Origin of the sequence: Alcaligenes sp. 13f, from assembly GCF_020496585.1 — a bacterium.
GTDB lineage: Bacteria > Pseudomonadota > Gammaproteobacteria > Burkholderiales > Burkholderiaceae_B > Alcaligenes > Alcaligenes phenolicus.
The window spans coordinates 173,015-230,567 of sequence record NZ_JAHKKC010000005.1 but is presented as its reverse complement, the minus strand read 5'-3'; the positions used below and the strand labels follow the sequence as shown (position 1 = coordinate 230,567).

The following is a 57,553-nucleotide window of genomic DNA, read 5'->3' as shown; positions in this document are numbered from 1 at the left end:
TAACCATAACTATTCCTGATCAATGAGGGCCGTCAGGACTGGCTGAGACCCAATTGGAAGTGGCATTGTACGGGAGGCGGCGGCTTGCTGCCCTTCCCAAGGAGTACTTTCTACTTTGGGACCGCTCCACAGCAAAAAAGCCGCTCCGGAGCGGCTTTCTCAGCACCAGAAACTCAGGGCGTTGAACTAGCTGCGCGCAACAGGTCGGCTGGCGTCACTGACCCATTCACTCCAGGAGCCGGGATAAATGCTGGAGCCAGACAAACCGGCCAACTCCATGGCAAAAAGATTGTGACAAGCTGTAATACCGGAACCACACTGGTGCACAACCATCTCTGCCGAAATCGCTCCCAGCAAGTCCTGAAACTCCTGGCGCAGCTGATCGGCCGGTTTGAAACGCCCCTGTTCACCCAGATTATTCAGATGCGACCGGTTAAGCGCATCGGGGATATGACCTGCGACCGGGTCCATCGGTTCCACGTCACCGCGATATCGCTCGGCAGCACGTGCGTCCAATACGGTAAAGATAGGTTTGGACAGGTTTTTCAGTACCTGCTCGGTCTGCACAGTAGGCATGGCAGCCTGCTCAGGCACACTCAATTTAGCAGCTGCTGGTACAGGCTTGGCCGGGCCGCTTTCTTCGGCTCCGCCCAACTGCTGCCAGGCCTGCCAGCCCCCATCCAGAATGGCGACTTGAGGATGCCCCAACCAGCGCAGCATCCACCACATATGGCTGGCGAATAAAGAACCTTGGGCGTCGTAGACCACGACCTGCATACCATCACGCAAGCCGTTTTTCTGCAAAAGCTGCGCCAGCTCCTGACGGCTGGGCAAAGGATGACGGCCATTCAGACCCGTCTTGGGTGCCGCCAGATCCAGCTCGTGATCCAGAAACACGGCGCCCGGAATATGCCCCTGTTCGTAAGCGCGTCGTCCTGCCTGATGGTCGGCCAAATCATGGCGTACATCCAGAATCAGCCACTCCGAATTATTCAGATTGGCCTGGACCTGCTCTGCACTAATCAGAAATTCAAACACGTTCTGCCTCCTTGACGGGAGCCTGCTCCGCTGTCGCGGCCTGACCTCGCAAGATACGATCCTCGCTGTAGGTACGCCAGGCCGACAACAGACCAGACCCAATAATCAATGCCATACCTGCCCAGGCTAACCAGTCAGGCACATCACCCCAGAAAGCAATGCCAATCAGGGCGGCGAAAATAATGGTGGTGTATTGCAAGGCTGCGGTCAACAAGGCCGAGCCCAAGCCAAAAGCACGCGTCATGGTCAATTGCCCGAACAAGCCGGACAGGCCCACGCCCAGCAAGGCCAGCCACGCGCGCCAGCTCAACTCGCGCCAGCCTTCCCACAAAAGTCCAACCAGGCTGGAACAGACGACAAAACAGGAGAACAGCAGCACGGTGCGCCATTCTGGCTCCCCAGAGCGCCCTAGGGCACGTACCTGCATCATGGCCACCGCGCTCAAGGCGCCAGCACACAGGCCCAGCATGGCAGCCCACCATTGGTCTGGCGTAATGCTGGGGCGCAGGACACCGATCACGCCCATAAAGCCCAGCAACACGGCAATCAGACGCACAGGGTCACGCTGGGTGCCACCCCAGGCAAGCATCCAGAAAGCAATAAACAAGGGAGCGGTGTAGTTCAGGCTGACCGCGGTGGACAAGGGCAGATTAGCCAGAGCCAGAAAGCCCAGCCACATGGAACTGACCCCGGAGACATTACGCCGGACATGCAGTTTCCAGCTTTGAGGAGCCAGCCTCAAACCACGGCTTTTAGCCCAGAACACCAGAAGAAGAACCGAGGGCACACCCCGGAACAAAACAATTTGCGCCATCGACGCCCCGGCATCGGCGGACACTTTGACACAGGCCCCCATAATGGCAAACATGGCGCAGGCTACCAGCATCCATAATGACTGCATGTGATCAAACCAGATTCAGTAATAAGGGTAGGGTAGGAACGGTTCATTACTGAACCATCCCCCCCTAAGAACCGGACTTGCGACTTTCACCGCATCCGGCTCAAGCACAACACGTCCAGTAGAGAAAGGATTTTCAGATTATATCTCTGATCACCTTTGCCGTCTGGACTCGAAGCCCTTATCGGGCCGGTTTCGCTACCTGCAAACCAAGGGCGTGCACCCGTATGTGACAGACAGAGTGCAAAAGCACCCGGTTCGATAGGGCGTCTGACCCACCATCCATCCGATAAACCAGGTGGTGGTCATGCCATCCGCTCTCGTAGTCCAGAGGTTCCCCGCACAAGGCGCAGCGCCCTGCTTGGGATACATATAGTTTTGCAGTCTCGGTTCGATAGGCGATGCGTTTAAGCAGCCGCTTCGTCCTTAACTGTTCACCATAGACCTCCCACGATGGATCAAATGGGTTGTACTCCCCCTTGATTTTCTCGTGTCTCACGATCTCTGTATCAGCGAGCTTCAACAGGGTGATCGGGAAGGAGCCTTCTTCTGTCCATATCGTTGCAGCAAACTCGTTCCGACCGGCGATGCTTTGCCAATAACGGCGATGGCACCACGGTCGGGACTTATTCGGATGCCGTCGTCTCGACCAACGCACGAGGCGCCAGTAGATCAGATTATCCATCCGACTGAAGGTTTCTTTCGCCACCACCGGTTGGTGGTACTGCGCCCAGCCCCGTAAAACGGAGTTGAGCTTGGCAATGAGATCCTCCTGTTTCACCATTAAGTGCGTTTTTACGATCTCTCTGACCTTGCGATAGAACGCTTGCACGTTCTTCTTGCTTGGCTTGATGAGCAACTTTCCTTTGTATTTGCGAAAGTTCCATCCCAGAAAATCAAAGCCTTCGTCCATGTGTACGACTTTCGTCTTTTCCGGCGATAGTCGCAGTCCTCGTTGTGCAAGGAAGGCTTCTACCCACGGCTTGATTTCAGTTTCTAACAGCTCTTTCGAGTTGCCAGTGATCACAAAATCGTCGGCGTACCGGATCACATTGACTTTCAGCTTCGCGGCTTTCGTCTTTCCGTAGCACGTACTGAGGTACGCTTTCAGGTCTGACTCCAGCCCGTTCAAACATACATTCGCCAACGTGGGCGAGATGATTCCGCCTTGCGGCGTTCCTTCTTCAGTAGGCGAGAGGCGGCCCTTGTGGACTACCCCGGCTTTCAACCACTTACGCAGGACGACCTTGTTCATGGGAACGTGGTCAACCAGCCATTGGTGGTTAATGTGGTCAAAACAGCCTTGTATATCCGCCTCCAACACCCATTGAGCCGCAATTTTTCTGGATGTGCAGACAAATATCTGTCCCATTGCGTCCGCCGTTGAGCGTTGTTTCCGAAAGCCGTAGCTGTTCGGGTCGCTCGTGGTTTCTGCCACGGGTTCAAGCCCCAGCAAATGCAAAGCCTGCATCGCCCGGTCAAACAGCGTGGGAATGCCCAAGGGGCGTTCCTTACCGTTCGCTTTGGGGATGTAAACCCGCCGCAAGGGAAGAGGCTTGTAACCTCTTTGCTGCCTTAACCTGCCTATCGCCGCCCGTTTCAGGGCAGGAGTCTCCCAAAGCTGGCGATCGACACCGGCCGATCGCTTGCCTTGGTTTTCAGTAACTCGTCTTACCGCCAAGGCTCTGGCGGAAAACGAGTGGGTTAAAGATCGTTGCAGGGCCTTGACCCTGCGCCAATCATTATCCCGCGTCGCCTTCGCGATACGTTGCTGCGTTGTTCGCACGAATTGCTCGACTCGATGCCAATCAATGGCGTGCCAGTCTTGCGGCTCATGTGAGGACGCAGAACCACGGGGAGTGGTCTTTCTCATGCTTTCCTCTTTCCGGTTATCCCGTTAAAAGGACGCACAACGTCCCCGAAGGGATGGTGTACATCCCCTCGGGGTGGTTTGAACGTTTGCAGTCGTCTTGCGACGGTTGCACCTAGTGGAAGTGGGCGTGCTTTCGCACCGGAGCAGAGCCCTATGCCACCCATTACAGGCGGCCATTCGCTTTTTCCACTCTCCCATACCCCCTCATCCAACAGCTTGCCTTGCGGTTTGCCTGCCAGAGGTGTTTACACACCTTGGCGGATAGTGGGGCTTACCACGTTCCCTGATCTACCGACCAACTACGATTTGCATCGCAGTTGGACTCTCCGTTTAGGACTCATCTCTCCTGGGACTGTTTTAGTGACGACGTGTGTGAAGCTTCCACTCACACAGCCAACAGCACACCATTTTGGTTATGGCCTGATAGCAGATTCAGCCATTCAGTAATTACCCAGGTTCCAACGATGATTCACATTACATTGCCCATACGGAACTAGCCTAGCCCCTTAACCGCCTTTCTGCTGGCAGTGTCCACCCTGACCCTCACAGGTCAAAAAGTGCCGCTTACGCGGGGGTACGTTGTCTGGTGAGCTTCGCACCCGTCCATTACTGGTCGAGCACGTCACCGTAGGCTACATGTGGTCGTACACACGGTTATGGCACTTCCTTTCAGAAGGCATAACAAGGCAGATCAGAGCTTGCGCTCTGCGGTTTCACGTTATCCAAGTCAAATAGTTTTACGCACACAAAGAGGTCCATTCGGTATAGCAAGGATGCCGTATGGATTACTCTGGTTTGGAGTGTCTAGTTGCCCTGTTGGGCAGTCTAGGGGCGTAAGAGTACGGACGAGCGTTTGATAAACGTCGCCGTAAGGCAGAGTCTCTTCCGTAGAAGTGTTTCTGTCGTTTAAGACGCCAGCCAAGGCTGGGTCATTGACTTGTGTCAGGCACCGGGGTGCGCTGACTGATAGCAGTGAAGTACTACCCTGAACCTGCTCCTTGGGGGAGTAGGTCGTTCGGTTCTCAAGGGTTGAACCGACGCAGAAGCGACATCTACGTGTCGCACGAAAGCCATTACTATACTCCCCACCTTGTAAAAGTGGACCGGTAACCCCATATCCAGACCACTTACGCAACAGCAAGAACCTCGGCGCAAGAAACTATCTTGCCCGGAAGCTGACTAAAAGCTGAATATTTTATTTTCACGCCTGGAATCAAGGCTAAAATTCGCGCAGATCGTGTTCTCACGATCACGATTTTTTCTGTTACACCGGAATCCGCATTCATGAAACGAATTGTCCTTTTCTTAATCACCAACCTGGCCGTCATGCTGGTGCTCAGCGCCTCCATGAATATTTTGGGTGTGGGACGTTACCTGAACGCGCAAGGTCTGGACCTGACTCAATTGCTGATTTTCTCGGCTTTGGTCGGTTTTACCGGCGCCATTATCTCCTTGCTGATGAGCAAATGGATGGCCAAGCAAAGCGTGAACGCCCGTGTCATTGACCCTAATGCCCCCGCCAATGCCGAAGAGGCCTGGCTGGTCGATACCGTGCACCAACTGGCCGACCGTGCCGGTATTGGCCGCCCCGAAGTGGCCATTTACGAAGGCGAGCCCAATGCCTTTGCCACCGGCGCTTTCAAGAATGATGCTCTGGTCGCCGTGTCCACCGGCTTGCTGCGCGGCATGACCGAAGAAGAAGTCATGGCGGTGCTCGGCCACGAAGTTGCCCACATTGCCAATGGCGACATGGTCACCCTGACCCTGATCCAAGGCGTGGTGAACACCTTTGTGATCTTTCTGGCCCGTCTGGCCGGCTACTTTGTTGACCGCGTGCTACTGCGCAACGATCGCGATGTGGGCATGGGTTACTACGCCTCGGTCTTCGTGTTTGAGCTGATTTTTGGCGTGCTGGCCTCCATCATCGTGGCCTGGTTCTCGCGTCAGCGTGAATACCGTGCCGATGCCGGTTCCGCTCAGTTGCTGGGTTCGCGTCAGCCCATGATTCACGCGCTGGCCCGTCTGGGCGGCATGGCTCCTGGCGAACTGCCCAAGAACTTTGAAGCCTCCGGTATTTCGGGTGGTCGTTCGATCAGCGCGATCTTCGCCTCCCACCCCCCTATCGCTGCACGTATTCAGGCTTTGCAAAGCGCTCAATCCGTCTAAGATCCCAGGCAGCCTGAACGGCACAGCCAAATAAAATGCCCCAAAAGCCTGTGTGCTTTTGGGGCATTTTTTATGCCTTGGCGCAAAGTTAGCGTATGGGCTGCCGGACAATCATCTTGTGCCGACTCGACGACGCTTTGCTCCAATCACTCAGATAGATCTCGTGATACACGCCCAAAGGCTCCAGCCCTTCCTGCGGCAGGAACTTCGTATAGAGCTGCGACAACAAAGCTGACAGATCGGCTGGGGAGCCCACATGCATCACCTGCACGCACTTGCCCTCCGTCACGGCTTCCCACCTGGGAGCTGGAGCGTTCCCCAACTGAGCACGCATCTGGGCCACCGCGCCTTCCAGACCCGCCTTATCGGTCCATACAGGCAAGGTCACTTGTACACGCCACTGCCAGTTTTCCCGCCGCCCTGCTTCCACATCTTTCGGATCCGCAGCCCAGTACAGAACTTCGACCGGCGCTTCCATAAAGTCACGCCCCATGCGTTGGCGTGCCTCTCGACGGATAGGCTCAATAGCAAGCTGCAAGGTCTTGATAGCCGCTCCCACCGCAACAGGCTCGGGAGCACCTTTGCCATCCAGAATGGCAAACGGCAAAGTGGGCACATCCAGCACCCGAAAATGGTGCTGCAAAGGCGCATACAACATCTTCAGGGCTGGGATATCCTGGCTTAAATCGATCATGTTTTCGTAAGCCATAAAAAGGTCTCACCTAACTCCAAACCTAATCAGCAAAGTGATATTCCAAAATATCGTCACCGAACTCATCACGCTGGCCGCTTTCGATCCAGCCTAAACGACGATAGAAACCATAGGAGCGCACCTGAGGATCACTATTACAAGCCAGGAACAGGCGCGTAAAACCACGCCCCTGCAAGTCCTGCATCATCTGTGTCAGCAAACGACGGCCCAGACCCAGGCTTTCATAGTCGGGCAATAGCGCCAACACCATGATCTCGCCGCTCTCGCTATCACCGAAGCAATAGCCAGCCATCTGCCCATCGACCAGGGCCACATAGCCGGGGCAACTACCATCCTCAATACCTGCGGCCCAGCTTTCGGCGGTAATTCCCAAGGCGGCCAGATCCTCTTCAGAAAAAGCATTTTCACGAGTCAGTCCCCGGATACGCAGGCATTCGCGGGCGTCATCAGGCACTGCAGCGCGCAAGACTATCTTGCTCATTCACTACTCCAATATAAAAAGGGCAATGACGGCAAATCATCACGTCATCGACCATACAAAAGACTTAAGGGGTGTCAGTGTTGAGTTGGCTCAACCACTGGGCAGTGGCTTGCGGCGAGACCGAGGTATCGCGCCCGGACTGAATCACCAGAGTGGGGATAGCAATCCGTCGCAGCACCTCGGCCTGATCCAGATTCAGCATCTGCTGCCACCAATCGCGTCCATGTCCGCTCATCCGAGTATCCAGGCCGGCCCTGGCCTGCCTCAAAAATTCGCCCAAGCCATCAAGCATGGTTTGCTTGTCGGCAGCCGGCATCTCTTGGATTGAGGCGCTATAGAGCACATCATCCTGGAACCAGCGCCCGCCGCCATTAAAACTGATGGCCGCATCCAGATGCGAAGTCTGGGCCGCCAGCAAATGAACAATCACCGCTCCCTCGCTGCCACCCAAGGCAAAAAGCTTGTCATAGCGGGTCTGACTTTGCAGCTGTTTTAAAACCGCATCCAGATCAGCCACACGCTGTTGGGGCTGGTCGCGCTGAATATAGTCTGTCGGGCAGTCGCTACGCTCGGGATCGTCGCTATCAGGCAGCGCGGCCGTCAGCGCATATTTTTCCACCGCCAGCACCTGGGCTTGTGGACGAGCCTTGGCCAGGGTTTCCCAAACAACTTTCTTGTGCGCCACGCTATTGCAATCCGAGCCTTGCACAATCAGAAGCAACTCATGCACACCTTCTTGAGGGGCGATGGCAGGCTGGACGTAATAATGAATGGTGCTGCCATCTGCACGCGCCAATTCATGTAGCTGCGTTTGAGCATAAGCCTGGCTGCCCACGACCCCAGAGATAGCAAGGCCCGCCAGGCGGGCCAGAGAAATTGAATAATCCATGCCGCACTGTGGCACAGAATGATGAAGATTTGATGGAGAAAAATGGCGGACTCGCCGCCATGAAAAGGGACCAGCCAGCAAAGAGCTGACCTGACCGGGGGAGACATCAAGCCATCACACCCTTTGCTGGCTGGTGTCCCGCCGCCGGTCGCCATTTGCCCAAAAAGACGACCGGACTGGCAAGACTCAAGGCTTCATGGGATTGGTCTTTTCTGGATTGATTTGATAGCGCTGCAAAGCATCGCTAACCAACGAGCGTGGCACCGAACCTTCGTCGGCCAAGGCCTTCAAGGCCGAGACCACGATAAAGTGCCGGTCCACTTCAAAGAACTCGCGCAGCGAGGCCCGTGTGTCGGAACGCCCAAAGCCGTCCGTACCCAAAACCAGCAAACGACGCTCCGGCAAAAAGGGCCGGATCTGCTCGCCCACAATCTTCATATAATCCGTGGCAACCACAATCGGGCCTGCATGCCCTTCCAGGCAAGACTGCACATAAGGGATACGCGGCTCGCTTTCCGGGTGCAAGGTGTTCCAGCGCTCCGTATCCAGGCCATCACGACGCAGTTGGTTCAGGCTGGGCGCACTCCACACATCGCTGGCCACACCAAAGTCCTCTTGCAGCAATTGTGCGGCAGCCAGCACCTCCATCAAGATAGAGCCACTGCCCATCAACTGCACACGCGGGGCCTTGGCTTTTTGCTGCGGTCCCGCCTGCAAGAGATACAGCCCTTTGATAATGCCCTGCTCCACCCCGTCCGGCATCTCGGGATGCGGGTAGTTTTCATTGAGCACGGTAATGTAATAGAACACGTCCTCCTGATCCTGATACATGCGACGAATACCATCCTGCATGATCACGGCCAGCTCATAGGAGAAGGTGGGGTCATAAGAGCAGCAGCTAGGCACCACGCTGGAGAGCACATGGCTATGACCATCATCGTGCTGCAAACCTTCGCCCATCAAGGTGGTGCGACCCGACGTTGCACCAAACAAGAAGCCTCGTGTCCGTGCATCCGCCGCAGCCCAGATAAAGTCCCCTACTCGCTGAAAACCGAACATGGAGTAGAAGATAAAGAGCGGAATCGTGGGCACACCATGATTGCTGTAGGCCGTGCCTGCTGCAATCCAGGAGGAGATTGCCCCGGACTCATTCAGGCCTTCCTGCAAGATCTGCCCGTCCTTGGCTTCTTTGTAATAGCTCAACTGGCCAGCATCCTGTGGCGTGTACAACTGCCCCAAGTACGAGTGAATACCAATCTGGCGGAACAGACCTTCCATACCAAAGGTGCGGGACTCATCCGGCACGATGGGCACAATCAATTTGCCCAGTACCGGGTCTTTCAACAAGGCGCTCAAAATACGCACAAAGGCCATGGTCGTGGACAAACCACGCTCCCCTGTGCCTTTCAACTGGGCCGCAAAGCTGTCCAGCGTGGGCACCGTCAAGGCCGGAACAGAGGTTCTTCGCGATGGCACAAAGCCACCCAAGGCAGCACGACGCTGCTGCAAGTACACCGCTTCCGGGCTGCCTGGCTCGGGGCGCAGATAAGGCAGCTCTTCCAGTTGTTCATCCGTAACGGGTAGCTGGAAACGATCCCGGAAGGCACGCACGGCATCTGCGCTCATTTTCTTGAGCTGGTGATTGATGTTCTGGCCTTCACCAGCCTCGCCCATACCAAAACCCTTCACGGTTTTCACCAGAATTGCGGTCGGCCCGCCATGGCTGTTACGTGCGGCTTGGGCATACGCGGCGTAGACCTTGTCGGGATCGTGACCACCACGGGCCAGGGCCCAGATGTCGTCGTCCGACAAATCCGCTACCAGTTCCAGCAGCTCGGGATATTTGCCAAAGAAATGCTCACGTACATAAGCGCCACTTTGGGATTTGAAGGTCTGATAATCCCCGTCCACGCATTCCATCATGCGCTTGCGCAACAGACCGGTTTTATCCTTGGCAAGAAGCTCATCCCAGCCTGCGCCCCAAATTACCTTGATGACATTCCAGCCTGCCGCACGGAAGTTCGCTTCCAGTTCCTGAATGACTTTGCTATTGCCACGCACAGGGCCGTCCAGACGTTGCAAATTGCAGTTGACCACGAAGATCAGGTTATCCAGCTTCTCACGCCCACCCACGGCAATGGCGGACAGGGACTCGGCCTGATCCATTTCCCCATCCCCCAGGAACGCCCAGACCTTGCGACCATCCATAGGCTTCAAACCACGGAAATCCAGATAGCGCATATAGCGTGCCTGATAGGCAGCCATCAAAGGCCCCAGGCCCATGGACACCGTGGGAAATTGCCAGAACTCGGGCATCAGGCGTGGATGCGGGTAAGACGACAAGCCACGACGGCCCGCCTCACGACGGAAGTTGTCCATCTGTTCATCATCCAGACGCCCTTCCACATAAGCACGGCCATAAATACCGGGGGCAGAGTGACCCTGTATATAGACCAGGTCACCATCAAAGCTTTCTGTGCGGCCCCGAAAAAAATGGTCAAAGCCCACGTCGTACAGAACGGCCGCGGACTGATAAGTAGCAATGTGTCCGCCCACATTGGAGTGCCGACCGGCACGCAGCACCATGACCATGGCGTTCCAGCGCACATAGGCATTGAGCTTGCGCTCCAGTTCCTTGTCACCGGGATACGGGGTTTGCTGATGCACCGGAATGGTATTCACATACGAGGTGGTCACGCGTGTGTACAGGTCACCGTGATGACGCGCATCGAAATCCAGCAATTGATCAATCAGATAGTGGGCACGGGGGCGTCCTACTGCCGCCGTGACCGATTCCAGGGCATCCAGCCACTCGGTCGTCTCTTGCGGGTCCACATCCGCAATCTGCAAAGCGTGATTCATAACAATCTCCAGGTGGATAGGCCGGATCCGCCACGCGACGTCCTCACGGCCTGAACAAGACGCAGGGCAGGACAGACCCTCACCCATACGATTGCAATTGCAACTACTTTATGAGCGCATCTTATCCGCGTATAATTGCATTTGCAACTAAAAAATAAATTCCTGGGGGAAAGAACGATGAGTCGCTCCGACACTGATCTGTGGTTTTCCTTTGTGCGCGCGCACCGTAGCACCCTGAAAGAAATCGAACGCAGACTGGCTGCCGAAAAGTTGCCACCCTATGCCTGGTACGACGTGTTGTGGGGACTGGAAAGCGGGCCGGAGGGAACCCGTCGCATGCATGAACTGGCCGATCGACTGGTCATAGAACGCTATAACCTGACGCGACTGATCGACCGGCTGGAAGCCCAGGGGCTGGTCCAGCGCAGTCGCTCCTCGGAAGATGGTCGGGCCGCCTTTGCCAGCATCACGGATGAAGGCCGGGCCTTGCGCAAACAGATGTGGCAGATCTACCAAAGCGCTGTGCAGGAACTGTTTCTGTCGGCCTTTTCCGATCAGGAACAAACGCAGTTTGCACACGGGCTGGATCAGGCTGCCCGACAAGCACGGCAATCCTCCAACACCTAGATGTGTCTAACTGATACCTGAGGCTCACGCTTGTAAGAGGCGCTGGGCTATTATTTAGCAATGAAAGAAATCTTCGCACTTCTCGATCTCGGGGGTTATATCGCCTTGCTCCTGTGGGGTATCCACATGGTGCAAAGCGGTGTGCAACGTGCCTTCGGTGCCGAACTGGGCATCTGGATGGGTCATGCCCTGGGGCGTCCCCGCCGTGCTTTTGTTGCCGGAGCGGCCATTACGGCCGCCATCCAAAGCAGTACCGCCACCGGGCTGATGATTACCAGCTTTGCCGCCACCGGCATGGTCGCCCTGGTTCCGGCCCTGGCCGCCATGCTGGGCGCCAATGTGGGTACGACGCTGATCGTGCAACTGCTGTCCTTCAAAATGACCGCGCTGGCCCCAGCCCTGATTCTTCTGGGCGTCTGGCTGTTCCGCTCGCAGGAGCCTGGACGCCGTCGTGACCTGGGTCGCGTCTTTATTGGTCTGGGCCTCTTGCTGCTGTCCCTGCATGAACTGGTGGGCTTGTTCTCCCCCATTCAGGATGCCCCCCTGCTGCAAACCATTCTGGAAGCGCTGGCAGGCAGTCCCATGACGGGCATGTTGCTGGCCGCTTTGCTGACCTGGGCCGCACACTCCAGTGTGGCCATTGTGGTGCTGATCATCTCGCTGGCCAGTCACCAGCATATGGACCCGCAACTGACCTACGCATTGGTGCTGGGTGCCAATGTGGGTACCGCTATCAACCCGATTCTGGAAGGGGCTGGCGGCTCCAAGGACCCAGCCAACAAACGTCTGCCCATCGGCAACTTGGGCACACGTGTGTTTGGTTGTCTGGTCGGCATGATTTTGCTGCCCTGGATTCCGGATTTGATGAGCTGGTTCACCAATGACCCAGCTCGTGCTGTGGCCAACTTCCATACCTTCTTCAACCTGGCCGTGGCAGCCTTGTTCCTGCCTTTACTCAAACCCTATTCGCGTCTGCTGAGCCGTTATCTGCCCCGCCGCACCGACCCGGATGATCCCGGCCTGCCCTTGTATCTGGACCAGTCCGCTCAGGAAGTGCCTGCCGTGGCCTTGGGCAATGCAGCGCGTGAGGCGCTGCGTCTGTCCGATATGCTGCAGGAAATCCTGGATACGGCTCGCCAGAACATGCTGAACAATAGCGCCCAAAGCATTAACCATGCGCGCTATATCAGCAATGCCGTCAACCGTCTGGAGCCGCTGATCACCACTTATCTGGCCAGTATGGACCAGGAAAACCTCAGCAAGAAAGATACCCGTCGTCTGAACGATATTCTGACGTTCTCCACCAATATTTCGCACGCCGCCACGATCAGCGTCAATGGCTTGCTCAGCCACACGGCCAAGCTGCGTAAACAAGGCTGGATACTGCAATCGGAAGAACAGGCCGAAATCGGCAAAGTCATGGACAGGCTGATTCGCAACCAGCGTCAGGCAGCGGCCCTGTTTGTGGCCGAAGATGTAAAAACCGCCCGCTTCCTGGCCTTTGAAAAAGACTTCTTCCGCGAACTGGAAGTGGCGGCGGGAGACCGTCATATTCGCAAGATCAAGGCCGGACAGCTGGACTCCGCCGAGCAGGGCTCCTTGTACCTGGAGATTTTGCGCGACGTGCGTACCATCAACTCCTATCTGGTCAGCGCCGCCGCCTATCCAATTCTGGCCAAGCACGACGAGTTGCTGCCCAACCGAGTACGCTCCAACGAGGAATAAACAGACTGCAGCCAGGCGGCGCAAACAAGCCGCTCTGCTACTTAAAAAAAAGGCGACCATCAGGTCGCCTTTTCCTTTAGCTTGCCAGGAAGCCTTAGTGAGCCTGTTCCCAGTTATCACCCACGCCGACTTCAGCCACCAGCGGCACATCCAGCTTGGCTACATTGCACATCAGGCCCGGCAGGTTTTCACGCAGGACATCCAGCTCGTCTTCGGGTACATCGAATACCAGCTCGTCATGTACCTGCATCACCATCTGCGTGCGCAGCCCTTTTTCTTCCAGCCAGCGCTGCACAGCCACCATGGCCATCTTGATCAGGTCGGCCGACGTGCCCTGCATCGGCGCGTTAATGGCGGCACGCTCTGCACCGGCCATGCGTGGCCCTTTCGCGCCCTTCAGTTCAGGTAGCCACAGACGGCGACCAAACACGGTTTCCACATAACCCTGCTCATGCGCCTGCGCTTTGATGCGCGTCATGTAGCTGGCCACGCCAGGATAGCGGGCGAAGTAGCGATCAATATAGGCACGGGCTGCATCACGAGTAATGCCCAGATTGCTGGCCAGACCAAATTCGCCCATGCCGTAGATCAGACCAAAGTTGATCGCCTTGGCCGCACGACGCTGGTCCGAGCTGACGTCCTTGGCATCCACACCGAAGATCTCGGCAGCGGTTGCCGTGTGCACGTCCCCACCCTGCTCAAACACCTGCTGCAGATTCTCGTCGCCCGATACATGGGCCATGACGCGCAATTCGATCTGGGAATAGTCAGCCGACACCACTTTGCCCAGTTCAGACACGAAAGCGGCGCGAACACGGCGGCCTTCTGCGGTACGCACTGGAATGTTCTGCAAGTTGGGATCGGAGGAAGCCAGACGTCCGGTAATGACGGCAGCCTGTGCATAACGGGTATGTACACGGCCACTGTCCGGGTTCACCATTTTGGGCAGTTTGTCCGTATAGGTGGACTTGAGCTTGGCCAGGCCACGATATTCCAGCAGTACCTGGGGCAAGGGGTAATCCTGAGCCAAACGGGTCAGCACATCCTCATCAGTAGAAGGGGCACCGCTGGCGGTTTTACGAACCACCGGAATACCCAGCTTGCCGAACAGAATCTCGCCCACTTGCTTGGGGGAGTTCATATTGAAAGGTTGGTCGGCCAGCTCGTAAGCCTTGTTTTCCAGTTCCAGCATTTTCTGGCCCAGCTCGTGGCTTTGGCGCGCCAGAGTAGGCACATCAATCTTGACGCCATTGCGCTCCACAATGGTCAGCACGTCCGACGCCTGCACTTCCAGCAAATAGATACGCTCCAGCCCCTCTTCCTTGGCCACTTGAGGGCGCAGGCACTGATGCAGACGCAAGGTGTAATCCGCGTCTTCACAAGCGTATTGCGAGGCCACGGGAATATCCACCTCGTCAAAGCCGATCTGCTTGGCCCCTTTGCCGCAAATATCCTCGTAAGACGCGCCTTTCAGACCCAGCCATTGCAAGGCCAGCTCTTCCATGCCGACACGCTTGTGCGATTGCAGAACATAAGCCTGCAACATGGTGTCCTCGCGAATACCGCGCAGGCTGACTTTTTCATTCAGCAGGACATGGGTATCGTATTTGGCGTTATGCAGGACCTTGGCCGCCTCTGCGCTTTCCAACCAGGGGCGCAGCGTTTCCAGCACATAGTCTTTATCCAGCTGTTCTACATCCAGCGAGCCACGATGAGCCACCGGCACATAAAAAGCCTGCCCCGCCTTGACCGACACCGACAAGCCCACCAGACGCGCCATCAAGGGGTCCAGGGAGGTGGTTTCAGTATCCAAGGCCACCAGCTCGGCCTTTTCCAGCAGGCCTAGCAGGGTCTGTAGTTGTTCTTTCGTCGTGACGGTCTGGTAATCCAGCTCGGCAGGCGCAGCAGGTGTTTCAGCTTCGACACGGGCATCCTGAGCGGGAACGCGCTTGGGATCATCCGTCAATTCACGCAACCAGGTACGGAAACCGAAGGTCTCGTAGATATCCTGCAACACGGCGTTGTCGCGGGGCTCTGGCTCCAGCGCCTCGAAATCCCCCGTAAACCCAGGCACTTCGCAATCAAGTTTGACGGTGACCAGTTTGCGCGTCATTTCAAAGTTGGAGCTGAAGTCGCGCAGATTCTGGCCGGCCACCCCCTTGATTTTGTCGGCATGCTGCAACAGTTCATCCAGACTGCCATATTCGCCCAACCACTTGGCGGCCGTCTTGGGCCCCACCTTGGGAACGCCGGGAATATTGTCCGAAGTGTCGCCAATCAGCATCAAATAATCGATAATCTGATCTGGGCGTACCCCATACTTGCTGGTAACGCCTTCTACATCCAGCTTCTCGTTACTCATGGTATTGACCAGCTGCACATGCTCATTGACCAGCTGGGCCAGGTCCTTGTCCCCGGTAGACACCACGGTCTCGATGCCATTTTCTGCCGCCAGACGGGAAAGCGTGCCGATGATATCGTCGGCCTCTACGCCAGGCTGACAAATCAGATGCCAGCCCATGGCGCGTACCGCTTTATGAATAGGCTCTATTTGCACCGCCATATCTTCGGACATGGAGGGCCGGTTAGCCTTGTATTGATCGTACAGATCGTCCCGGAATGTGCGGCCTTTGGCATCAAATACGCATACCATATAGTCCGCTTGATAATCCTGTAGCAGACGGCGCAGCATATTGATGACCCCGTACAAGGCGCCTGTGGGCTGGCCTTGCGCGTTTCGCAGATCGGGCATCGCATGGTACGCTCGGTACAGATAGCTGGAACCATCAACGAGCAACAAGGTTTTTTTCATGTCTAACAATAAAATCGTCCGTTTACCGGCCTCTGAGCAGATTCCTACCATCATGAAGGAGCTGCAAACTGCGGTCGATACATTAAAAGAAATGGGTGCTGGCGTTAGTGTTTTCGGCAGCGCACGCATCAAACCCGGTCATCCTTACTACGAACTGGCCCAGGAACTGGGCCGTCGTCTGGCCGAAGCGGGCGTCACCCTGATTGCTGGCGGTGGCCCTGGCCTGATGGAAGCCGCCAATAAAGGCGCGTACGAAGCAGGCGGGCAAAGTATTGGCCTGAATATACGCTTGCCTCACGAAACCACCAACAACCCTTACCAGACACAAAGTCTGCAGTTCGAGTACTTCTACTCGCGCAAGGCCACCTTTTTCATGCACAGCTGGGCCTACATTGCCCTGCCTGGCGGTTTCGGTACCCTGGACGAGCTGTTTGAAGTCATGACCCTGGTTCAAACAGGCAAAGTCCCACCCGCACCCATTGTACTGATCGGCACTTCCTTTTGGTCCGGCCTGATCGAATGGATTGGTGACCAATTGATGGAGATGGGCCTGATTGGTCCGAAAGACCTGAATTTGCTGGTCCTGACCGACGATCTGGACGAAGTCATGGGCTACATCAACCAGTGCTGCGTACTGCCTAGGGCGGAACCCGCATTGCCCCAGTAAGGCGTACGGGTTAAATTTGCAGTCTTTCTTCGGCCCTCCATCAGCAGGGCCGAATTTGTATTGAATGCCACAAGCTAGTCGATATTTGCCGGAGTCCTCCACATGAACAAAATGCTTGCCCGCCTCCTGATGGTGGCTTTTTGCAGTGCCTTGGTGCCCGCTGCTGCTCATGCAGCCGGGCCGTCCGAAATCCGTTTTGCCACTGAAGCGGGTTATCCCCCCTTCGAGTTTCTGGATCCCAGTGGCGAGCTGCAAGGCTTTGACATCGACATCGGCAACGAAATCTGTAAGCGCCTGCAAGCCAAGTGCGTGTGGATCGATCAGTCCTTTGACAGCTTGATCCCCGGCCTGCAAGCCCGCAAATTCGATCTGGCCAACTCCACCATGACCGCCACCGAGGCACGCGCCAAGGTGATCGACTTTAGCGAGCCCATGTATATCGTGCCGGTTCGCCTGGCCGCCCGCAAAGGCAGCGGTCTGGAGCCCACCGCCGAATCCCTGAAAGGCAAGCGTGTCGGTGTGCAGCAAGGCACCACCATGGAAACCTATGCGCGCCAGAACTGGGCCAACAACGGTGTCACCATCGTGGCTTACCCCAGCTACACCGACGCCTTCAATGACCTGGCCGGTGGCCGCGTGGACGCCACCTTCCAGGAAGCCCAGAATGCCGTTGAAGGCTTTTTGACCAAGCCTGCCGGTGCCGACTTTGAGCTGACCGGCAGCACCGTGGACGACAGCCCCATCCTGAACGAGCCTATCGCCATGGGTATTCGCAAGGGCAACAAGAAACTCAAGAAAACCGTTGATGAAGTTCTGCGTGAAATGAAGGCCGATGGCACCATGCAGACCTTTGCCGACAAATACTTCCAAAAAGAAAACATTCGCATCGCGCCCTGACCTGGATACCTGAACCATGTTGCTTTACGGTTATGGGCCGCAGTTGCTGGTCGGCACCTGGGAAACCATCAAACTGGCAGTGCTCTCGCTGCTGGTTTCCCTGGTGCTGGGTCTGGTCGCTGCCCTGATGAAACTGTCCCGCACCTCGCTGCTGCGATGGGTGGGCGGTTTGTATACCACCTTGATCCGGGGCGTCCCGGATCTGGTGCTTTTGATGTTGTTCTTTTTCAGCTTGCAAATCTGGCTGAACGAACTGACTGACTGGCTGGAATGGGACATGATCGAGATCGATCCCTTCGGAGCCGGTGTGGTCACGCTGGGCTTTATTTATGGTGCTTACTTTGCCGAAACCTTCCGTGGCGCCCTGATGGCTATCCCCAAGGGCCAAATGGAAGCGGGCAAAGCCTGTGGCTGGAGCGCCTGGCAAGTTCTGCATCGCATCCAGATTCCTCAGATGATGCGCTACGCCCTGCCCGGACTGGGCAATAACTGGCAAATCCTGCTCAAATCCACCGCGCTGGTGTCCCTGATCGGCCTGAGCGATGTGGTCAAGATTGCGCAAAATGCCGGTAACGCGACCTTCAACTCCTTCCTCTTTGTGGGCATCACTGCCCTGATCTATCTGGGCCTGACCGCCGTCAGCAATATTGGACTGGGCTACCTGGAACGACGCTACAACATTGGCGTGAAAGGAGCACAGTTCTAATGGATGTTCTGAACGAATTCTGGCGCGCCTATCTGTACCAAAGCAATGGTCAGCTCTCGGGTCTGGCCATGACACTTTGGCTGCTGGTGATCTCGGTTGCCATCGGCTTTTTCCTGTCGATTTTCATGGCCATTGGCCGTGTCTCGGGCAAGGCCTGGCTATCGCGCCCTATCGGTGCCTTCACCTACTTTTTCCGTGGCACCCCCTTGTACGTGCAGATCCTGCTGATCTACACCGCCATGTACAAGCTGGCCATCGTCAAATCCGTACCTGCACTGGAAGCCTTCTTCATGAGCGGCTTCAATTGCATGATTCTGGCGCTGACCTTGAACACTGTTGGCTACACCACCGAGATTTTTGCCGGAGCTATCCGCTCTATGCCTCCCGGTGAAGTCGAGTCGGCCCGTGCCTATGGCATGTCCGGCTGGACCTTGTACCGCCGCGTGATCCTGCCGCAAGCCCTGCGTCGTGTGCTGCCTGCTTACAGCAATGAAGTGGTGCTGATGCTGCATGCTACCTCGCTGGCTTTTACCGCTACCGTTCCTGACCTGCTCAAGATCGCGCGCGATGCCAATGCGGCCACCTACCAAACCTTTACCTCCTACGGGATTGCTGCACTGATTTACCTGTGCGTGTCCTTTATTCTGGTGGGTATCTTCCGTATCGTGGAAAAGCGCCAAATGGCATTTTTGAATCACTGAACGCTGAAGAGCTGAGGTGCTGAGGTGCTGAGGTGCTGAGGTGCTGAGGTGCTGAGGTGCTGAGGTGCTGAGGTGCTGAGGTGCTGAGGTGCTGAGGTGCTGAGGTGCTGAGGTGCCGAACAAGAAAAAAGGGCCGCTTTCACAAGCCGCCCTTTTTTCTTTAGCGATACAGCTGCCGTGTCAGTCCCCCGTATGATCCAGGTTCTGATAACGCATCTGGCGCCCCATCACGCCGGCCATCATCAGAAAGAAAGTCAGGCCGCGACGCACTTCCGGCTCCTTGGCCAGGCGTACGAGCCCCATCAGGGTCGGTGTGGTCTCCGTAGCCCGCACCTGGTCCGCAGCCATACGTGCCGCGTTTCCAACCGACCAGGCGGCCCCTATGCCCTCCTCAAAGCCCTTCATAAGCTTTTCAAGCATATAGTCGTCGCTCATATCGACCAGATCGGCCAGTAAGGACACCGCATCCACCACCCGATTAAGGCGACCGCCGGCCAACAAAGGTTCGATCTTGCCGATCAGTTCATCCAGGCCCTTGATGCCAGGGTCTTCTCCCAGCAAACTTTCCAGGGCTGTCGGTTTTTTCTGAGTCGCACCCGCGTCTTCGGGGTTCAAGGATTTATCCGATACCGAATTCATCTGTCTCTCCTGACTTAAACCAAGCCACGGGCCACGGCCCAGTAAATACCCCGATTAAAGCCCTTGCGCAGCAGTCCACCCAATTTGGTGGGCGGCGTGGGGTGCACATCCTCCTTGTAGTCGTACCAGAGCGGCATACCGCCCTCCAGACCCATTTGGGCTACCGCCACCACACGGCCATCGTATTCGTCGCTGGTACGTCCAAATCGCAGCTCTGAGGCCAGGTTGTTGACGACAACAGGAGACTGGTTGTGGCAAGAACCACCGGCTTTACTGATAGGCAGGTCCACCGTGTCACCCAGCACATATACATTGTCCAGGCCCAGCACTTTCATGGTTTGGTGATCCGTAGGCACCCAGCCTTCGTTATCGGCAGCCTGCGAAATTCCGGAGTCGCGCACCGCAGGCACGGCCGTAATGGGAGGAGTCGCCATCAGAAGGTCGAATGGCTCTTCTGCGCCTTCTTCGGAATAGGCTATCTTGCGCTCAGGGTCCACCCGGCTCAAAGTGAAACCACGCTGGTGCTTGATGTCCCGGTCCTCAAAAATCGGTGGCAGCACTTGGCAAACCTCATTTTGCAGGAACAAGCAATTGCGCAGCAATTGGGAGGTGGTCGGATAGGTGTAGGCAATCTCCACCTTGTCACGCACACCACGTCGACGCAGGTACTCGTCCAGCATCAAGGTTGTTTCCACCGGAGCAATCCCGCATTGGTGGGGCACATTATGGGTTTTAGGAAAGGTCACCGTAATAAGCACGCGGCCTTTTTCCAGCTTGCTCAGGCGATCAGCCAACTGGCGCGCAGGGGCGTGCTGATAGAAGTGATCGCCGCCCTCTTTCAGACCTTCGATTTTTTCCGGGGAGGGGACGCAGCCGGTAGACAGAACCAGGTAGTCATAGTCGATCTTCTTGCCGCTGGCGCAATGCAGACGGCTGGCCTTGAAGTCAAAACCACTGACTTCCTCTAGCTGAAAATCAATTTCGGGGCGCAAAAGTGAAATTTGCGGACGTCGCAACTCGTCCCGAAAAAAAGCATCAAACGCCACGTACATAAAAGCGGGCTTGTAATAATGCCAGGGGGAATTGGACAGCATGGTAATACGGACTTTACCGGAGCGAATTTCCGGGTATAGCTTGGTCACCAGATGATTGGCGGTCATCGTACCGCCAATCCCACCACCTACAATCACAATATGCTGCACCATCAGTATTCTCCTTAATGGGGGAAACTGCGTAGAGCATCCTGAGTTATCAAAATCCCATAAAAAACAGGATGATACACAGCAATAACTGAGACTTCGCAAAGCGAGCTTGGTAATGTGTCCAGCCAGTTTGTATCAGGCAGGTATTAAGCAAAAATTAAAGCAACTCATCAAATTCAATAAGCCACTTAATCAATTTTATTTATCCCACACCCTTTCTTGAATTTAAAAATCAAGCTGGGGTGCTTATGCATACACCCCAGCTTTTTAATACCGCGTTCTAAATCCGGCTGACGCCAACCATAGTAAGACAAAAAAAACGCCTGCATCAAGCAGGCGTTTTCTCGTATCGCTAAACCCGAAGAATTAACTTTCGCGTTGGCTGCGACGGCGCTCGTGTTCTTTCAGGTAACGCTTGCGCAGGCGAATGGACTTGGGAGTCACTTCAACCAGCTCGTCGTCATCCAGGAAGTCCACGGCGTATTCAAGAGTCAGACGAATAGGTGGAACCAGATCAATGTGCTCGTCCTTGCCGGAAGCACGCACGTTGGTCAGTTTCTTTTCCTTGATGGGGTTAACCACCAGGTCGTTGTCGCGGCTGTGAATACCGATGATCATGCCTTCGTACAGGGCATCACCCGGGGACACGAACATGCGACCACGATCCTGCAGCTTCCACAAGGCGTAGGCCACGGCATCACCGTCGTCCTGGCTGATCAGCACGCCGTTACGACGCTCGCCAACCGTGCCTTCGCGCATGGGGCGGAACTCGTCAAAGGTGTGGCTCATCAAGCCGGTACCGCGTGTCAGCGTCATGAACTCGCCCTGGAAGCCGATCAGGCCACGGGCGGGAATACGGTACTCCAGACGTGTACGACCACGGCCATCGGCAACCATATCCTGCAAGTCACCACGACGGCGACCCAGCTCTTCCATCACGCCGCCTTGGTGGCCGTCTTCGACGTCCACGGTCAGTTGCTCGTAGGGCTCCATCTTGACGCCGTTCTCTTCACGAATCAGCACGCGTGGACGCGACACGGCCATTTCATAGCCTTCACGACGCATGTTTTCGATCAGAATGGTCAAGTGCAACTCACCGCGACCGCACACTTCAAATACGGTGTCGTCGTCGGTTTCGTTAACACGCAAAGCCACGTTGGATTTCAGTTCGCGGTCCAGACGGTCACGCAACTGACGGCTGGTCACGAACTTGCCTTCACGGCCTGCCAGAGGCGAGGTGTTCACCATGAAGTTCATGGTCAGCGTAGGCTCGTCAATGCGCAGCAAAGGCAGAGCTTCCTGGTGAGCAGGATCGGTCACCGTGCAACCAATGCCCAGCTCTTCAATACCGTTGATCAGCACGATGTCGCCGGCTTCGGCTTCGTCCACCGATACACGCTCCAGGCCCTTGAACTTCAGAACCTGATTGATACGGCCTTTGATGACTTCGCCATCAGGACCAAATTTCACGACCACGTCCTGGGCAGCGCGCACGCGGCCACGGTTCACACGGCCTACACCGATCTTGCCCACGTAGGAGCTGTAGTCCAGCGAACAGATCTGCAACTGCAACGGTGCGTTGACGTCGTCCTCACGCTGGGGCACATGCTCCAGGATAGCGTCGAACAAAGGACGCATATCGCCTTCACGCACGTCTTCGGTCAAACCGGCGTAGCCCGACAGACCCGATGCGTAAATGATGGGGAAATCCAGCTGTTCGTCGGTCGCGCCCAGTTTGTCGAACAAGTCGAACGTGGCGTTGATCGCGAAGTCAGGACGGGCGCCTGGACGGTCAACCTTGTTGACCACCACAATCGGACGCAGACCCAGTTCCAGAGCTTTGCGAGTCACAAAACGGGTTTGAGGCATGGGGCCTTCAACCGCATCCACCAGCAACAACACGCCGTCAACCATGGACAGCACGCGTTCGACCTCACCACCGAAGTCAGCGTGACCGGGGGTGTCGATAATGTTGATGTGGGTGCCTTCGTATTCGACGGCACAGTTCTTCGCCAGAATGGTAATACCGCGTTCTTTCTCGATATCGCCCGAGTCCATGACACGTTCGGAGATATGTTCGTTGTCACGGAACGTACCTGCCTGTCTCAACAATTGATCGACCAGGGTGGTCTTCCCGTGGTCAACGTGGGCAATAATGGCCACATTGCGCAATGCGCGTCTCATAACTCATCCTTCTGATTGAAGTTTTTTGGGCAAAATCTCGGTAGGCAAGCTCTCGATGGCCAGCAAGGCCGACATCGGGTCTTCCATCGCCTGCAACCCGTCCAGGGTGTAGGCGTCGTCGATATGAAAAGGTCCTAATTCTGTCCGGCGCAAGGCCGTCAGATGGGCAAAACACCCCAGAGCACGTCCAATGTCTTGCGCCAGGGTCCGGATATAGGTTCCCTTGCTGCAACGTACAAACAAACGCGCCGATTGCGGCGTAAAGTCTTGCACCTGCAAATCGTGAATCACGAGATGTCGTGCCTCACGTTCCAGCTCTATACCCTGACGGGCATATTCATACAGGGGCTTGCCATCGCGCTTGAGCGCGGAATACATGGGCGGCACCTGGGTAATGGGTCCTCGGAAAGCAGGTAGAACTGCTTCCAGCGCCTCGAGGGTGACACCGGCAAAATCTGCCGGAGCCTGGGACACCACATTGCCGGTCAAGTCACCTGAATCGGTTTCCTGCCCAAACTGCAAGGTAGCTTCATAGGCTTTGTCTGCTTCCAGCATCGTGGCGGAAATCTTGGTAGCCCGGCCAAAACAGCAAACCAGCAGGCCCGTTGCAAACGGGTCCAGGGTTCCAGTATGGCCAGCTTTGCGGGCATCCAGAGTGCGGCGGGCACGCTGCAAAGCGTGGTTGCTGGACATTCCGTCGGACTTGTCCAGTAGCAGCACACCATCAATCAACTGCCCGCGTTTTCGCGTAGCCATCGTGTGTCAATCCGTGAAGAAACAACAGCCGCGTCAGGGCTGTTCGTCTGGCTCGTCCGATTTGGAAGCAGAGCCAGTCAATTCGCTATCGGCCTGGTTGGCGCTGTCGATGAGCTTGGAGAGCTCCATGCCGCGTTCCAACTGTCGGTCGTGATGAAAATGCAGAGTAGGAACCGTGTGGATGTGCAGCAGCTTGAACAGCAGCGAATGCAACCAACCGGCCTTCTCGGTCAAAGCCGCCTGAGCGACTTCGGGCTCGGCGCCCAGCACCGAGTAATACACTTTGGCGTGTGCGTAGTCTGGAGACAGCTCCACGCCGGTCAAGGTAATCAGACCAGCGCGGGTCATGTCGATCTCGCGCTGGATCAGGACCGCCAGATCCTTCTGGATCTGGTCGGCCAGGCGCAGGTTGCGCCCTGGGTTTGGTTTGGACTTGTGTCGTGCCATAAATTACAGTGTCCGGGCGATCTCTTTGATCTCGAAGATCTCAAGCTGGTCGCCCACTTGGATGTCGTTGTTGCCACGCAGCGTGATACCGCAATCGAAGCCGGAACGCACTTCCTTGACGTCGTCCTTGAAGCGACGCAGGGAATCCAGGTAGCCACTCCAGTGCACGACGTTGTTGCGCAGCAAGCGAACTTGCGAATCGCGACGGACCACGCCTTCGGTAACCATACAACCGGCGATATTGCCAATACGCGACACGTTGTAGACTTCGCGGATTTCAACCATACCGATGACTTCTTCGCGCTGCTCGGGAGCCAGCATGCCGGACAGGGCTGCTTTGACCTCGTCAACCGCATCGTAAATGATGTTGTAGTAACGCAGATCAATGCCGTTGGCTTCAGCCAGTTTCTTGGCGCTTTGCTCGGCACGGACGTTAAAGCCGATCACTACCGCGTTGGACGCAATCGCCAGGTTGACGTCGCTCTCGGAGATGCCACCCACGGCGGCGTGTACAACCACCACGCGCACTTCGTCGGTAGACAGCTTGACCAGCGACTGCACCAGCGCTTCCTGCGAACCCTGTACGTCGGTCTTGATGATGAGCGACAGGGTTTGCGTGCCTTCGCCCAGGTTGTCGAACATGGACTCCAGCTTGGCGGCCTGTTGACGCGACAGTTTCACATCACGGAACTTGCCTTGACGGAACAGCGCGATCTCACGAGCTTTACGTTCGTCAGCCATCACAACCAATTCATCACCCGCAGCGGGCACTTCAGTCAGACCCTGGATTTCTACAGGAATCGACGGACCCGCCGAACTCAGTGACTTGCCGGTTTCGTTCAGCATGGCGCGAACGCGACCGAAGGAGGCGCCGACCAGCACGCTGTCACCACGGTTCAAGGTACCGCTTTGAACCAGGATGGTGGCCACAGGACCGCGGCCCTTGTCCAGACGGGCTTCAATAACCGTACCCTTGGCAGGTGCGTCAACCGGAGCCTTCAACTCCAGCATTTCGGCCTGCAGCAGCACGTTTTCCAGCAATTCGTCGATGCCCTGGCCGGTCTTGGCCGACACAGGAATAAAGGGCACATCGCCACCGTATTCTTCAGGCACCACTTCTTCTGCTACCAGTTCCTGCTTGACGCGCTCTGGATTAGCTTCAGGTTTATCAATCTTGTTGATCGCCACCACCAGCGGCACGCCAGCGGCGCGAGCGTGGTGAATGGCTTCACGGGTCTGGGGCATCACACCGTCATCGGAGGCCACCACCAGAATCACCACGTCAGTGGCTTTGGTACCGCGAGCACGCATGGCCGTAAAGGCTTCGTGACCGGGGGTGTCCAGGAACGTAGCCGTGCCACGTTCTGTCTTGACGTTGTACGCACCGATGTGCTGTGTAATACCACCGGCCTCGCCCGAGGCGATCTTGGCACGACGGATGTAGTCCAGCAGCGAAGTCTTACCGTGGTCAACGTGACCCATGACAGTTACCACTGGAGCACGGGGCTTCAGTTCGGCGTCGTTCTGAGCATCGGTATCGACCAGGAAGGCTTCAGGATCGTCCAGCTTGGCAGCAATCGCCTTGTGACCCAGTTCTTCGACCAGAATCATGGCTGTTTCCTGATCCAGAACCTGGTTGATGGTAACCATCTGACCCAGCTTCATCAGGTGCTTGATCACCTCGGCAGCCTTGACGGCCATACGGTGAGCCAGGTCGCTGACCGAAATGGTTTCCGGCACGTGCACTTCACGGGCAATGAATTCTGCCACTTGTGGTTCGCGGCGCTCGGCCTGAGCGTTGCGGCCACCACGCCCCCCCTTGCCACGACCTGCCTTGGCATTGGCTTTCCAGCCTTCACGACCACCACCGGCACCGGCGGAAGCCACATCAGCCTTGGAAGGCTGCTTCTTGCGACTAGCATCGCTGGTCCAGCCAGGAGTGCTGTCAGTCTTGACGGGTTTGCCCGGGGCCTTCTCGGTCTTGGAGCCTTTGGCGTCTTTCTTCTGAGCGCCCTTGGCACCTGCCTTGCTATCAGCCTCTGGCTCGGGAGCACGCAAGACCTTACGAGGACGGTTCAACATATCGCGCAACGCAGCGGCTTCGGCCTCTGCGGCCTTACGGGCGCGATCACGATCCTGGTCTTGCTCCACATCGGCGGCAACAGGAGGAATCACCGGGCCACGCACTGCACGGCGCTGACCAGTAGCGGCCATATCCCGAGGTTTTCCAGTCGAAGTGGGCGTTTTAGTCCCTTGAGGGTGCTGATTTTTATTCACAGAGTTAGCTTGACGGGCGTCGTTTACAGATTTAGTAGGTTCCACGGGCTTTTCTTGGGCCGTAGGAGAGGGAGCCGATTCGGCCTTTTCCTGAACAGGCGCTGCCGCGGCTTCGGATGGCTCCGTTGCAGCAGGTGCTTGTTCCTGAGGCTGAGGCTCGGGTTTCTTTGTATCTTCCTGAGCAGCCTCAACGGGCTGTGCAGGAGCAGCAGGTTCGGGCGCAGGCTCGGCAACAGGAGTCGGCTCGGGAGCAGCGACCACTTCGGGCTCAGGCTCTGGCTTGGGCTCAGGCTTGGGCTCGACAGGGGCTTGCTCTTTCACAGGAGCTTCAGGAGTTGCTGCCACAGGATCTACGGGCTTGCTGACAGGCACGGCAGGCGCCTGTTCAACAGCTTGCTTTTCCTGACTGGCCGCCTGGGCCTGAGCAGCTTGCTCCTTTGCATTTTCCTGTGCCAATGCCGCATTGGCTTCTGCCACCAGCTCGGAGGGATCACGCTTTACAAACACGCGTTTTTTGCGTGTTTCCACCTGAATCGTGCGGGAGCGACCCGATCCGTCATCCTGACGGATCTCCGATGTTTGACGGCGAGTCAGGGTGATCTTGTTGCCTTCCTGACTGCCGTGCGAGCGGCGCAACGATTCAAGCAGCTTCGCCTTATCCGAATCAGTGATGGCGTCATCAACTGATTTGAGCTCAATACCTGCGCTACGCAACTGCTCCAGCAGAACATTCGCAGGCATTTTCAGTTCTTGAGCGAACTGGGCGACAGTGTTACTCGACATTCGACTCTCTCTTGCTTTACTACAACTATTCTTAATGAATACAACGCGCGGGACCTAGCTAGACATATCAGGCCTCGTCGTCAAACCAGTGGGCACGGGCACGCATGATCAGTTCGCTGGCCGCATCTTGCGCCAGGCCGGTCATCTCGGACAGTTCGTCCGTTGCCAGTTCCGCCAGTTCATCCAGCGTTGTAATCTCGTTTTCGGCCAGTACGGCGATCAGCTCAGGCGTCATGCCCTCGACTCCTGCCAGTTCCTTGACCGCGGTCTGTACCAATTCTTCCTTGGCGATGGCCTCGCTCAGCAGCGCATTGCGGGCGCGGGCACGCAGCTCGTTGACGGTTTCTTCGTCAAAGGCTTCGATGTCCTGCAATTCCTGCAGAGGCACATAAGCGATTTCTTCCAGACCGGTAAACCCTTCGTCGATCAGAATATCGGCCACGGCTTCGTCCACATCCAGACGGGACATGAAGGTAGCGCGCAATTCTTCGCGCTCTTCGTCCTGACGGTTGCGGCTTTCTTCCGGTGTCATGATGTTGATCTGCCAGCCCGTCAATTCCGATGCCAGACGCACGTTCTGACCACGCGAACCAATCGCCTTGGGCAGGTTTTCCTCGTCTACCACCACATCCATGGCGTGCTTGTCTTCGTCCACCAGAATGGATTCGACGTGTGCCGGTGCCAGAGCACCGATCACGAATTCGGCCGGATCATCGGCCCACAACACGATATCGACCTGCTCGCCGCCCAGTTCGTTACGCACCGCAGTAACGCGCGAACCTCGCATGCCCACACAAGTACCGATAGGATCGATACGCTTGTCGTAAGCAATAACAGCGATCTTGGCGCGCACACCCGCATCACGGGCAGCGGCCTTGATTTCCAGCAGGCCCTGTTCGATCTCGGGTACTTCGTTCTCGAACAGTTCTTTAATGAATTCAGGTGCTGTACGCGACAAGATGACCTGCTGGCCACGTGCTGCGTAGTCCACCTTCTGTACCCAGGCGCGGACACGGTCGCCCACGCGGATATTTTCCTTGGGGATCATTTCCGAACGAGGCAAACGTGCTTCGATCTTGCCCATTTCGATAATGGCATCGCCCTTGTCCATGCGCTTGACCGTACCGGAAACAATGGTCTCACCACGCTCCAGAAAGTCGTTGAGCACTTGCTCGCGCTCGGCATCACGGATTTTTTGCAGGATGGCCTGCTTGGCAGCCTGGGCACCGATACGGCCAAACTCGATAGGCTCGAGTGGCTCTTCGATGTAATCGTCCACTTGCAGCTCGGGATCGATCTCCTGGGCGTCCGACAGCATCTCCTGCTTGTCCGGCTCTTGCAGACCGGCCTCGTCGGGCACGACCAGCCAGCGCCGGAAGCCTTCGTGGGCGCCGGTTTCCCTGTCGATTTCCACACGGATATCGACATCTTCCTTGAAGCGCTTTTTCATGGCCGAGGCCAAGGCGCTCTCGAGCGCGGTGAACACGACATCACGCGCTACGGATTTTTCACGCGCCAGCGCATCGACCAGCAATAGAATTTCGCGACTCATCGCTTCTTACCCTTGAAATCAAGAACGGGATCCAATTTGGCACGATCCACCTGGTCATAGGTGAATTCGACCTGCGTCAGCTTGCCCGATGCTTCGTCCAGTTCCAGCCTAAAAACGGTATCCAGCGGAACACTAGCCGGTAGCGCCCCTTCAGGAGCGTGGAGCGTACCCACAAACACTTTCCGATTGTCGAGCGCCTCGTGCAGGCGCACCTGCACCCGACTGCCCGCAAAGCGCACGTAATCGCCAATACGCAACAAGGGGCGATCTATCCCCGGCGAGGCCACTTCCATGCGCTTGTAATCCACGTTTTCCACTTCGAAAACGCGTGATAATTGTTTAGACACCCATTCACAGTGTTCGATACGCACCCCTTCCGGGTGATCGATGACGATGCGTAACAAGCCTAGCGGCGCACGCTCCACGTCCACCAGTTCGTACTCGGTACCCGCCAGGGTCTCTTGTGCCAAAGCTAGAATGTCTGCCATAAAATCCAAAAAAAATGGGCTGTACGCCAGCCCATGGTCACCATGCACGCTTGAGAATCAAGCGGGCCCTGGTCTTGCGCATTGCCAACGTCAAATCGGGATAGTTGCAGGCGCAACCGAACCGTATGATCCACGCGGTCTCTGCCTTGAAAGACCGCCCTATTCGCTGGCGCGCAGCATCAAAAAAGACCCAGCCGACACAAACGTCTCTGAGCCAAGTTCTATATTCTACCAGAAAACCGGAAAATACGTGCATTCACACGGCCTTACAGGCCCAAACCGCAGGGTTCGGGCCACAAACTCAAAGTCCGTGCGTCCTGGCTTTACCGGCGCCCGCGTCCCAGGTGGGATTCATGGGCCGCCGAGCTGGCTGGTTGCCAGTCATCATCACGACGGCTGACACGGCGCACCACCGTTGTTTTCTTCACATGAGCCTTGGGAGTTTGCCCGGCTCCGGCACGATCGGACGCGCCGCGACGGGCCGAAGGCGCACGTCCTTCCTGAGCACCGCGAGCGTGACCACCACGGGCCTGATCACCACGCCCCTGCTCACCGCGCGCCTGGTCGCCACGCACTGGACGGCGGCCATTGTGCACACGCGCACCTTCCTGCGAACGCCCCTCGCGACTGCGACCTTCATGCGCGCGTCCTTCCGAAGAACGCCCTTCCGCCGAACGACCGCGTTGCTGGCCACCACGTACACCCTGACCGCTACGTGGAGCACCACGCCCTTGACCACCGTGTTCACGACGACCACCATCAGGATGGCCATTGGCCAGACCACCGCTAATGAACAAGGCACCGCTGACGGATTCGTTTACACGCACATTATTTGAGGAGCGACCGCGACCTGCCACACGACCACCACGCCCCATGCGAGCACCACTCAGACCGTTGTGCTCCAGCGTACCGAAACCGGGAGGCAAAGCGCTGTCGTGGGACAGAGGTTGACGTTCGCGACGCTGGTGGGTGCCTTCGTCATCCGACTCTTTCACCAGCCCCAGGCGCAGCATGAATGCCATCACCACATCAGCATCCAATTCTTCCCAACGGCCACGGCGCAGATTTTTAGGCAGACCCACATCCCCAAAACGAGTGCGAATCAGACGGCTGACCGTCACACCCATCGCTTCAAACATACGGCGCACTTCACGGTTACGGCCTTCATGAATAGTGACGCGATACCAACGGTTGCTGCCTTCGCCACCCAAAAATTCGATCATGCCGAACTTGGCCACACCGTCCTCCAACTGCACGCCATCGCGCATGGATTGCATTTGCTCTTCGCTCAGCTCACCCAGAACACGTACAGCGTATTCACGCTCGGCACCGTAGCGCGGATGCATCATGCGGTTGGCAATATCACCCGATGTCGTGAAGATCAGCAAACCCTCGGTATTCAAATCCAGTCGACCGACCGACAACCACTTGCCCACTTTCAGGGAAGGCAGGCGACCAAACACGGTGGCACGGCCTTCGGGATCGTCGTGCGTGACAATTTCGCCAGCCGGCTTGTGATACAGAATCACGCGCGGAGGACGCTTGGTGTTCGCACGATTGATCAATTGACCATTGATACGCACCTTGTCATCGGCACTGACACGTTGACCGATATGGGCAGGTTCGCCATTCACGGAGACACGACCTGCAACGATCAGCTCTTCCATATCGCGGCGCGAGCCGATACCGGCTTCGGCCAGCACCTTGTGCAATTTAGGCTGCACCAAGTCGCTGCCCATGTATTTGCCCAGACGCTGCGACAAACGGCTTTGCTTGTCCAGATGACTGAATGCGATGTCATCATCACCATCCAGAATCACGACAGGAGCGTCATCAGCAGGGTTCGAGTAACGAGCGGCCTGGGTGTTGCCCGGACGCTTGTTGGCACCACCGCGTGTATCTTGACGACGGCCAGCAGCCGCTGGTTTGCGTCGATTGTTTTGTGGGCGAGCCGGACGGGCCTTGGCTTCGCCAGGAGCAGCCGCCTGGGTCTCTTCATTCTGACGAGGAGCCGACTCTTGCGTGGCATCGCCACGACGGCGGCGAAACGGGGTGCGCAGCTTGCGCCCTTGGCCCTTCGCGCGGGGATTCTTGGGGTCGGCCGCGCCAGAGGCGTCCGACATGGAGGCTGTGTTCGTCTCGTGCGAATCAGTCATTTTTAATCATTTACTCCAGAGTTTTTTATTTCGTCCGGTACCTGTATATCCGATAGGCCAGCCGCAGCCTGGGCCTCATCCACGGGGTCCGGTGTCGTATTCACTTCAGCTTGTTCGGTTTGTGGCAGCTCCGCTTCTGAAACTGCCTCAAGCAAATCGTCCTGACTGCCTGGCTCGAAATCCGGTTCGGACTCCAGCTCAAGCTGAGCAACAGAGGCCTGTAGCGGCTCCATGCTCACTTCCAAAGCAGCGTCTTGCTCTGCTTCTAGTTCTATTTCTTGCCCTGCTTCGGAACCAGTTTGCTGCCCAACCACAGATGCAGACTCTTGCTCTGCACCCTGCTCTGCCGCTTGCTCCTGGCTCTGATCCTGATGATCCCCGCCCTGCTGTTGATCTTGCTGTTGATCCTGTTGCTGATCCCGTTCTTGATCCGATTCTTTGTTCTGCTCCTGATCAGCCGACGCAGTTGCTTGCCCGTTTGGCAAGGAAGCCAAGGCATCCAGGGAGTCCAGAGTTTCAACCGAAGGCAACTCATCCAAAGAGCGCAGACCCAGATCATTCAGAAACTGACGGGTCGTTCCCAGCAATGCCGGGCGTCCGGGCGCATCACGATAGCCCAGCACTTCAATCCAGCCCCGATCCTCCAGGGTACGCACAATTTGAGTCGATACGCTCACACCACGTATGTCCTCAATATCCCCACGGGTAACAGGTTGCCGCCAAGCAATAATCGCCAAGGTTTCCAGCACGGCCCGCGAATACTTGGGCGCGCGCTCCAGACTAAGACGGGACAAAAACACTTGCATGGCCGGGCGACTTTGAAAGCGCCAACCCGAGGCAACCTGAACCAATTCCAGGCCACGCTCTTTCCAATCCAATTGCAAGATAGCCAGATAACGGCGCAGATCATCCGCGCTCAGCGGCGGGGAGACAAACATTTTGCGCAACTCGGCGCTGTTCATGGGCTGCTGTGCACACAGCAAAGCCGTCTCCAGGACTCGGATTATTTCACTTTCAGTCACTGCTGGGAAGCCTCACTTTCTGGCGATACTTGCATAAAGCAAAAATTCCATGTTAGTATTTATCTTTTCCGGCGCGGGGTGGAGCAGCATGGTAGCTCGTCGGGCTCATAACCCGAAGGTCGTAGGTTCAAATCCTGCCCCCGCAACCATCACCCGGAACTGCTTAGCAGAATCAAACAAGCCAGCCAATTTGTGCTGGCTTTTTTGTTGCCCGCTGTTTTGATCTGCAATCTTGCGCGCGGCGCAGCCCACAGTCAGAACACGCAGGCCAGCCATCAGCAATGTGGCAACAACCCCAGCCCAAACAACGGCCACCACAGCAGCCGCAGCACGCATCCGAATCACCATCGTCGCCATCATCGGGCTTTTTTTCATCGGGCCGGAAGCGCACGCAAGCCCGCCGCCCTGGCTCAAACCAGAAACAGCCGCTTTAAAAGCAATTAAAAATGTTGTGTAAGCACACATGCTGATGATGAGTATGTCCGCAAGCCCTATCGGACTGGATTTGAATTGGCGCTCCTGATTGGCGGAACGCGAAAACAGCACAACAACGTTTGGGGCAATAACTGATCGGGGCGACAGGTCTACATTGTCAAATGCCAACATCAAGGCACCAACAGACCACCGCAGGGCTTATCGATTGCCTAAACCTGAAGCAAAGCCAGAAACAGAGAAATTCGTTTTGCCGGGACATCCCGCCTAGTAGGGGAGCCGACTGCTATCAAAGCCAGATGCCAGCCATCAAGAACTGGTCGCTATACAGGAAGCCGCTTGCGCGTTTGAACTTTTTGAAATGCCAGTCCGGCTGAACCTGTAAGCACAGTTCGTATTACACCATTGCGACCAGCAAGACGCAAGAAAATTGAGGATCGTTTTATCCAGCCTTTATGCCCCTTCCAGCGGCAATCGCCAAATATTAATGAAATAAACACGCCACACTATGTACATAATCAAAAACTATGTTATAGTTATTTTTCTGACGCGGGGTGGAGCAGCATGGTAGCTCGTCGGGCTCATAACCCGAAGGTCGTAGGTTCAAATCCTGCCCCCGCAACCAAATTCATTTATCGGCCTCTTGCAGATAAATTTGAAAAAACCGGATTTATTCCGGTTTTTTTTATGCCCGTTGTTTTTAAATAGTCTGGTTTCCTCAAAACAATAAACACGGCGTACCCACGACAAGCCCTCTTCCTGCAGTAACTCCCACCCCGCTAGTACGCCCCCATCTACTTCAAGCACGAAATTTTCTTGACGGCCGCAGTCTCACCGTGCGATAAACCTTCCCGTGCGGGTGATTAGCCAGCTTGAGCATGACCAGAACACAGAATAACAAGTCAGCTCCAGCCCCTCTAATCGTGCTTCAAAACCCGTCAATCAGCTTATCTGTGCGTGAACACAGTGGCATCCCGTGGATGCCGCCAACGCTGTACGTGCACGATCCACAGCCAAGCTGAGTTTCAAGAAAGACGACATCCCTTATGAAAGCCAGGCCGCCTCTTCTCCAGCGCTGGAGCAAGCGCGTGCCTGCGTGATCCTGGGACAAGTCGTACTTTTTCTGCAGTCAATCAAAAACAACCGGAACTGGCTGGAGACAGCCGACTAAAGGATCAAGACATGAAACGAGTACCAGCAACCGCAGGTGCCGCCCTGGCCTTGCTGATGGCCAGCACCAGCACCTTTGCCGCCACCACCTATTTGACTTGCGAGTTTGCCGACCCCTCTGGCAAGCCCCAGGTCTTCAATTTCGCCCTGAATCAAGAGGCAGGAACATTTGGGGTCTACGTTCCTGCTTCGGGCAGCGAAAGAATGGAGCGAGGCACCTTTGCCGACAACAAGGCCAGCCTGAATGAAGGCGCGATTGCTTGGGAAATTGACCTGGCAAGCGGCACCATCATCCGTGATCGCCGCATGGTAGGCGAGAAAGATCAGGGCAGTTGCAGCGCCATTTCCGCCGAACGCAGCGGCTTCGAGCAGTAATCCCCCTCTCCCCCAAAAGACATGTCTCTGCCCCCTCTCCAGGGGCAGCGCAGCTTATCTCTACAGCGCGAAAATGAAGAAACTTACAAGTATTGTGATCCTGGGCGCGATCGGTATTGCCGTCGGGGCCTACGCCAGTGGCCAATTCAATACCTGGCTGCCACAGGAAATGAAGGTCGGCACCTCCAGCAGCTCCCTTCTGGGTAATGGTGAGGTCAACCTGCAAAAACAGGATATGCAACTGGCCGAAAAACTGCAGCCAGTAATTGCCTGCCTGAATGAAGTCGCCAGCCCCTTGAGCCAGCATGCCCAGAAATACATCAAGGAATATCAGAACCTTGTCGCTACCCCCGGCTCCACCCGCATTGCCGCCAGCTTCAAGATCAAGGTGTACGAGCAGAACAACTCCATCTCGCGCGAATGCATCACCCAAATGCGCAATGCCATTACCATGCCTCCGGCCGACGCTGGACTGGACAAGCCAGGTCAAGTGTTTGCTGACACGCTGGAAAAGCTGATTCCCGTCATGAATGAAGCGGATCTCTATTACAGTCGCAAGGACAATATTGACGACCAGATGAAGAAAGGCCGCGAGCTGGACGAGCAGATCATGCCTCTGTTCATCAGCTTCTTTGATGCGGAAGACACGCTCAGACAAACAGTCTCGGAGCGCAATCACAGTCTGCGGGAAAAACAGCTGGTAGCGATTGAAGAGGCTTACGGCACCGAGAACTTTGCTTGGCACACGCTGAATGTCTCTCTGGCCGCCCGCCGCGCCGTTGATGCCATCAGCACGTTGGCAGAGTCCGAGCAGCTCACTGGCCAGTCCATCGAGAAAATCGAGCAAGCGTATCAAGCCGCCTTCGACAAGGCTGATGCCTTTGCCAAAGCACATCCCGACACCAAAACGCAGCTGGGCAACGCGCCCAAGTGGTTTGCCCTGTCCAGCAACTTCAATACCTTCCTGGTGGGCTTGAAGGATCTGCGCCGAGCCCTGGCATCGGACGCAAAGCAAACCAATGTGGAGTACCAGCTCTCCAAGCTGGAGAACGACTACAACAGCATGATCAGAAACTACAACATGCTACCCGACGCCTGACGAAACCAGGCTAATGGCTGCGTTTTCCGTAAGCAGGAGAGCGCAGCCTGCGCCCTGGCAATGGCAGACCCCAAGCAAGATGGGGTTGGTCCGGTATTACAGGGCCTCCCGCCACCAGGGCCAAACGCTCATTAGCGCGCCGCGTCATCCTTGCGAAGATCGAAAAACCGCAAACCATCACGCAGACGATCACGCAGCCAGACATAGACAGACGGGGCTTCTTGCCCTGTATTGAATCTGGCTTGCACCTTCATGCCAGACATCAATTTACGCACCTGATCCACAGACAAGCCAGACTCCAGGCGTGCCGCAGGCCAAGGGGGATCCATTGTCATATCCAGCGACAAGCGTCCTTGAGGCGCGGGTAACTGAGCAATAAATGCCAATAAGGCATTGCGACTGTCCCGATCCGCCACCGAGTCAGGCATCAACTGCACAGAAGTCCGTGCTGCCAGCAAGGCCTTCTCAATACCGGGGCGCGGGTCTTCATACATGCTCATGTTCATCACCAATGCAGGCATGATCATGGACTGGATCAGATTCTGATTATCCAGGTACAGATTCAGACTTTTAAGTTCCGCCTGCTCAAGATCATCCGCGCCCAAGGCACGTCCTGCTGCCGACTCAATCCCGAATTGCGCCTGCGCGCGAACCTCGCGCAAGTACTGACTACGCAGCCGGACCTGCTCCAAATTCAATTGTGCCGAGGCCGAGTCCCACTGGTACTTGAAAGTAAAATCCATAGGCTTGGCCTGCAGGCGCATAACATAGTCCTGCCCTGGCAAACGCCCCGTCAGAACGTAGATTCCGCTCACCCGCAGATCCATGGAGTCAGGAATAGCTTGCCGGTCGGACAACGAGGCCAAGCCTTCATCACGCAAAACTAGCTCATCAAAGGCCAGCAGCATCGACGAAAAACCGGCTGACCATTGTCCGTTCTGAACCCGACAAGCCCCATCCTGATCCTGCATCTGCAACTCGTCGTCGGATTGTGACTGCAAAGCGACGTGATTACGTAAATACTCACAAGCAGGACCTGCTTGAGCCGAACTCGCCAGCACCAGCGCGGCACCCAGCGTCAAAGCAATTTTCTTCATGAATTCCTCGTATTGGGCAAGCACAGGCAACAATGCCAGACAGGCCTTCCCTTTGCATGAAACGCTGGCTAGTATACAAAGCCGTCAGGGGCTATGCCCTACCCCTGTTTCAAAATAGGCTTAGCGACGCCCCCTTTACCATGGCCAGTACTGAACCGATCCAATTCTCACTCTGCACACAACTGAGCCAGCTTGATGCTGCACTCTGGGACGCGCTCTCTGGCCATCACCTACTGCTTAGCCATGCTTTTTTGACGGCCTTGCACGACACGGCTTGCGTCACTCCACAGACAGGCTGGTCACCGCACTACCTGCTGATGCATCGTGGGCAGACACTGTGTGGCGCCGTGCCTTTGTATCTGAAGCATCATTCCCGCGGGGAGTATGTGTTTGACCAGGGCTGGGCTCAGGCCTATCAGCGCCACGGTCTGGACTATTATCCCAAGCTGCTCAGTGCCGTCCCCTTTACGCCCGTCAGCGGCCCACGCCTTCTGGCTCACACTCAGGAAGATCGAGTCCTGCTGGCCCGGCAATTAATCCAGCTGACGCAGAGCAATCAACTGTCCTCTGTGCATGTCCTGTTCCCGAATCCGGACGACAGGCAAGCTCTGGAGCAGGCAGGCTTCATGATTCGCCACGACGTGCAGTTTCACTGGCAAAACCAGAACTACACCAGCTACGAGGACTTCCTGGCCTCCCTGACGCAACAGAAACGCAAAAAAATGCGGCAGGATAGCCGCAAGGTTAACGAGCAAGGCGTATCGTTTGAACACAAGCAGGGACAGAAGATAACGGGGCAGGATCTGGATTACTTCTACCAGTGCTACGCCAATACCTATCAGGAGCGCGGACAACGCCCTTATCTGAATCGGGATTTCTTTGCACGCCTGCACCAGCAGCTGCCCGAATCCCTGGTACTGATTCTGGCGCAACAAGATGGGCAAGATGTAGCCTGCGCCCTGTCGCTGCGGGACGGGCACACACTTTATGGACGTTACTGGGGCTGTACTCGATACGTGCCAGGCCTGCATTTCGAGACCTGCTACAACCAGGCAATTCAGTTCTGCATTGCGCAGCAACTGCGTTTCTTTGAAGGCGGTGCTCAAGGGGAGCACAAGCTCTCGCGAGGTTTGCTGCCCACTCCCACCAGCTCGGCACACTGGATTGCTGACCCCCGCTTTGCCCACGCCATTGAAGAGTTCCTGCATGAAGAAGCGGGCCATGTGGCCCGCTATCAGGAAGCATTAAGCAGCCATACCCCGTTTAAAACGCTGGCAGGCTAAAAATCAGTCTTTCTTGTCTTTGCCTGGTGGCGCAAAGGGAAAGACCGAGAACATTTGCCGGGTCTGATCCTGCATCTGGTCCTGCATTTGCACAAACAGATTCTTGCTTTGATCGATATAGCTGTTCATGACGGTTTGCATCACAGGCGCCTGTATGCTCATGAACTGCGCCCAGGCTTCGGGGCCGAACTGACCGCCGTAGACGCCTTTGGACTGTTCGGTCATGCGCTCCTGGATTTCCATGAAGGCCTGAATGTTCTTTTCCAGATACGAGCCCATCACCCCCTGCATAGCATTGCCATAAAAGCGGATGATCTGCATCAGCACCGGAGTGGAGAACATGGGGATACCCCCGCTTTCTTCCTCAAGAATGATCTGCAACAGAATACTGCGCGTCAGGTCCTCGCCGCTTTTGGCATCGACGACCGCGAACTCCTCTCCTGACAGGACCAGTTGCTTGACATCGACCATAGTGATGTAAGCGCTGGCCTGCGTGTCGTACAAGCGACGATTGGGGTATTTCTTGATGAGTCGAGGGGATCCCATGCTGGTGCTTACTTCCTAATCAATAAAACAAAAACACGCGCTATGCACTGCAACAAGCCTTAGCTCATGTGCAAGCCACCGTTCAAGGAGAAATCCGCACCCGTGGCAAAGCCGGAATCACCCGAGGCCAGCCAGGCCACCATGGAGCCAATTTCATCCGGTGTACCCAAACGGCCGACTGGAATGGTCGCCACGATTTTCTCCAGAACGTCGGGGCGAATCGCACGCACCATGTCCGTACCAATATAACCGGGGGAAATAGTATTGACCGTCACCCCCTTATTGGCAACCTCCTGGGCAAGAGCCATGGTAAAGCCATGGATCCCGGCTTTAGCCGTGGAGTAGTTGGTCTGGCCAAACTGCCCTTTCTGCCCGTTTACTGAACTGATGTTGATGATGCGGCCCCATTGGCGCTCTACCATGCCATCAATAACTTGTTTGGTCACGTTGAACAGGCTGTTCAGGTTGGTGTCGATTACCGCACGCCAGTCTTCCTGGCTCATTTTACGGAAGGTACCGTCGCGTGTAATCCCGGCATTATTGACCAGCACGTCCACACGACCAAACTCGGCAAAGACCTTTTTAAACGTCTCAACGGTCGAGTCCCAGTCTGCTACGTTGCCCACCGAAGCATGAAATGTGTAGCCCAGCTCGGCCTGCTCGCCCAACCATTTCTGAAAATCACGGTTGGGGCCGCAGCCTGCAATAACGGTAAAACCGTCTTTGGCCAGACGCTGACAAATGACTGTCCCTATCCCTCCCATACCACCAGTTACGTAAGCTACTTTGCTGCTCATATACTTCTCCTGAAAGGGGTGACAAAGCTCGATCCCTGGGCCGGCCCGGGCAATGAAAAAGCCTGGCGTCGGGATAATGGAAGCAGGCAGACCGCCCTGCTCCCGAAACCTGAAAAATTGAAAATTAACTGGCGCGCACTTTCACATAACTGCCGGGCGCATCCTCCAGCACGGGATAACGCGCATGGCCCAGACGACGTTTTGCGCGACGCCGCGTACCCGACAAGGGTGCAAGCCACGCAATCCAATCGGACCACCAGCTACCAGGTACGGACTGAGCCCGCTCCATATACTGCTGGGCATCCAGCGTGGCGACTGGCTCGCCATCTTGCAGCACCCAGTAATTACGGCGCTGCTTGGCAGGCGGATTGATCACGCCTGCGATATGACCCGAGGCCCCCAGCACAAAACGATGCTGAGCCGCAGGCAGTGCCTGCAAGGACGCATAGGCCGACTGCCAGGGCACGATATGGTCTTCTTTGGAGCCATACAGGTACACAGGCAAATCCAGTTGGCTCAGGTCGGCGCGGTGCGCCCCCACGGGGACACCACCTTTTTGAACCAGACGATTTTCCAGATAGGTATTGCGCAAATACCAGGTAAAGAAAGGACCGGGCAAATGGGTGCCGTCGGAGTTCCAGTACAGCAAGTCAAAGGCAGGTGGTTTTTTACCCTGCAAGTAGTTACTGTTCACATAGTTCCAAACCAGCTCGGCGGGGCGCAGGAAAGAAAAGGTACTGGCCAGCTCACGGGCATTGAGCAATCCGCCCTGCCCCAACTGCCATTCCCGAAACGCAACCTGTGCTTCGTCGATAAAGACATTCAGCATGCCCACGTCGGTGAAATCCAACATGGTGGTCAGCAAGGTCATGGAAGCGGCTGGGTCCTGACCTTTATCGCGTGCCAGTGCCAAAGCGCTGGCCAGCAAGGTGCCACCGATACAAAAGCCCAGCGTATTGATTTTTTCCTGGCCCGACAGCTCCTGGCTGACACGAATCGCCTCCAGCACGCCCTGCTCCAGATAATCCTGCCAACTCAGTGCATGGATATGGGCCGCGTCATTCGGCTGGGGATTGCGCCAGGACATCAGGTATACCGTCAGCCCCTGATCCAGAGCGTGGCGTACAAAGGAATTCTCCGGCTGCAGGTCCAGAATGTAGAACTTGTTAATGCAAGGCGGCACGATCAGCAAGGGCACGGCATGGACCATGCTGGTAGTAGGTGCGTATTGAATCAGTTGAAAAATATCGTTCTGGAAAACCACGGCACCGGGGGTGGTACCCACGTTTTGCCCCAGTTGAAACTGGCTTTCATCCGTTTGTGTCAGACGGCCTTTTTGCCAGTCGTCCATAAAATTGGACATCCCTTCCAGCACGGACTGGCCGCCCGTATCCATCATGGTTTGCAGGGCCTGGGGGTTGAGCATCAAATAGTTGCTGGGCGACATGGCCTCGGCCCACTGCATCATGGAAAAGCTCAGGCGCTCACGCTGCGCGGCCTCCAGCTCCATCGAGTCCAGCATCTCGTTCATGGCCTGAACGCTAAGCTGCCAGATATGGGCATTGAACAAGGCGGTGGGATTGCTCTGCCAGGCGGCATCCGCAAACCGGCGATCCTGGGGAGGTGGCAAGGCACCGCGCTGGGCCTGGTCCCACAACTCCTGCCACTGTTGCATATAACGAGCTTGCAGTTCAGCACAGCGGGTGGCATCGATCGGTTTGCCAAAACCTTGAAAAGCTCTGTTGTTACTCGACATCTGCCACCTGTAAACGAATTGCAAATACGCTTAGAGCATGACGTTCGTAACAAAAGCAGTCAATTGGGGTAATTAATTAGGCTGGCACGCCAATAGACGGAATTAAAGATTCCATATCGTATTTAATACGATCAAAAAACCGTTAAAGCAGGTTCAAGCGAGCAATGGTGGCTTGTCGGCCGGTCAAGGGCGAGCGCCGGTAGGAATAAAACAATCCATTCTCTTGAAACGTACACAAGCCACTTAAGTGCACGGTCATTTTTCCAGGGCTTAATTTTTCCAAACGGTGGCGGGCAATACCGGGCAAATCCGCCTGCCATTTTCCAGGACGCTTTCCCTGAATAAAAAAGGCGGCCAATTCCGGCTCATCCTGAACATAGACATCAAAGACCTCCTGCCCGACTTCGAAGTGCTCCTGACTGATTGCCGGACCAATCCAGGCTTGCCAGGATTGCGCCTGGGGACAACGGGCGGCCATCGCCTGCCAGGTACGCTCCAGGACTCCGGCTTGCAGACCACGCCAACCGGCATGGGCCACACCCAAGACCTGAGATTGCTTGTCCCAGATCACCACCGGCAGGCAATCAGCGGTCAGAATAGCCAGGGTACGATCCCGGCGTGTAGTGATGGCAGCATCAAACTCTCTGGGCACGGCAGGCAACACATCCTGATCCGCATCCAGCACGTCTGTGCCGTGCACCTGTGCCAGCCAGACTGGCTCCGAGCCCAGGAAGTCCGCCAGCCGCTGGCGATTTACCTGCACCCGCTCCGGATCGTCACCGGTATTCAGGCCCAGATTCAGGCTGTCACGCTCGTCCTGACTGACGCCCCCAGCCCGAGTCGTACAGAAATAAAGCAGCCCCGCTTGTTCGGGGCCGCTAACACCCGGAATCAGCTTTGAGTGTGCCATTCAATCGCCTCTGCAACAGACTGATAGTCAGACGCTGGCTCCGCCGAGAAGCGACGGCGCTCGCCCGTATCGGGATCATCAAACTCCAGCACATGGGCATGCAGCATTTGGCGCTGCGCCCCCGCGACAACGCGACCACCATATAAGGTATCGGCCAGCAGAGGATGCTTGATTGAGCTCAGGTGGACACGAATCTGGTGGGTACGCCCTGTCTCCAGTCGGCAAGCCACCTCGGTCACCGCTTCCTCGCCTGCATAACCCTGACGCAACATTTGATAATGCGTTACAGCATGCTTGGGAGCGACGGACGGCCCAGTACTCATGCGCACTGGCACGCGCAAATCGCGTCCAATCGGCTCATCGACCGAGCCCTGGCCCGGCAAGACGCCATGGACCAACGCCAGATACTGGCGTCCCATGCTACGCTCTTGCAGTTGTCGGACAAAGTGAGTTTGTGCGACTTCCGTGCGGGCCACGACCAGCAAGCCGGAAGTGTCTTTGTCCAGCCGGTGTACAACACCGGCACGGGGTACCTGACGCAGATTGGGAAAGCGAAACAGCAAACCATTGAGCAAGGTGCCACGCCAGTTACCCGCGCCAGGATGCGTGACCAGACCCACTGGCTTGTTAACCACCAGCCAGGAGTCGCTTTGAGCCACAATCTCGAAGTCCACGTCATCAGGTTCGAAGGCCATGTCTTCTGGGGCCTGTTGCTCCCAGACCAGCACGGTATCACCGGGGTAAACCGTATGCTTGACCTTGACGGCCTGGCCGTTGACGAGAACATGCCCACTCTCGACCCAGGACTGTAGACGGCTGCGCGAATGCTGTGGCAGTAAACGCGCTAAAGTCTTGTCCAGACGATCGGGAGACGCAGTGATGGGAAGGATAAAATGCAGTGCGTCGGAAGAAACAACACTATCTTTTTCAGTATCTGTGTCAGGCATGGCGACAAATCATATAATTGAGCAGCAATGCTAACACCAAGGACGCTTTTGTGACTCGCCTGAACCTGAACTTGCCACGTATTCGTGGTACCAAGCTGGCCCACGTAGCCGCATTAATGCTGGCTGCCACTTTGCTTGCTGGCTGCGGCACTACCAAAAAAGAAGTTGACCCCACCTCGGGTTGGACCGCCGAGCGCCTGTATAAAGACGCCCGTGAAGAAATGTCCGCCGGCAACTGGAAAGACGCGCGTACCCGCCTGGAAGCCGTCGAGTCCCGCTACCCCTTTGGCACGTACGCACAGCAATCGCTGATCGACCAAGCCTATATCAACTGGAAAGACGAAGAGCCTGCCAAAGCCCTGGCCGCTATCGACCGCTTCCAGAAGCAATACCCCAGCCACCCCGGTACCGACTACATGCTGTACCTGAAAGGGCTGATCTCCTTTACACCTCCTAGCGCTGCCCTGTCCAACATTACCCAACAGGACCCCAGCGAGCGTGACCCCAAAGGTCTGCGTGAATCCTACGAAGCCTTTAACGATCTGCTGCAACGCTACCCCAATAGCCGTTACGCACCGGATGCCGCCAAGCGTTTGACCTGGCTGGTCAGCACCATCGCCCAGAACGAAGTACACGTAGCCGAGTACTACTACAAGCGTGGCGCTTACGTGGCTGCTGTGAACCGTGCGCAAACCGTGATTACGGACTTCAAGGGCGTGCCTATTGCTGAACGCGCGCTGTACTTGATGTACCTGTCCTACGACAAGATGGGTCAAACCGAGCTGCGTGACACCACCAAACGCGTGATGGATCAGAACTTCCCGGACTCCACCTACTTCAAGGACGGTCTGGATGCCAAGGTTAACTACTGGAACCCGATTAACTGGTTCTAAACCTTGAAGCAAAGCAGCACAAAACACAGGCTGCTTTTGTGAAGCGACAATAAAACGCCTCACAGAACTTAGTCAAAAAAAGGCCGAATCCCATACAGGATTCGGCCTTTTTAGTTTTCCGGCTTCAAGCTGATATTCCTTACCAGTCTGCTCTGCCCTGCTCATCAAAACAGTAACGACAAGTCAGGTAGATCCTTAGCCTGCAGCCATCTAAACACACCCCGCCCCCACAGGCTCCAGAGCCTCCTGAATATCACCCCACCTTCTTGGCATTGTCCTTTTGCACGCTATACATACGCTCTGCAAAAGCCTTGGCCTTGGCTGGGTCCAGGGGCTGGCCTCCCAGAATCTTCATGGTGTCGTCCAGACACACCATGCGGTCTTCCAGCTCTTCCTGCAGGCCAATCAGGTAATAGCCAATCTGACAAAAGTACGTCGTCCGGGCTCGGGTCTGGGCTTCAATCTCTTCCAGACCCATACGCTGAAAGAAATTGGCCAAGGCATTCATGCAGGCCTTGTCCGCCCGCGCGACGGCCTGACGCACTCGCTCGGAGCGCCTTGCCCAATCCCGCATGGCCATATCCAGGCCCGGCTCAAAACGGGACACATCCAGCCAAGTGGAGAACAGGGACAACATGCCATCTTGCAGATTGTCCACATTCTCCAGCGCCAGCATGGTGGAGCGCATATTCTTTTGTTCCCAGAAACCGACCAGCCCATCCAGCAGATCGTCCCTGTCCTTGAAATGCCAATAAAAACTGCCTCGCGTGACGGCCATGACCTGCGCCAGGCGAGTGATGCGCACCGCCTCCACGCCTTCCTGCATAAACAGGCGAATGGCCGCCTCCAGCCAGTCCGCCCGCGTCAAATGCACATTGGGCTCGGTCAGCGCGCCGGCCTGGGCCACACGTTCAATCAATTCCTTATCGCTCATATCGCCTGCTTGTAGAGTCGCTTTAGTCGCCAAAGTATACCGGCGCTCCTCTTATAACAGGCCCAGCATTCGTGGAAACGCCAAGGAAACAGCGGGCACGAAGGTGGTGATCAATTGAATCGGAATAGCCACAAACACGATCATGGCGATGGCCGGGCCAAAGGAACGATGTACCGTCACCTTGCTGATACGGCAGGACATGTACAGCACAGGTGCCATCGGCGGGCTGTTGGAACCCACAATCACCGCACACGCCACAATCGCGGCAAACTGTATCGGATTGACATCGGCCACGCCCACCAAAGGCAGCAGCAAGGGAGCCACCACCACGGTCAAGGACACATCGTCAATAATCATGCCCACCAGAATCAGGAACACATTGACCATCAAGAGAATGCCGATGGGGCTATCCACCAGACCCGTCACAAAGGCGGTCAAGTCCTGTGGCACACCTTGCGCAACCAAAATACGGCCGATCAGAAAGGAGAACAGCAAGATCAGGATAACGGTGCCCGTAGTCTCTGCCGTACGTACGAAGCTGTCGCGCAGCTTGCTTAGGGTCAGTTCACGATACACAAAACAGCCGATGCCAATCACCAGCACAACCGCCACCGCCGCAGCTTCCGTGGGTGTGAATACGCCCCCGTAAATACCACCCAGAATCAAGGCGGGAATACACAAGGCGGGCACGGCATAAAGCAAGGTCTTGAGGGAAGAACGACGGGATTGCTCATCAGCAGGCTGTGCAGGCAACTCCTTGAACCAGCGTCCAGCCACCACATAGTTGAACAGCGTCAGCCCGACCATCAACAGAATCCCTGGCCCGATCGTGGCTGCAAAACACGCCACTACCGACTGCTGCGTCACCACCGCGAACAGAATCATGGTGATGGACGGCGGAATCAGAATCCCCAGCAAAGAGGAAATCCCCAGCAAGGCCGCCGAGTACTGACGCGGATAACCGCGCTGCTCCATGGGATCGACCAGAATGGTGCCAATGGACGCCACCGCCGCCGAGGCCGTACCCGAAATCGCCCCGAATACCCCGGAAGCCAGCACCATGCTGGCCCCCATGCCACCACGACGATTCTTGACCAGCATTTCGGCAAAACCCACCAAACGGTGCGCAATCCCGCCTGCCTGCATCAAGTATCCCGCCATGATGAACAAAGGCAAAGCCAGCAGAACCAGGGAGTTCAAGGAACGGAAACCTTGCAACATCAAGGTGTTCAAGTTGACGTCATACACCAGCGTCAACATCAGCAGCGTGCCGGCAAAGGACCAGGCCACTGGCACCCCGACACCTAGCAGGAACAGGAGCAAGAGAACAGAAAATCCAGCATGCATAATCAATGGCCTCCATGGCGCAAGGCCATTAAAGACTGATAAACATCGCGCAAGGCATAGATCAGGCTACCGGCGGCGTTCAGACCAATAGCGGCTTGCGGCACCCAGACAGGAATTCCCAGCTCGGCCATCGTGGTCGAGAACCGGGAACCCCACATGAACATGCGCAAGGTCCAATAGGCAAAAGCCACCACAATGATCAGCACCAGCACGGACACGATGAAACGATGGATAGCACGCGCCCGTGGGGTCTTCAAACGATGCGACAGGTAATCCACCACCAGATGCTGACGGGACTGGCTGGCAATCAAGGCCCCCGTCATATACAGCCAGATCGCCGCCACCATCACAATGGTGTGCACACCGGCTGCCGGCCAATTCAGGTAATAACGTGCGGCCACCACATAGGCCAAACCTGCCGCCACCACAACGCTGGACGCAATGGCCAGCCATTCCAGAGCGATCAGGGTCGGCCCTCGCTTGATCAGAAGGTCCTCACTCACATTCATACTCCCTTGTTCCAAGGTGTTCACTTGAGAGCCGAGGCGTTTTTCTCGATATGGGCCATGATGCTGTCGCCCACTTCAGCGTGCATCGCAGGCCAGACCTTGGCACGCACATGGGTGCCCAAAGCAGCCAGTTGATCCTTGTCGAGCTCAAGGTAGGTTTTACCCAGCGCTTTCCACTTCTCCACAATGGCCGCGTCCGCTACCTGGGCCTTGGAAAACTGATCTTGCATGATGGTGATGGCCGAGGTCTGGATCACTTCCTGCTGCTCGGGCGTCAAGGCTTCCCAGGCTTCCAGGTTCATGGACAGCACACCGGTAATGAACTGTTGCTTGCTGCGCACGTAGTAATCCAGCGTGTCGCGGAAATATTCGTAGTCGTAATAAATGACGTTGGCTGCATCGCCATCCACCACGCCGGTCTGAATGGACGTAAACACTTCGCCCCAGTCAATGGCTGCCGTTTGGTAACCCATGGCTTGCACGGACTGCTGCATCATGGAGATTGGGGGGACACGTACCTTGATGTTCCTGGCGTCCTCTACCGTCACCGCATGTTTGCCTTTAGTGGCGACGCCATTGAATCCTTCAGGCCAGGCACCGAAGAACTTCAAGCCGTTCTCTTTGTAGATACCGTCCAGCGTTTCATTCAACCAGCCACCGGGCTGGTACGCGGCCAAGGCTTCTTCCCAGGTGGTGAACATGTAGGGCGTGTAGATCACCGCAATGCGCTTGTCGTAGGAAGTCATGGGCCAGTTCAGCATCAACTGCACATCACCGGCTACATGCTGGTCGAACACCTCTTCCTGACCACCCAACTGGTTTTGATAAAAAACGCGTGGCGACACAGCGCCTTGCGTACCCTCTTTGATCAGCGCAGCCCATTTCTCGATTGCATCACCGCTAGGCGAGCCTTGCGCGCCCGAGTCCGTTGCAATGCGCATGGTCTGTGCGGACACGGAGGCCGCGCTCAGGCTGAACATCACCGTCAGCAAGGTCTTGCTCAAAAGCTTCATAACTCCTCCTGGGTATGTCTTTTAAATTTATTGTTCAAACGTCGGCTATCAGGCTTCCGCCCGGTGCCGCCATAACTCCCAGCCCAAACGGGCCCGGACACCCACATCCAGAAACGGACGTGGCGGCAAGGCATCGGGTTGCCCCAAAGCCTGCATATCGGCAATCAAGGGATTGTCCACACCGCAAGCCAGATCGGCGACCAACATGCCGGAAATCGTGCCCTTGGTCAGACCCACCCCGTTCTGACACACCGCGGAATACACATGCGGTGCCACCTGCCCAAAGCCTGGGGAACCATTACGGGACAGGCAGATAAAGCCCGTCCAAGTGTGTTCCATCTCCACGTTCTTCAGATTCGGGAAACGCTCGTCAAACAGGGTTTTGTGCTCAATGCGCACGCGGCGGCGGCTTTCATCATCACTGCGCAAATTGGGCGCGTAAGTCATGTGCTGGCGGATCAGAATGCGTTGGTCATTGGTGCGACGCATGGTGATGCCCACAAAGGCATTGGCGGGCGTCAAACCCCAGCTGGGCAAACCACCCAATTCGCGCTGCTCGCTTTCTGTCAGGCAACGGGTCAGGCTTGCATGAGCCGCCATCGGCATCAGCTTGCCGCTGTAAAAACCGAACTGCTCCGCAAAAACGTTCACGGCCAGAATCATCTTGCCTGCACGAACCTTGCCACCGGGGGTTTCCAGCGTGACACCGTCGCCTTGCTGCAAGGACAGCACGGGCGTTTTTTCGTAGACGGTAACGTTGGGAGGCATATTGTCGGCCAGACCACGCGACAGACCCGCCGGGTTCAGCAACACCGTACCGGGGGTGTAAATTCCTGTGCGGAAATGCGTGAACCCCAGCTTGTCGTGCAAGGCCTTGCCGTCCAGCCACTCATGCGGTTCCTTCAAGGACTCCAGCACTTGCAGCGTAGGCTTCAAGGTTGTGCGTACGCCTTCCTCCGAAACCGCTGCGTGGAATTTCCCGATGGGGCTCCAGTCGCACTCGATACCGTAACGCTCGACCTGGGTTCTTAAATAAGCAATCGCGGTACGCGCCAGGCGCACATGCGAGCGGGCGGCGTCCAGTTCGCCCATGGAACTGCCGACGTTATGAGGGCTATCAATCGCAAAGCCGGAGTTTCGACCTTGAGCGCCCTCCCCCACCTGATCGGCCTCCAGCACCACGATGCTGTCACCGGGGCGGTTCTCTGCCAGGCGACGGGCAGCCGCCAAACCGGCCAGGCCACCGCCGACAATCACCCAATCCGCCTGCACGTCTTTGGCCAGAGCGGGCTTGGGCGTACGGGGAGCCAGGAGCCGACTCCACCCATTGGTCTTGTCGTTCTCCGGCAGACGCGTAATTTTCTTGATGCTCATGCCGTCGTCCGTGCGCTGGCCCAGTTGCTGGGATGCAGGCAGTAATGGATCAGAGCAGATTCTGCTTCATAGATCAGGGGCGTGCCCGCTGGCAACCACACACAATCACGTGGACCGGCTTCCAGAATGCCCTGCGGCGTATGAATGCGCATGCTGCCCTCGACCACCGTCACGACCTCGTCATACAGCACGGTCCATTCGATGCGGGCCTGATTCAAGCGCGCATACCCCGCCCCCAAAGGCGTCCCATCTTCCTCACCCACGATTTCCGCCAACTGCGCCATCTCCGGTTTTTCCTGTCTGGGCTGAAAGACCAAATCGTCAAAACGTATTACTCGCGGCAAAGTTTTTTCTGTTGTCATGTGGATCACCAAACACAAGTGGTTTTAGAACATACATAGTTGTATGTTGTGATGGTAATGAGCCGAATTTGACGCGTCAATGCGTGGAGAGATGGGGATTACCCTGCGTTCCAGGCGGGAGAGCTTTATATTTAAATAATTAAATTAGCCTTGTAACAGGATCTGAAAGCAGGGTTCTTGGTAGCGCTTTTGGCTGTTTTCTGCACAACGCTTCTTCCAGCTTTTCACGCCCTTCTCCCATCAGCCAAGGACGCAGCGAGACAAGTTCAGGATTGATTTCTCGCATCAGACCGAGGTCCACCTGTTCTGCAAGAGGGCCATCCTCCAGACTTGACGCCATATGCCCCAAATCGGCGTTGGCAGCTAATACTTCATCAGGGAATCGGGCATAAGTGATAGAGCGACCTGCGGCTTCAGAAAAGGCGGCCTCCAGCTCCTGGCCGGTCACACGATCACTGGCGATCTTCAAGGTCATCCCGGCAAAACGTGCCCTGTCCGCAAACAGGGCGGCAACGATTTTCCCTATGTCTTGCACCGCAGTGAGTTGGATCGAATGATCACGGTGTATCAGAGAAACCAACCGCCCTTCCTCCAGGCCAAAGCCCGGCCGCACAAGCATCTCCATGAAGATCATGGGACGGATGATGGTTGCAGTCAGCGGCAGTTCGCGAATATGTGCCTCAATAAGAGGCTTGGCATCAAAGCGCGCAACACCTGTCAGTTTGTCCCCAGCGCTAGCCCCCGAGGAATAGATGAAATGCTCGACGCCATTTTTTGCCGCCAGATCAGCAAGACGTGTGCCATAACAAACCTCCTCTTCTGCTGATAGGTTCGCAGGCATCACGCTAAATACGCCATACACATCCTTCATGGCCGACGCGATAAGATTGGCATCGTCCAATGACCCTTGCATGAGTTCAGCGCCTGCTTCCCGCAGAGCGATTGAAGCCGGTTTGGATGGAGATTGCACAAAAGCGCAGACAGGCCAGTGAGCCTCCAGAAGTGCTTTGGTCACCGATCCACCTTGCCGGCCTGTGGCTCCGAAAACCAGAATGGGACGATGTACTTTATTCATGATTCAGCTCGAAAAAAAAGAGAATGTCGTATTCTTTCCTCGATATCTGAATTGCGGAAGACGGCACTTTTTTGAACCTCAGGCACAAAAATGAAACCCATAGATCCAGCAGAGTCGGATTCTCGCAAAGAGAAACCCGACAGCAACTCATCCTTCCAGCCAATTCCCTTGAATGGAGTCTGCACACGCCTCGGTGACAAATGGACCGTGCAGGTCATCTGGCGCCTTGCCATCGCGGGTGATCGTAGACTGCGATTTTCCGAAATCAAGCGTGAGGTGGAAGGAATCACACAGCGCATGCTGACGCTGACACTCAGAAACCTGGAACGAGATGGCTTGATAGAACGCCATTACTTTCCCGAGGTGCCCCCACGTGTGGAATACGAACTGACGGAGATGGGGAAAAACATGCTCGATGCGCTGAAAGGCATCAATGTGTGGGTCAGAGAGAACCTTCCGCGTATACAGAAATCACGTCAAACGTACGATGCCAAAAAGCCTTGATGTAGAACGGAGAACGACGCGAAATTGAAGTCCAAGCTTATGATGCTGCGACTTTATACAATGTCGTGCCCCGTGCCTGGTACTGTGCAGCACCTAGCTCAAAACTCCACCGTGGCAAGCAATGGCTGAAACCTGTCCTAAGTTGTTGGCCCGTAAGACCCACTACTCCGCTTCCCGACGTCACAAGAACATGAAAACAGACATTTTCCAATGTCCAAGAATGCCCCTTTCATAAAACATACTCCATGAACCACGAACAAGCAGAAACACAGGTACTGCAAGCCATTCCTGTACTGGCAAAGGATCAAAGCATTGAGGAGTGCATCGCTCAACTGCAAGCCAGCGGCCTGTCTGAAGTCCGTGCGACCAAGCTTTGCGTGATGATTCCCGAAGCCTTCGGGCTGGCACTGGCCTGGCGCCTGGGTGCAGCACTGCCTGATGAAGAGCAGATGTTTGATGTGCACAATCGCGCAGGCGAGACGGTTCAGGTCCCCATGCTGGGCCAGCATGTGTTTTCCGTCGCGCTGGCAATGGCGGTAGCGGTGCTCAAAAAAGGCTGGTTTACGCCTATCACTCGGGAAGCGTTTGAGGCAGTCAGCAATCGCAGTGCCGTCATGTCCGTTCTTCAGCAGATAGAGGGCAGTCTGGAAGGCGCTGGCACACCCAGCCTGTTCTTATGGGGCCTGGTGGCAGAGGACATCGTCGCAGACGAGTCCTTGCCCTAGTTTTAATAGGCGGAGAATACAAGCAATACTTTCAAGCCTGCTCCGAGCTGTCGTTCAGCTCCACATCACTGACCTGAGCGCTCTGCCGCTTCGCTTTCTGCTCCCGCAGAAACGCCAAGGCACGAGCAGGATCACGCGTACGGGCAAAAGGTGGCAAACCACGCCATAGCAGTTTGCCGTAGGGCTTCTCGACAATACGGGTGTCGCCCACCATCAGCACGCCCCAGTCGCGCTCGGTACGAATCAGACGCCCTGCCCCTTGCTTCAAGGCAATGGCGGCTTCGGGCAACTGGTATTCCATGAAGGGATTACCGCCCCTGTCCTTGCACTCCTTGATACGCGCTTCCAGCACCGGATCATCGGGTGGTGCAAAAGGCAGCTTGTCGATAGCCACCAGCGTCAAGGCATCACCGGGCAGGTCAATCCCTTCCCAGAAGCTGGCGCTCCCCACCAACACCGCATTGCCACGGGCACGGAACTCGTCCAGCAGAACTTGCCGTGAACGCTCCCCCTGGCGCAGCACATTGCGTTCGATGTCTTCCCGATCAAATCGGTCCCGCAGCATATCTGCAATCCGCTCGACCGAGCGCAAGGTGGTACAGAGCACCAGCACACCACCCTGACCCGCCTTGATCAGCGGAATGAGCGCATCCACGAAGGCCTGATTGAAGTTGGGATGGCTAGGAAGCGGCAAGGTGCTGGGGACGTAGAACAGCGCCTGATTCGGATAGTCGAACGGCGAAGCCCAGGCTTCGGTGCGAGCATCAAACAAACCCAGTTGACGCTTGAAGTGATTGAAATCACCATGCACCGACAAGGTGGCCGAGGTCAGCACCCAGGACTGCTCCTTGCCTCGGTAGCGCGAGAAAATCTTGGCGACCGACAAAGGGGCACTGTGCAGGCGCAGATAATGCTGCCCACTTTCTACCCAACGCACGAACTCGTCGGGCTGGTCTTCGTCTTTTTCACTTTCTGGCAAATAGGCGTGACGGCCTTGACGATCCGGCTGGCTCCATTGGAACAAGCGTGCACGCAATTCCAAGGCACTTTTATGTGCCGCCGCCAGATCTGGATGGCGTTCAGCCACCATGGCCAGCATCTTGATGACCTTGTCGAAGGTCTCCAGCAAATTCTCCAGCGCCTCGTCAAAAAGCTCGGGCTCGGGCAAGGCCTGGAAAGTGGCACGGCCACCTTGGGCGGCCAGCGACGCGGTGCGCAAATGCAAATCCCGAGCCGCTTGCTCCAGCTTGCGCGCCACCTGACTCCAGTCCACAGTCTCGCGCGCCTGGGCCAGACCCGCCGCTTCTATCTGACGACACAAATCCGTCAATTGATACAAGGACACGCTACTACCCAGAAAACGGGTGGCCACGTCGGGCAGTTGGTGTGCCTCGTCAAACACCACCAGATCCACGCTAGGCAGCAAATCCGTTACGCCCTCTTCGCGCAAGGCCAGGTCCGCCATGAACAGAGCATGGTTCACCACTACTACATCCGCATCCTGGGCATGACGGCGCGCCTTCATCACAAAGCAGTCGCGCACAAAGGGGCAATCCTGTCCCAGGCAATTATCGCGTGTGGAAGTGACTCGGTGCCAAATATCCGCGTCCTCCGGGACTTCGGCCAACTCCCCCTTGTCGCCGCTACGGCTGCGTTCAGTAAAAAGCTGGATGGCCCGCAGATAAGCAATTTCCGCACGGGACTTCAGGGCTCGATCATCCTGACCCAATCGTTCCAAATGGTAATGACAAACGTAGTTGCTGCGCCCCTTGAGCAAGGCCACATCCACCGGCAAGGCCAGCGCTTTACGCAGGTGGGGAATATCCCGACGGAACAATTGATCCTGCAAGGTGCGCGTCCCGGTCGAGACCAAGGCTTTGCCACCTTGCATGAACACAGGCACCAGATAGGCCCAGGTCTTGCCCGTGCCTGTGCCCGCCTCGGCAATCAGTACGCCGGACTCGGCGACCGTCTCGCTGATGGCTTGGGCCAGCTCCAGCTGAGCCTGCCGCGGACGATAGTGCGAGACAGACTCTGCCAGAGGGCCTTGGGGAGAAAAGATATCGGAATAATCCTGCAACAACATGGGGCAAAACCGCTCAGGGAGAGGTGACGAATGACAGAACTGTCTACAATCACAGTGGAATACATACAAGATGATACCTGCCAATTCTGGGTCGCTGCCGGTCTTTATGGCAAAATGCGGCGCTTGCAGACCCTTTTACAACGATGGACCCATAACTGAAATGACTGTGGAAACCCTCGCCCAGCAACAGGATCACCAACAGATTCTGGCGCTACTGGCCTCTGAACTGAACATCCGCATCCAACAAGCCGCCTCTACGGTTGAGCTCTTGGACAACGGGGCCACGGTCCCTTTTATTGCCCGTTACCGCAAGGAAGCGACTGGCGGCCTGGACGATAATGTCCTGCGTGATCTGGAAGTGCGCCTGATCTATTTGCGCGATATGCAATCGCGTCGTCATGCCATTCTGGAATCGATCCGCCAGCAAGAAAAACTGACGCCCGAGCTGGAGCAAGCCATTTTGGCGGCTGACACCAAGCAGCGTCTGGAAGACTTGTACGCCCCTTACAAGCCCAAGCGCCGTACCCGTGCCCAGATTGCCCGCGAAGCCGGCCTGGAGCCGCTGGCGGACGCCATTCTGGCCCAGAAGGATGCAGACCCTGTGGCGCTGGCCGAAGGCTATCTGAATGCCGAAGCCAAGATCGACACGGCCAAAGCCGCCCTGGACGGTGCCCGCGACATTCTGGCCGAACGCTTTGCCGAGCAGGCCGACCTGCTGGAAGCCATGCGCGACTATCTGTGGAAGTCCGCTCACTTGTACTCCAAGGTTGCCGAAGGCAAGGAACAGGAAGGCGACAAGTTCCGCGACTGGTTCGACTTTAACGAAGCGCTGCGCCAACTGCCTTCTCACCGCGTACTGGCTTTGTTGCGCGGTCGTCAGCAAGGTGCACTGGACCTGCGCCTGGGCCTGAACCCCGAGCAGGATGCGCTTCTGCCTCACCCTTGTGTACTGAAAGTCGCCGAGCTGACCGATGTTGGCGCTGACTTTTCCGCCGACGCCAGCCCACGCGACCATTGGCTGGCCGAGGTTTGCCGCTGGACCTGGCGCGTCAAGTTGCTGACAGCATTCGAATCCGAGCTGATTGGCCGTCTGCGCGAAGAAGCCGAGCAAGAATCTACCCGCGTGTTTGCCGCCAATCTGCGCGATTTGCTGCTGGCAGCCCCCGCTGGCAATAAAGCCGTTCTGGGCCTGGACCCAGGTATTCGTACCGGCGTAAAAGCCGCTGTGATCGATGCAACCGGCAAGGTGCTGGATACGGCCACCGTCTACCCCTTCGAGCCCCGTCGTGACCGCGAAGGCGCCATTCGTACCCTGGCCGGTCTGGCTACTCGCTACCAAGTTGAACTGGTGGCGATTGGCAACGGCACAGCATCGCGCGAAACCGAGAAACTGGTTGCCGACCTGCAATCCGCTTTCCCGCAGTTGCCTTTAACTCGCGTAGTCGTGTCGGAGGCCGGCGCTTCGGTGTACTCCGCCTCTGAACTGGCCGCACAAGAATTCCCGGATATGGACGTCAGCCTGCGCGGTGCTGTTTCCATCGCCCGCCGCCTGCAAGATCCGCTGGCCGAGCTGGTAAAGATCGACCCCAAATCCATTGGTGTTGGCCAATACCAGCACGACGTGAACCAGCGCGAACTGGCTCGCAGCCTGGATGCCGTGGTCGAGGATTGTGTGAACGCCGTGGGTGTGGACGTCAACACCGCCTCTGCTCCCCTGCTGGCGCGCGTTTCCGGCCTGAACAACACGCTGGCCAAAAACATCGTCACCTGGCGTGACGAAAACGGTGCCTTCCAAAGCCGCAAGCAGTTGCGTGAGGTGCCGCGCTTTGGTGAAAAAGCCTTTGAACAGGCAGCGGGCTTTTTGCGTATTCCCGGTGCAGCCAACCCTCTGGACGCCTCGGCGGTTCACCCCGAAGCCTATCCGGTTGCCGCCCGCATTCTGGAGCGCCTGCAAACCGAAGCCAGCGATGTCATGGGTAAATCCGGCGCACTGAAAGGCTTGTCGCCTTCCGACTTCACGGATGAGCGCTTTGGTTTGCCCACCGTGCGTGATATTTTTAATGAAATTGAAAAGCCCGGTCGCGACCCTCGCCCTGAATTCACCACCGCCAAGTTCCAGGAAGGCATCAACTCCCTGAACGATTTGACGCCCGGCATGATTCTGGAAGGCGTGGTCACCAACGTGGCCAACTTTGGTGCCTTTGTGGACGTGGGTGTGCACCAGGACGGTCTGGTGCATATCTCGGCCCTGTCCGAGACCTTTGTCAAAGATCCGCGTGATGTGGTTCGCGTTGGGCAGACCGTTAAGGTTAAAGTCCAGGAAGTGGATGTAGCTCGTAAGCGTATCGGCTTGACCATGCGCCTGAACGACGACAGCGGCCCTGTGCGTGGTTCCAGCAACACCAGCAACGCACCCCAGCGCCGTTCCGGAAACAATCGCCCCAACCGGCAAGCTGAACCGGCACCGACAGGTGCTATGGCAGCCGCCTTTAGCAAACTTCGGAGATAAGCCATGACTGAGACCGAGCGCCTTTCCCAACTGACGCGTCTGCTCAATCTGCTGACCGGATTTGATCAGAAGGAACAGGATATTGCAGCCATCAGCCAGTCCGTGCTGACAGCCAGCGCCAGCCCGACAGCGATGGGTGAGGCGTATGGCAAGCACGCCCAGAACTTGATGGAACACGATCCGGATGGCGCTCTGATCCTGGCCATCAGCTACGAGCTGGACGACTATCTGGCTCTGGCCGATACCGTGGACGAACTGTGGGAGGAGATTCTGGCTGCCTTTGAAAGCCAGGATCTGCCCGCCTTTCCCTACGACGATATGCCGTTTCAGGACGTGGACGGCTTTTTCCAATGGGCGAACGAGCAGCTGCAGGAGTTTCACCCCTCCTACTGCCTGCTGGAATTTGCCCAAAGCTATGACGAGGAATTTCAGCTGATCGTGGTCAAACGCGAGAACCTGGAGGAAATTCTAAGTCTGTGTGAAAAACTGGATATTCCTGCCCAACCTGCCGAATAGGACAGGTATTCCTGGCCCAAGCCCATCATCAAGCCCTGCATGAACATTCATGCAGGGCTTGATGCTTTTGGCCCGCTTGAATGCAAAGCGCCTCAAAGCGCATTAGACTGGTCCCGCCATCAGCGTCAACAAAGCGAGCCTCCTGTACTCGCCTGGCTGCCTGGCCCAAACAGAAACATCCCACTTTGCCGGGACTGGCGCAAAGCCAAATCCAGCGCGGCAAGGTCCAGAAGGAGAAGCATGGTGCAAAAGCACTGGTCGCAGGTCGAACTCCTGCACGAAACCGTATCCAACCCCAACATCCATGTGCGTGGCACACACAGCTACTACAGCCATGCCTGGACCGACAGTTTTGAAGAAAGCGTGGTGCGTTACCTGTACGGGGACGAATACAGCCGCAAGGCCTGGACCTCTCAATGGCCGGTAGACCAATTGCATATTGGTGACTACGTGTGCATCGGTGCCGAGGCCGTGATTCTGATGGGCGGCAACCATACCCATCGCATGGACTGGTTCAGCCTGTATCCCTTCGTGGACAAGATTACGGACGCCTATGTGGGCAAAGGCGACACCCACATCCATGACGGTGCCTGGATCGGCATGCGGGCCATGATCATGCCCGGTGTAGTCATTGGTGAAGGCGCTGTCGTGGCCTCCGGGGCGGTTGTGACCAAGAGCGTGGCACCGTACACGATTGTGGCCGGAAATCCGGCTGTGCCTGTGCGCAAGCGCTT

General features: G+C 56.4%; 51 protein-coding genes and 2 tRNA genes (2 of these 53 cut by a window edge). 19 read left to right on the top strand and 34 right to left on the bottom strand.

The genetic code is table 11. From position 1 onward, the window contains the following. The 5 genes from KOE80_RS06225 to KOE80_RS06205 form a co-directional block, all read right to left on the bottom strand. On the bottom strand, positions 1-7 hold the 5' portion of the coding sequence (locus KOE80_RS06225; protein WP_003802451.1) for an exodeoxyribonuclease VII small subunit. The gene continues 260 nt to the left of window position 1, outside the view; the window shows 7 of its 267 coding nt (coding positions 1-7); it begins with the start codon at positions 5-7; its stop codon lies beyond the left edge, outside the window. Positions 8-186: 179 nt separating this feature from the next. Next, positions 187-1,038: a sulfurtransferase gene (locus KOE80_RS06220; RefSeq protein ID WP_060185750.1), complete on the bottom strand. Its 852-nt coding sequence runs from the start codon at positions 1,036-1,038 to the stop codon at positions 187-189. Further along, positions 1,031-1,939 carry a DMT family transporter gene (locus KOE80_RS06215; protein ID WP_080655545.1) on the bottom strand — a complete coding sequence of 303 codons (909 nt, stop codon included), beginning with the start codon at positions 1,937-1,939 and terminating at the stop codon, positions 1,031-1,033. Before KOE80_RS06215 ends, KOE80_RS06220 begins: the two co-directional genes overlap by 8 nt. Positions 1,940-2,117: 178 nt before the next feature. Then, the gene (ltrA, locus tag KOE80_RS06210) at positions 2,118-3,809 is read right to left on the bottom strand and encodes a group II intron reverse transcriptase/maturase (protein WP_226348637.1); all 1,692 of its coding nucleotides are present in this window, start codon (positions 3,807-3,809) and stop codon (positions 2,118-2,120) included. 1,127 nt (positions 3,810-4,936) lie between these two features. Continuing rightward, positions 4,937-5,095 (bottom strand): hypothetical protein, encoded by a 159-nt coding sequence (locus KOE80_RS06205; RefSeq protein ID WP_155624324.1) that lies wholly within the window; start codon positions 5,093-5,095, stop codon positions 4,937-4,939. Here KOE80_RS06205 and htpX point away from each other — a divergent pair. Next, positions 5,094-5,975 (top strand): protease HtpX, encoded by an 882-nt coding sequence (gene htpX / locus KOE80_RS06200; RefSeq protein ID WP_009457574.1) that lies wholly within the window; start codon positions 5,094-5,096, stop codon positions 5,973-5,975. The genes KOE80_RS06205 and htpX overlap by 2 nt on opposite strands. A gap of 88 nt (positions 5,976-6,063) precedes the next feature. On the opposite strand, the gene KOE80_RS06195 is transcribed toward htpX, so the two are convergent. The 4 genes from KOE80_RS06195 to aceE form a co-directional block, all read right to left on the bottom strand. After that, positions 6,064-6,684, bottom strand: a complete 621-nt coding sequence (locus tag KOE80_RS06195; protein ID WP_035270757.1) for a GyrI-like domain-containing protein — start codon at positions 6,682-6,684, stop codon at positions 6,064-6,066. Between the two features lie 25 nt (positions 6,685-6,709). Continuing rightward, positions 6,710-7,168, bottom strand: a complete 459-nt coding sequence (locus KOE80_RS06190) for a GNAT family N-acetyltransferase (protein WP_226348636.1) — start codon at positions 7,166-7,168, stop codon at positions 6,710-6,712. Positions 7,169-7,232: 64 nt separating this feature from the next. Beyond that, entirely contained in the window at positions 7,233-8,057 is an 825-nt protein-coding gene (locus tag KOE80_RS06185) for an alpha/beta hydrolase (RefSeq protein WP_226348635.1), read from the bottom strand. A gap of 186 nt (positions 8,058-8,243) precedes the next feature. Then, on the bottom strand, positions 8,244-10,919 hold the full coding sequence (gene aceE, locus KOE80_RS06180; RefSeq protein ID WP_226348634.1) for a pyruvate dehydrogenase (acetyl-transferring), homodimeric type: 2,676 nt from the start codon (positions 10,917-10,919) through the stop codon (positions 8,244-8,246). A gap of 177 nt (positions 10,920-11,096) precedes the next feature. Here aceE and KOE80_RS06175 point away from each other — a divergent pair, with 177 nt between their 5' ends. Together KOE80_RS06175 and KOE80_RS06170 are read left to right on the top strand one after the other, a co-directional pair. Further along, a complete protein-coding gene (locus KOE80_RS06175) occupies positions 11,097-11,546 on the top strand; it encodes a MarR family winged helix-turn-helix transcriptional regulator (RefSeq protein ID WP_137431253.1) in 450 nt (149 codons plus the stop codon). Between the two features lie 60 nt (positions 11,547-11,606). Further along, positions 11,607-13,271 carry a Na/Pi cotransporter family protein gene (locus tag KOE80_RS06170; RefSeq protein ID WP_226348633.1) on the top strand — a complete coding sequence of 555 codons (1,665 nt, stop codon included), beginning with the start codon at positions 11,607-11,609 and terminating at the stop codon, positions 13,269-13,271. A gap of 94 nt (positions 13,272-13,365) precedes the next feature. Here KOE80_RS06170 and polA read toward each other — a convergent pair whose 3' ends face one another. Next, positions 13,366-16,083 (bottom strand): DNA polymerase I, encoded by a 2,718-nt coding sequence (polA, locus tag KOE80_RS06165; protein ID WP_226348632.1) that lies wholly within the window; start codon positions 16,081-16,083, stop codon positions 13,366-13,368. Here polA and KOE80_RS06160 point away from each other — a divergent pair. The 4 genes from KOE80_RS06160 (at position 16,082) to hisM (ending at position 19,054) form a co-directional block, all read left to right on the top strand. After that, a complete protein-coding gene (locus tag KOE80_RS06160; protein WP_009457591.1) occupies positions 16,082-16,750 on the top strand; it encodes a TIGR00730 family Rossman fold protein in 669 nt (222 codons plus the stop codon). The two genes, polA and KOE80_RS06160, sit on opposite strands and share 2 nt — an antisense overlap. Before the next feature lie 102 nt (positions 16,751-16,852). Further along, complete coding sequence (locus KOE80_RS06155) at positions 16,853-17,647, top strand: ABC transporter substrate-binding protein (protein ID WP_009457593.1); 795 nt, start codon at positions 16,853-16,855, stop codon at positions 17,645-17,647. A 16-nt stretch (positions 17,648-17,663) separates the two neighbouring features. Then, complete coding sequence (locus tag KOE80_RS06150; RefSeq protein WP_009457595.1) at positions 17,664-18,353, top strand: ABC transporter permease; 690 nt, start codon at positions 17,664-17,666, stop codon at positions 18,351-18,353. Further along, on the top strand, positions 18,353-19,054 hold the full coding sequence (gene hisM, locus KOE80_RS06145; protein ID WP_022983563.1) for a histidine ABC transporter permease HisM: 702 nt from the start codon (positions 18,353-18,355) through the stop codon (positions 19,052-19,054). The genes KOE80_RS06150 and hisM overlap by 1 nt, the downstream gene beginning before the upstream one ends. 180 nt (positions 19,055-19,234) lie before the next feature. Here hisM and KOE80_RS06140 read toward each other — a convergent pair whose 3' ends face one another. From KOE80_RS06140 to scpB, 10 genes are all read right to left on the bottom strand, one after another. Further along, positions 19,235-19,693 (bottom strand): DUF1641 domain-containing protein, encoded by a 459-nt coding sequence (locus tag KOE80_RS06140; protein WP_226348631.1) that lies wholly within the window; start codon positions 19,691-19,693, stop codon positions 19,235-19,237. Positions 19,694-19,707: 14 nt separating this feature from the next. After that, the gene (locus tag KOE80_RS06135) at positions 19,708-20,898 is read right to left on the bottom strand and encodes an FAD/NAD(P)-binding oxidoreductase (RefSeq protein WP_226348630.1); all 1,191 of its coding nucleotides are present in this window, start codon (positions 20,896-20,898) and stop codon (positions 19,708-19,710) included. 363 nt (positions 20,899-21,261) lie between these two features. After that, entirely contained in the window at positions 21,262-23,079 is a 1,818-nt protein-coding gene (gene typA / locus KOE80_RS06130; RefSeq protein ID WP_009457601.1) for a translational GTPase TypA, read from the bottom strand. A 3-nt stretch (positions 23,080-23,082) separates the two neighbouring features. Continuing rightward, positions 23,083-23,835 carry a tRNA pseudouridine(55) synthase TruB gene (truB, locus tag KOE80_RS06125; RefSeq protein ID WP_022983561.1) on the bottom strand — a complete coding sequence of 251 codons (753 nt, stop codon included), beginning with the start codon at positions 23,833-23,835 and terminating at the stop codon, positions 23,083-23,085. A gap of 33 nt (positions 23,836-23,868) precedes the next feature. Further along, positions 23,869-24,282, bottom strand: coding sequence for a 30S ribosome-binding factor RbfA (gene rbfA, locus KOE80_RS06120; protein WP_009457603.1), 414 nt, complete (start codon positions 24,280-24,282; stop codon positions 23,869-23,871). A gap of 3 nt (positions 24,283-24,285) precedes the next feature. Further along, entirely contained in the window at positions 24,286-27,342 is a 3,057-nt protein-coding gene (infB, locus tag KOE80_RS06115) for a translation initiation factor IF-2 (protein WP_226348629.1), read from the bottom strand. A 67-nt stretch (positions 27,343-27,409) separates the two neighbouring features. Then, entirely contained in the window at positions 27,410-28,894 is a 1,485-nt protein-coding gene (gene nusA, locus KOE80_RS06110) for a transcription termination factor NusA (RefSeq protein WP_026484319.1), read from the bottom strand. Continuing rightward, positions 28,891-29,382 carry a ribosome maturation factor RimP gene (gene rimP, locus KOE80_RS06105; protein WP_009457607.1) on the bottom strand — a complete coding sequence of 164 codons (492 nt, stop codon included), beginning with the start codon at positions 29,380-29,382 and terminating at the stop codon, positions 28,891-28,893. The genes nusA and rimP overlap by 4 nt, the downstream gene beginning before the upstream one ends. Before the next feature lie 323 nt (positions 29,383-29,705). Next, positions 29,706-31,538, bottom strand: a complete 1,833-nt coding sequence (gene rluB / locus KOE80_RS06100) for a 23S rRNA pseudouridine(2605) synthase RluB (protein WP_226348628.1) — start codon at positions 31,536-31,538, stop codon at positions 29,706-29,708. 2 nt (positions 31,539-31,540) lie between these two features. Further along, the gene (gene scpB, locus KOE80_RS06095) at positions 31,541-32,560 is read right to left on the bottom strand and encodes an SMC-Scp complex subunit ScpB (RefSeq protein WP_226348627.1); all 1,020 of its coding nucleotides are present in this window, start codon (positions 32,558-32,560) and stop codon (positions 31,541-31,543) included. Positions 32,561-32,632: 72 nt separating this feature from the next. Between scpB and KOE80_RS06090 the strand changes: the two genes are divergently transcribed. From KOE80_RS06090 to KOE80_RS06070, 5 genes are all read left to right on the top strand, one after another. Then, positions 32,633-32,709: transfer RNA gene (locus KOE80_RS06090), tRNA-Met, on the top strand. A gap of 134 nt (positions 32,710-32,843) precedes the next feature. Then, the gene (locus KOE80_RS06085) at positions 32,844-33,017 is read left to right on the top strand and encodes a hypothetical protein (RefSeq protein ID WP_170978587.1); all 174 of its coding nucleotides are present in this window, start codon (positions 32,844-32,846) and stop codon (positions 33,015-33,017) included. A 523-nt stretch (positions 33,018-33,540) separates the two neighbouring features. Further along, positions 33,541-33,617: transfer RNA gene (locus KOE80_RS06080), tRNA-Met, on the top strand. Positions 33,618-34,174: 557 nt separating this feature from the next. After that, positions 34,175-34,537: a hypothetical protein gene (locus KOE80_RS06075; protein WP_137431257.1), complete on the top strand. Its 363-nt coding sequence runs from the start codon at positions 34,175-34,177 to the stop codon at positions 34,535-34,537. Between the two features lie 73 nt (positions 34,538-34,610). Further along, positions 34,611-35,636, top strand: a complete 1,026-nt coding sequence (locus KOE80_RS06070) for a DUF3829 domain-containing protein (RefSeq protein ID WP_226348626.1) — start codon at positions 34,611-34,613, stop codon at positions 35,634-35,636. 131 nt (positions 35,637-35,767) lie between these two features. On the opposite strand, the gene KOE80_RS06065 is transcribed toward KOE80_RS06070, so the two are convergent. Next, positions 35,768-36,733, bottom strand: a complete 966-nt coding sequence (locus KOE80_RS06065) for a hypothetical protein (protein ID WP_226348625.1) — start codon at positions 36,731-36,733, stop codon at positions 35,768-35,770. A 140-nt stretch (positions 36,734-36,873) separates the two neighbouring features. On the opposite strand from KOE80_RS06065, the gene KOE80_RS06060 reads away from it, so the two are divergent. After that, complete coding sequence (locus KOE80_RS06060) at positions 36,874-38,016, top strand: GNAT family N-acetyltransferase (RefSeq protein ID WP_226348624.1); 1,143 nt, start codon at positions 36,874-36,876, stop codon at positions 38,014-38,016. 3 nt (positions 38,017-38,019) lie between these two features. Here the strand turns inward: KOE80_RS06060 and phaR are convergent, their stop codons facing one another. From phaR to KOE80_RS06035, 5 genes are all read right to left on the bottom strand, one after another. Continuing rightward, positions 38,020-38,562, bottom strand: coding sequence for a polyhydroxyalkanoate synthesis repressor PhaR (gene phaR, locus KOE80_RS06055; protein WP_009457627.1), 543 nt, complete (start codon positions 38,560-38,562; stop codon positions 38,020-38,022). 59 nt (positions 38,563-38,621) lie between these two features. Continuing rightward, positions 38,622-39,359, bottom strand: a complete 738-nt coding sequence (gene phbB, locus KOE80_RS06050; protein ID WP_088450794.1) for an acetoacetyl-CoA reductase — start codon at positions 39,357-39,359, stop codon at positions 38,622-38,624. A gap of 124 nt (positions 39,360-39,483) precedes the next feature. Beyond that, positions 39,484-41,115 (bottom strand): PHA/PHB synthase family protein, encoded by a 1,632-nt coding sequence (locus KOE80_RS06045; RefSeq protein ID WP_060185736.1) that lies wholly within the window; start codon positions 41,113-41,115, stop codon positions 39,484-39,486. Between the two features lie 142 nt (positions 41,116-41,257). Continuing rightward, a complete protein-coding gene (pgeF, locus tag KOE80_RS06040; protein WP_137431260.1) occupies positions 41,258-42,025 on the bottom strand; it encodes a peptidoglycan editing factor PgeF in 768 nt (255 codons plus the stop codon). After that, complete coding sequence (locus KOE80_RS06035) at positions 42,007-42,972, bottom strand: RluA family pseudouridine synthase (RefSeq protein ID WP_226348623.1); 966 nt, start codon at positions 42,970-42,972, stop codon at positions 42,007-42,009. Before KOE80_RS06035 ends, pgeF begins: the two co-directional genes overlap by 19 nt. Before the next feature lie 116 nt (positions 42,973-43,088). On the opposite strand from KOE80_RS06035, the gene KOE80_RS06030 reads away from it, so the two are divergent. Then, the gene (locus KOE80_RS06030) at positions 43,089-43,865 is read left to right on the top strand and encodes an outer membrane protein assembly factor BamD (protein WP_035271413.1); all 777 of its coding nucleotides are present in this window, start codon (positions 43,089-43,091) and stop codon (positions 43,863-43,865) included. A gap of 253 nt (positions 43,866-44,118) precedes the next feature. Here KOE80_RS06030 and KOE80_RS06025 read toward each other — a convergent pair whose 3' ends face one another. The 7 genes from KOE80_RS06025 to KOE80_RS05995 all read right to left on the bottom strand — a co-directional run bounded on the left by KOE80_RS06025 (position 44,119) and on the right by KOE80_RS05995 (position 50,479). Beyond that, positions 44,119-44,799: a TetR/AcrR family transcriptional regulator gene (locus KOE80_RS06025; RefSeq protein ID WP_226348622.1), complete on the bottom strand. Its 681-nt coding sequence runs from the start codon at positions 44,797-44,799 to the stop codon at positions 44,119-44,121. A 51-nt stretch (positions 44,800-44,850) separates the two neighbouring features. After that, on the bottom strand, positions 44,851-46,146 hold the full coding sequence (locus KOE80_RS06020; protein ID WP_137431262.1) for a TRAP transporter large permease: 1,296 nt from the start codon (positions 46,144-46,146) through the stop codon (positions 44,851-44,853). A gap of 2 nt (positions 46,147-46,148) precedes the next feature. Beyond that, entirely contained in the window at positions 46,149-46,655 is a 507-nt protein-coding gene (locus KOE80_RS06015) for a TRAP transporter small permease (protein WP_035270795.1), read from the bottom strand. A 20-nt stretch (positions 46,656-46,675) separates the two neighbouring features. Further along, entirely contained in the window at positions 46,676-47,668 is a 993-nt protein-coding gene (gene dctP, locus KOE80_RS06010) for a TRAP transporter substrate-binding protein DctP (protein WP_083053996.1), read from the bottom strand. 48 nt (positions 47,669-47,716) lie between these two features. Next, positions 47,717-49,042 (bottom strand): NAD(P)/FAD-dependent oxidoreductase, encoded by a 1,326-nt coding sequence (locus tag KOE80_RS06005; RefSeq protein ID WP_226348621.1) that lies wholly within the window; start codon positions 49,040-49,042, stop codon positions 47,717-47,719. After that, on the bottom strand, positions 49,039-49,404 hold the full coding sequence (locus tag KOE80_RS06000; protein WP_226348620.1) for an ethanolamine utilization protein EutQ: 366 nt from the start codon (positions 49,402-49,404) through the stop codon (positions 49,039-49,041). Before KOE80_RS06000 ends, KOE80_RS06005 begins: the two co-directional genes overlap by 4 nt. A gap of 139 nt (positions 49,405-49,543) precedes the next feature. Next, positions 49,544-50,479: an NmrA/HSCARG family protein gene (locus tag KOE80_RS05995; protein WP_226348619.1), complete on the bottom strand. Its 936-nt coding sequence runs from the start codon at positions 50,477-50,479 to the stop codon at positions 49,544-49,546. Positions 50,480-50,569: 90 nt separating this feature from the next. On the opposite strand from KOE80_RS05995, the gene KOE80_RS05990 reads away from it, so the two are divergent. Continuing rightward, positions 50,570-50,983, top strand: coding sequence for a winged helix-turn-helix transcriptional regulator (locus KOE80_RS05990; protein ID WP_226348618.1), 414 nt, complete (start codon positions 50,570-50,572; stop codon positions 50,981-50,983). A 245-nt stretch (positions 50,984-51,228) separates the two neighbouring features. Next, complete coding sequence (locus KOE80_RS05985; protein WP_226348617.1) at positions 51,229-51,708, top strand: hypothetical protein; 480 nt, start codon at positions 51,229-51,231, stop codon at positions 51,706-51,708. A 31-nt stretch (positions 51,709-51,739) separates the two neighbouring features. Here KOE80_RS05985 and KOE80_RS05980 read toward each other — a convergent pair whose 3' ends face one another. Further along, a complete protein-coding gene (locus KOE80_RS05980) occupies positions 51,740-53,794 on the bottom strand; it encodes an ATP-dependent DNA helicase (RefSeq protein ID WP_226348616.1) in 2,055 nt (684 codons plus the stop codon). 160 nt (positions 53,795-53,954) lie between these two features. Between KOE80_RS05980 and KOE80_RS05975 the strand changes: the two genes are divergently transcribed. From KOE80_RS05975 to KOE80_RS05965, 3 genes are all read left to right on the top strand, one after another. After that, a complete protein-coding gene (locus KOE80_RS05975; protein ID WP_226348615.1) occupies positions 53,955-56,303 on the top strand; it encodes a Tex family protein in 2,349 nt (782 codons plus the stop codon). Positions 56,304-56,306: 3 nt separating this feature from the next. Beyond that, positions 56,307-56,819, top strand: coding sequence for a hypothetical protein (locus KOE80_RS05970; RefSeq protein WP_009457658.1), 513 nt, complete (start codon positions 56,307-56,309; stop codon positions 56,817-56,819). A 240-nt stretch (positions 56,820-57,059) separates the two neighbouring features. Further along, positions 57,060-57,553 carry the 5' portion of a CatB-related O-acetyltransferase gene (locus KOE80_RS05965; RefSeq protein ID WP_226348614.1) on the top strand. It continues 163 nt past the right edge of the window, so the window shows 494 of its 657 coding nt (coding positions 1-494); it begins with the start codon at positions 57,060-57,062; the stop codon falls past the right edge of the window.

What these genes read in the sequence shown, in the direction of transcription:
- KOE80_RS05990 (WP_226348618.1), top strand. Translation starts at nt 50,570, where the DNA reads ATGAAACCCATAGATCCAGCAGAGTCGGATTCTCGCAAAGAGAAACCC.
- phbB (WP_088450794.1), bottom strand. Translation starts at nt 39,359, where the DNA reads ATGAGCAGCAAAGTAGCTTACGTAACTGGTGGTATGGGAGGGATAGGG.
- KOE80_RS06175 (WP_137431253.1), top strand. Translation starts at nt 11,097, where the DNA reads ATGAGTCGCTCCGACACTGATCTGTGGTTTTCCTTTGTGCGCGCGCAC.
- rluB (WP_226348628.1), bottom strand. Translation starts at nt 31,538, where the DNA reads ATGACTGATTCGCACGAGACGAACACAGCCTCCATGTCGGACGCCTCT.
- KOE80_RS06170 (WP_226348633.1), top strand. Translation starts at nt 11,607, where the DNA reads ATGAAAGAAATCTTCGCACTTCTCGATCTCGGGGGTTATATCGCCTTG.
- KOE80_RS05970 (WP_009457658.1), top strand. Translation starts at nt 56,307, where the DNA reads ATGACTGAGACCGAGCGCCTTTCCCAACTGACGCGTCTGCTCAATCTG.
- KOE80_RS06075 (WP_137431257.1), top strand. Translation starts at nt 34,175, where the DNA reads ATGAAACGAGTACCAGCAACCGCAGGTGCCGCCCTGGCCTTGCTGATG.
- KOE80_RS06185 (WP_226348635.1), bottom strand. Translation starts at nt 8,057, where the DNA reads ATGGATTATTCAATTTCTCTGGCCCGCCTGGCGGGCCTTGCTATCTCT.
- KOE80_RS06035 (WP_226348623.1), bottom strand. Translation starts at nt 42,972, where the DNA reads ATGCCTGACACAGATACTGAAAAAGATAGTGTTGTTTCTTCCGACGCA.
- KOE80_RS06135 (WP_226348630.1), bottom strand. Translation starts at nt 20,898, where the DNA reads ATGGTGCAGCATATTGTGATTGTAGGTGGTGGGATTGGCGGTACGATG.
- KOE80_RS06005 (WP_226348621.1), bottom strand. Translation starts at nt 49,042, where the DNA reads ATGAGCATCAAGAAAATTACGCGTCTGCCGGAGAACGACAAGACCAAT.
- KOE80_RS06030 (WP_035271413.1), top strand. Translation starts at nt 43,089, where the DNA reads ATGCTGGCTGCCACTTTGCTTGCTGGCTGCGGCACTACCAAAAAAGAA.
- KOE80_RS06065 (WP_226348625.1), bottom strand. Translation starts at nt 36,733, where the DNA reads ATGAAGAAAATTGCTTTGACGCTGGGTGCCGCGCTGGTGCTGGCGAGT.
- KOE80_RS06160 (WP_009457591.1), top strand. Translation starts at nt 16,082, where the DNA reads ATGTCTAACAATAAAATCGTCCGTTTACCGGCCTCTGAGCAGATTCCT.
- KOE80_RS05975 (WP_226348615.1), top strand. Translation starts at nt 53,955, where the DNA reads ATGACTGTGGAAACCCTCGCCCAGCAACAGGATCACCAACAGATTCTG.
- KOE80_RS06060 (WP_226348624.1), top strand. Translation starts at nt 36,874, where the DNA reads ATGGCCAGTACTGAACCGATCCAATTCTCACTCTGCACACAACTGAGC.
- KOE80_RS06140 (WP_226348631.1), bottom strand. Translation starts at nt 19,693, where the DNA reads ATGAATTCGGTATCGGATAAATCCTTGAACCCCGAAGACGCGGGTGCG.
- KOE80_RS06025 (WP_226348622.1), bottom strand. Translation starts at nt 44,799, where the DNA reads ATGAGCGATAAGGAATTGATTGAACGTGTGGCCCAGGCCGGCGCGCTG.
- KOE80_RS06000 (WP_226348620.1), bottom strand. Translation starts at nt 49,404, where the DNA reads ATGACAACAGAAAAAACTTTGCCGCGAGTAATACGTTTTGACGATTTG.
- KOE80_RS06045 (WP_060185736.1), bottom strand. Translation starts at nt 41,115, where the DNA reads ATGTCGAGTAACAACAGAGCTTTTCAAGGTTTTGGCAAACCGATCGAT.
- ltrA (WP_226348637.1), bottom strand. Translation starts at nt 3,809, where the DNA reads ATGAGAAAGACCACTCCCCGTGGTTCTGCGTCCTCACATGAGCCGCAA.
- KOE80_RS06020 (WP_137431262.1), bottom strand. Translation starts at nt 46,146, where the DNA reads ATGCATGCTGGATTTTCTGTTCTCTTGCTCCTGTTCCTGCTAGGTGTC.
- KOE80_RS06015 (WP_035270795.1), bottom strand. Translation starts at nt 46,655, where the DNA reads ATGAATGTGAGTGAGGACCTTCTGATCAAGCGAGGGCCGACCCTGATC.
- KOE80_RS06150 (WP_009457595.1), top strand. Translation starts at nt 17,664, where the DNA reads ATGTTGCTTTACGGTTATGGGCCGCAGTTGCTGGTCGGCACCTGGGAA.
- rbfA (WP_009457603.1), bottom strand. Translation starts at nt 24,282, where the DNA reads ATGGCACGACACAAGTCCAAACCAAACCCAGGGCGCAACCTGCGCCTG.
- KOE80_RS06190 (WP_226348636.1), bottom strand. Translation starts at nt 7,168, where the DNA reads ATGAGCAAGATAGTCTTGCGCGCTGCAGTGCCTGATGACGCCCGCGAA.
- KOE80_RS06205 (WP_155624324.1), bottom strand. Translation starts at nt 5,095, where the DNA reads ATGAATGCGGATTCCGGTGTAACAGAAAAAATCGTGATCGTGAGAACA.
- rimP (WP_009457607.1), bottom strand. Translation starts at nt 29,382, where the DNA reads ATGGCAGACATTCTAGCTTTGGCACAAGAGACCCTGGCGGGTACCGAG.
- KOE80_RS06155 (WP_009457593.1), top strand. Translation starts at nt 16,853, where the DNA reads ATGAACAAAATGCTTGCCCGCCTCCTGATGGTGGCTTTTTGCAGTGCC.
- KOE80_RS05985 (WP_226348617.1), top strand. Translation starts at nt 51,229, where the DNA reads ATGAACCACGAACAAGCAGAAACACAGGTACTGCAAGCCATTCCTGTA.
- infB (WP_226348629.1), bottom strand. Translation starts at nt 27,342, where the DNA reads ATGTCGAGTAACACTGTCGCCCAGTTCGCTCAAGAACTGAAAATGCCT.
- hisM (WP_022983563.1), top strand. Translation starts at nt 18,353, where the DNA reads ATGGATGTTCTGAACGAATTCTGGCGCGCCTATCTGTACCAAAGCAAT.
- dctP (WP_083053996.1), bottom strand. Translation starts at nt 47,668, where the DNA reads ATGAAGCTTTTGAGCAAGACCTTGCTGACGGTGATGTTCAGCCTGAGC.
- truB (WP_022983561.1), bottom strand. Translation starts at nt 23,835, where the DNA reads ATGGCTACGCGAAAACGCGGGCAGTTGATTGATGGTGTGCTGCTACTG.
- htpX (WP_009457574.1), top strand. Translation starts at nt 5,094, where the DNA reads ATGAAACGAATTGTCCTTTTCTTAATCACCAACCTGGCCGTCATGCTG.
- nusA (WP_026484319.1), bottom strand. Translation starts at nt 28,894, where the DNA reads ATGAGTCGCGAAATTCTATTGCTGGTCGATGCGCTGGCGCGTGAAAAA.
- aceE (WP_226348634.1), bottom strand. Translation starts at nt 10,919, where the DNA reads ATGAATCACGCTTTGCAGATTGCGGATGTGGACCCGCAAGAGACGACC.
- phaR (WP_009457627.1), bottom strand. Translation starts at nt 38,562, where the DNA reads ATGGGATCCCCTCGACTCATCAAGAAATACCCCAATCGTCGCTTGTAC.
- typA (WP_009457601.1), bottom strand. Translation starts at nt 23,079, where the DNA reads ATGAGACGCGCATTGCGCAATGTGGCCATTATTGCCCACGTTGACCAC.
- KOE80_RS06215 (WP_080655545.1), bottom strand. Translation starts at nt 1,939, where the DNA reads ATGCAGTCATTATGGATGCTGGTAGCCTGCGCCATGTTTGCCATTATG.
- pgeF (WP_137431260.1), bottom strand. Translation starts at nt 42,025, where the DNA reads ATGGCACACTCAAAGCTGATTCCGGGTGTTAGCGGCCCCGAACAAGCG.
- KOE80_RS05980 (WP_226348616.1), bottom strand. Translation starts at nt 53,794, where the DNA reads ATGTTGTTGCAGGATTATTCCGATATCTTTTCTCCCCAAGGCCCTCTG.
- KOE80_RS06195 (WP_035270757.1), bottom strand. Translation starts at nt 6,684, where the DNA reads ATGGCTTACGAAAACATGATCGATTTAAGCCAGGATATCCCAGCCCTG.
- KOE80_RS06070 (WP_226348626.1), top strand. Translation starts at nt 34,611, where the DNA reads ATGAAGAAACTTACAAGTATTGTGATCCTGGGCGCGATCGGTATTGCC.
- polA (WP_226348632.1), bottom strand. Translation starts at nt 16,083, where the DNA reads ATGAAAAAAACCTTGTTGCTCGTTGATGGTTCCAGCTATCTGTACCGA.
- KOE80_RS05995 (WP_226348619.1), bottom strand. Translation starts at nt 50,479, where the DNA reads ATGAATAAAGTACATCGTCCCATTCTGGTTTTCGGAGCCACAGGCCGG.